This is a genomic window from Streptomyces sp. WMMB 714 (assembly GCF_900090125.1).
Taxonomy (GTDB): Bacteria; Actinomycetota; Actinomycetes; order Streptomycetales; family Streptomycetaceae; genus Streptomyces; species Streptomyces daqingensis.
The window spans coordinates 57,672-112,668 of record NZ_FMHJ01000010.1; the positions used below are offsets into that span (position 1 = coordinate 57,672).

Annotated in this window: 52 protein-coding genes (2 of these 52 only partly in view); 30 read left to right on the forward strand and 22 right to left on the reverse strand. The window is 73.2% G+C overall.

What is annotated here, in order from left to right:
• Positions 1-638, forward strand: the final stretch of a protein-coding gene (locus tag H181DRAFT_RS18795; protein ID WP_045865712.1) for a xanthine dehydrogenase family protein molybdopterin-binding subunit. It extends 1,570 nt beyond the left edge of the window; 638 of the gene's 2,208 nt are visible here — the last part of the coding sequence; its start codon lies beyond the left edge, outside the window; the stop codon is at positions 636-638.
• Positions 639-749: 111 nt separating this feature from the next.
• Here the strand turns inward: H181DRAFT_RS18795 and H181DRAFT_RS18800 are convergent, their stop codons facing one another.
• Together H181DRAFT_RS18800 and zapE are read right to left on the reverse strand one after the other, a co-directional pair.
• Positions 750-2,147, reverse strand: a complete 1,398-nt coding sequence (locus H181DRAFT_RS18800; RefSeq protein ID WP_045865713.1) for an alkaline phosphatase PhoX — start codon at positions 2,145-2,147, stop codon at positions 750-752.
• A gap of 128 nt (positions 2,148-2,275) precedes the next feature.
• Positions 2,276-3,421 carry a cell division protein ZapE gene (gene zapE, locus H181DRAFT_RS18805; RefSeq protein ID WP_045865714.1) on the reverse strand — a complete coding sequence of 382 codons (1,146 nt, stop codon included), beginning with the start codon at positions 3,419-3,421 and terminating at the stop codon, positions 2,276-2,278.
• A gap of 86 nt (positions 3,422-3,507) precedes the next feature.
• On the opposite strand from zapE, the gene H181DRAFT_RS18810 reads away from it, so the two are divergent.
• The 6 genes from H181DRAFT_RS18810 (at position 3,508) to H181DRAFT_RS18835 (ending at position 9,604) form a co-directional block, all read left to right on the forward strand.
• Entirely contained in the window at positions 3,508-4,362 is an 855-nt protein-coding gene (locus tag H181DRAFT_RS18810; RefSeq protein WP_045865715.1) for a pyrimidine reductase family protein, read from the forward strand.
• A 120-nt stretch (positions 4,363-4,482) separates the two neighbouring features.
• Complete coding sequence (locus H181DRAFT_RS18815) at positions 4,483-4,950, forward strand: hypothetical protein (protein WP_045865716.1); 468 nt, start codon at positions 4,483-4,485, stop codon at positions 4,948-4,950.
• Positions 4,951-5,194: 244 nt separating this feature from the next.
• Positions 5,195-6,625, forward strand: a complete 1,431-nt coding sequence (murC, locus tag H181DRAFT_RS18820; RefSeq protein WP_045865717.1) for a UDP-N-acetylmuramate--L-alanine ligase — start codon at positions 5,195-5,197, stop codon at positions 6,623-6,625.
• A gap of 81 nt (positions 6,626-6,706) precedes the next feature.
• On the forward strand, positions 6,707-7,114 hold the full coding sequence (msrB, locus tag H181DRAFT_RS18825; protein ID WP_045865718.1) for a peptide-methionine (R)-S-oxide reductase MsrB: 408 nt from the start codon (positions 6,707-6,709) through the stop codon (positions 7,112-7,114).
• Positions 7,115-7,332: 218 nt separating this feature from the next.
• Positions 7,333-8,847 carry an MFS transporter gene (locus H181DRAFT_RS18830; protein WP_078895831.1) on the forward strand — a complete coding sequence of 505 codons (1,515 nt, stop codon included), beginning with the start codon at positions 7,333-7,335 and terminating at the stop codon, positions 8,845-8,847.
• 100 nt (positions 8,848-8,947) lie between these two features.
• Complete coding sequence (locus H181DRAFT_RS18835; RefSeq protein ID WP_045865719.1) at positions 8,948-9,604, forward strand: LysE family translocator; 657 nt, start codon at positions 8,948-8,950, stop codon at positions 9,602-9,604.
• A gap of 61 nt (positions 9,605-9,665) precedes the next feature.
• Here H181DRAFT_RS18835 and H181DRAFT_RS18840 read toward each other — a convergent pair whose 3' ends face one another.
• Positions 9,666-10,631, reverse strand: a complete 966-nt coding sequence (locus H181DRAFT_RS18840; RefSeq protein ID WP_045865720.1) for a GNAT family N-acetyltransferase — start codon at positions 10,629-10,631, stop codon at positions 9,666-9,668.
• A 306-nt stretch (positions 10,632-10,937) separates the two neighbouring features.
• Here H181DRAFT_RS18840 and H181DRAFT_RS18845 point away from each other — a divergent pair, with 306 nt between their 5' ends.
• The 7 genes from H181DRAFT_RS18845 to H181DRAFT_RS18870 all read left to right on the forward strand — a co-directional run bounded on the left by H181DRAFT_RS18845 (position 10,938) and on the right by H181DRAFT_RS18870 (position 18,067).
• Complete coding sequence (locus H181DRAFT_RS18845) at positions 10,938-11,567, forward strand: DUF1707 and FHA domain-containing protein (protein WP_074467937.1); 630 nt, start codon at positions 10,938-10,940, stop codon at positions 11,565-11,567.
• Between the two features lie 398 nt (positions 11,568-11,965).
• Positions 11,966-13,228: an SAV2148 family HEPN domain-containing protein gene (locus H181DRAFT_RS18850; protein ID WP_045865721.1), complete on the forward strand. Its 1,263-nt coding sequence runs from the start codon at positions 11,966-11,968 to the stop codon at positions 13,226-13,228.
• 177 nt (positions 13,229-13,405) lie between these two features.
• Complete coding sequence (gene mgt, locus H181DRAFT_RS18855; protein ID WP_045865722.1) at positions 13,406-14,632, forward strand: macrolide-inactivating glycosyltransferase; 1,227 nt, start codon at positions 13,406-13,408, stop codon at positions 14,630-14,632.
• A 72-nt stretch (positions 14,633-14,704) separates the two neighbouring features.
• Positions 14,705-15,232 (forward strand): DUF1697 domain-containing protein, encoded by a 528-nt coding sequence (locus H181DRAFT_RS18860; RefSeq protein ID WP_074467938.1) that lies wholly within the window; start codon positions 14,705-14,707, stop codon positions 15,230-15,232.
• 415 nt (positions 15,233-15,647) lie between these two features.
• A complete protein-coding gene (locus H181DRAFT_RS18865) occupies positions 15,648-16,880 on the forward strand; it encodes a S8 family peptidase (protein ID WP_045865724.1) in 1,233 nt (410 codons plus the stop codon).
• A 235-nt stretch (positions 16,881-17,115) separates the two neighbouring features.
• On the forward strand, positions 17,116-17,199 hold the full coding sequence (locus H181DRAFT_RS30235; protein WP_368073275.1) for a putative leader peptide: 84 nt from the start codon (positions 17,116-17,118) through the stop codon (positions 17,197-17,199).
• 292 nt (positions 17,200-17,491) lie between these two features.
• Positions 17,492-18,067 carry a winged helix-turn-helix domain-containing protein gene (locus tag H181DRAFT_RS18870; RefSeq protein ID WP_045865725.1) on the forward strand — a complete coding sequence of 192 codons (576 nt, stop codon included), beginning with the start codon at positions 17,492-17,494 and terminating at the stop codon, positions 18,065-18,067.
• Here H181DRAFT_RS18870 and H181DRAFT_RS18875 read toward each other — a convergent pair.
• The 10 genes from H181DRAFT_RS18875 to H181DRAFT_RS18915 form a co-directional block, all read right to left on the reverse strand.
• On the reverse strand, positions 18,057-18,845 hold the full coding sequence (locus tag H181DRAFT_RS18875) for a sirohydrochlorin chelatase (protein ID WP_045865726.1): 789 nt from the start codon (positions 18,843-18,845) through the stop codon (positions 18,057-18,059). The two genes, H181DRAFT_RS18870 and H181DRAFT_RS18875, sit on opposite strands and share 11 nt — an antisense overlap.
• 53 nt (positions 18,846-18,898) lie before the next feature.
• Positions 18,899-20,269, reverse strand: coding sequence for a sulfate adenylyltransferase subunit 1 (locus H181DRAFT_RS18880; protein ID WP_045865727.1), 1,371 nt, complete (start codon positions 20,267-20,269; stop codon positions 18,899-18,901).
• 2 nt (positions 20,270-20,271) lie between these two features.
• Positions 20,272-21,207 (reverse strand): sulfate adenylyltransferase subunit CysD, encoded by a 936-nt coding sequence (gene cysD, locus H181DRAFT_RS18885; RefSeq protein WP_045865728.1) that lies wholly within the window; start codon positions 21,205-21,207, stop codon positions 20,272-20,274.
• Positions 21,204-21,794, reverse strand: a complete 591-nt coding sequence (gene cysC, locus H181DRAFT_RS18890) for an adenylyl-sulfate kinase (RefSeq protein WP_302622648.1) — start codon at positions 21,792-21,794, stop codon at positions 21,204-21,206. Before cysC ends, cysD begins: the two co-directional genes overlap by 4 nt.
• Positions 21,791-22,498, reverse strand: a complete 708-nt coding sequence (locus H181DRAFT_RS18895; RefSeq protein WP_045865729.1) for a phosphoadenylyl-sulfate reductase — start codon at positions 22,496-22,498, stop codon at positions 21,791-21,793. The genes cysC and H181DRAFT_RS18895 overlap by 4 nt, the downstream gene beginning before the upstream one ends.
• Positions 22,495-22,743, reverse strand: coding sequence for a hypothetical protein (locus H181DRAFT_RS18900; protein WP_045865730.1), 249 nt, complete (start codon positions 22,741-22,743; stop codon positions 22,495-22,497). The genes H181DRAFT_RS18895 and H181DRAFT_RS18900 overlap by 4 nt, the downstream gene beginning before the upstream one ends.
• A 121-nt stretch (positions 22,744-22,864) precedes the next feature.
• Positions 22,865-24,562 carry a nitrite/sulfite reductase gene (locus H181DRAFT_RS18905; protein WP_045865731.1) on the reverse strand — a complete coding sequence of 566 codons (1,698 nt, stop codon included), beginning with the start codon at positions 24,560-24,562 and terminating at the stop codon, positions 22,865-22,867.
• 227 nt (positions 24,563-24,789) lie between these two features.
• Positions 24,790-24,873: a putative leader peptide gene (locus H181DRAFT_RS30240; protein WP_350257049.1), complete on the reverse strand. Its 84-nt coding sequence runs from the start codon at positions 24,871-24,873 to the stop codon at positions 24,790-24,792.
• A gap of 92 nt (positions 24,874-24,965) precedes the next feature.
• Positions 24,966-25,622: a GNAT family N-acetyltransferase gene (locus H181DRAFT_RS18910; RefSeq protein WP_078895851.1), complete on the reverse strand. Its 657-nt coding sequence runs from the start codon at positions 25,620-25,622 to the stop codon at positions 24,966-24,968.
• Positions 25,623-25,636: 14 nt separating this feature from the next.
• Positions 25,637-27,385, reverse strand: coding sequence for an ABC-ATPase domain-containing protein (locus H181DRAFT_RS18915; RefSeq protein ID WP_045865732.1), 1,749 nt, complete (start codon positions 27,383-27,385; stop codon positions 25,637-25,639).
• A 342-nt stretch (positions 27,386-27,727) separates the two neighbouring features.
• On the opposite strand from H181DRAFT_RS18915, the gene H181DRAFT_RS18920 reads away from it, so the two are divergent.
• Positions 27,728-28,723, forward strand: coding sequence for a carbohydrate kinase family protein (locus tag H181DRAFT_RS18920; protein ID WP_078895832.1), 996 nt, complete (start codon positions 27,728-27,730; stop codon positions 28,721-28,723).
• Positions 28,724-29,037: 314 nt separating this feature from the next.
• Positions 29,038-31,014 (forward strand): alkaline phosphatase family protein, encoded by a 1,977-nt coding sequence (locus tag H181DRAFT_RS18925; protein WP_052708641.1) that lies wholly within the window; start codon positions 29,038-29,040, stop codon positions 31,012-31,014.
• Positions 31,015-31,115: 101 nt separating this feature from the next.
• On the opposite strand, the gene H181DRAFT_RS18930 is transcribed toward H181DRAFT_RS18925, so the two are convergent.
• On the reverse strand, positions 31,116-31,742 hold the full coding sequence (locus tag H181DRAFT_RS18930; protein ID WP_045865733.1) for a DUF1707 SHOCT-like domain-containing protein: 627 nt from the start codon (positions 31,740-31,742) through the stop codon (positions 31,116-31,118).
• Positions 31,743-31,870: 128 nt separating this feature from the next.
• The gene (locus H181DRAFT_RS18935; RefSeq protein WP_045865734.1) at positions 31,871-33,553 is read right to left on the reverse strand and encodes an acyl-CoA dehydrogenase family protein; all 1,683 of its coding nucleotides are present in this window, start codon (positions 33,551-33,553) and stop codon (positions 31,871-31,873) included.
• An 18-nt stretch (positions 33,554-33,571) separates the two neighbouring features.
• Between H181DRAFT_RS18935 and H181DRAFT_RS18940 the strand changes: the two genes are divergently transcribed.
• The 5 genes from H181DRAFT_RS18940 to H181DRAFT_RS18960 all read left to right on the forward strand — a co-directional run bounded on the left by H181DRAFT_RS18940 (position 33,572) and on the right by H181DRAFT_RS18960 (position 40,034).
• On the forward strand, positions 33,572-34,702 hold the full coding sequence (locus H181DRAFT_RS18940; protein ID WP_045865735.1) for a YihY/virulence factor BrkB family protein: 1,131 nt from the start codon (positions 33,572-33,574) through the stop codon (positions 34,700-34,702).
• 500 nt (positions 34,703-35,202) lie between these two features.
• The gene (rsgA, locus tag H181DRAFT_RS18945) at positions 35,203-36,261 is read left to right on the forward strand and encodes a ribosome small subunit-dependent GTPase A (protein WP_045865864.1); all 1,059 of its coding nucleotides are present in this window, start codon (positions 35,203-35,205) and stop codon (positions 36,259-36,261) included.
• Between the two features lie 165 nt (positions 36,262-36,426).
• The gene (locus H181DRAFT_RS18950; protein ID WP_175439804.1) at positions 36,427-36,993 is read left to right on the forward strand and encodes a hypothetical protein; all 567 of its coding nucleotides are present in this window, start codon (positions 36,427-36,429) and stop codon (positions 36,991-36,993) included.
• A gap of 90 nt (positions 36,994-37,083) precedes the next feature.
• Positions 37,084-38,361, forward strand: coding sequence for an MFS transporter (locus H181DRAFT_RS18955; RefSeq protein ID WP_074467940.1), 1,278 nt, complete (start codon positions 37,084-37,086; stop codon positions 38,359-38,361).
• 146 nt (positions 38,362-38,507) lie between these two features.
• Positions 38,508-40,034 carry an AlkA N-terminal domain-containing protein gene (locus H181DRAFT_RS18960; protein ID WP_045865737.1) on the forward strand — a complete coding sequence of 509 codons (1,527 nt, stop codon included), beginning with the start codon at positions 38,508-38,510 and terminating at the stop codon, positions 40,032-40,034.
• 57 nt (positions 40,035-40,091) lie between these two features.
• Here the strand turns inward: H181DRAFT_RS18960 and H181DRAFT_RS18965 are convergent, their stop codons facing one another.
• On the reverse strand, positions 40,092-40,481 hold the full coding sequence (locus tag H181DRAFT_RS18965; RefSeq protein ID WP_045865738.1) for a PPOX class F420-dependent oxidoreductase: 390 nt from the start codon (positions 40,479-40,481) through the stop codon (positions 40,092-40,094).
• 126 nt (positions 40,482-40,607) lie between these two features.
• On the opposite strand from H181DRAFT_RS18965, the gene H181DRAFT_RS18970 reads away from it, so the two are divergent.
• Both H181DRAFT_RS18970 and H181DRAFT_RS18975 read left to right on the forward strand, forming a co-directional pair.
• The gene (locus H181DRAFT_RS18970; protein ID WP_045865866.1) at positions 40,608-42,014 is read left to right on the forward strand and encodes a protein phosphatase 2C domain-containing protein; all 1,407 of its coding nucleotides are present in this window, start codon (positions 40,608-40,610) and stop codon (positions 42,012-42,014) included.
• A gap of 163 nt (positions 42,015-42,177) precedes the next feature.
• A complete protein-coding gene (locus H181DRAFT_RS18975; protein WP_045865739.1) occupies positions 42,178-42,540 on the forward strand; it encodes a hypothetical protein in 363 nt (120 codons plus the stop codon).
• Positions 42,541-42,679: 139 nt separating this feature from the next.
• On the opposite strand, the gene H181DRAFT_RS18980 is transcribed toward H181DRAFT_RS18975, so the two are convergent.
• Positions 42,680-43,705, reverse strand: a complete 1,026-nt coding sequence (locus tag H181DRAFT_RS18980; protein WP_045865740.1) for a DUF2637 domain-containing protein — start codon at positions 43,703-43,705, stop codon at positions 42,680-42,682.
• Positions 43,706-43,887: 182 nt separating this feature from the next.
• A complete protein-coding gene (locus H181DRAFT_RS18985) occupies positions 43,888-44,748 on the reverse strand; it encodes a (2Fe-2S)-binding protein (protein ID WP_045865741.1) in 861 nt (286 codons plus the stop codon).
• Between the two features lie 116 nt (positions 44,749-44,864).
• Between H181DRAFT_RS18985 and H181DRAFT_RS18990 the strand changes: the two genes are divergently transcribed.
• Positions 44,865-45,827, forward strand: a complete 963-nt coding sequence (locus tag H181DRAFT_RS18990; RefSeq protein WP_078895833.1) for a GntR family transcriptional regulator — start codon at positions 44,865-44,867, stop codon at positions 45,825-45,827.
• Between the two features lie 112 nt (positions 45,828-45,939).
• Here the strand turns inward: H181DRAFT_RS18990 and H181DRAFT_RS18995 are convergent, their stop codons facing one another.
• Entirely contained in the window at positions 45,940-46,671 is a 732-nt protein-coding gene (locus H181DRAFT_RS18995; protein ID WP_045865868.1) for a hypothetical protein, read from the reverse strand.
• Positions 46,672-46,968: 297 nt separating this feature from the next.
• Positions 46,969-47,550 carry an HhH-GPD-type base excision DNA repair protein gene (locus H181DRAFT_RS19000; RefSeq protein WP_045865742.1) on the reverse strand — a complete coding sequence of 194 codons (582 nt, stop codon included), beginning with the start codon at positions 47,548-47,550 and terminating at the stop codon, positions 46,969-46,971.
• A 232-nt stretch (positions 47,551-47,782) separates the two neighbouring features.
• Between H181DRAFT_RS19000 and H181DRAFT_RS19005 the strand changes: the two genes are divergently transcribed.
• From H181DRAFT_RS19005 to H181DRAFT_RS19010, 3 genes are all read left to right on the forward strand, one after another.
• Positions 47,783-48,901: a hypothetical protein gene (locus H181DRAFT_RS19005; RefSeq protein ID WP_045865743.1), complete on the forward strand. Its 1,119-nt coding sequence runs from the start codon at positions 47,783-47,785 to the stop codon at positions 48,899-48,901.
• A 105-nt stretch (positions 48,902-49,006) separates the two neighbouring features.
• Positions 49,007-49,180, forward strand: a complete 174-nt coding sequence (locus H181DRAFT_RS29510) for a hypothetical protein (RefSeq protein WP_158715453.1) — start codon at positions 49,007-49,009, stop codon at positions 49,178-49,180.
• A gap of 290 nt (positions 49,181-49,470) precedes the next feature.
• Positions 49,471-50,187: a hypothetical protein gene (locus H181DRAFT_RS19010; RefSeq protein WP_139131723.1), complete on the forward strand. Its 717-nt coding sequence runs from the start codon at positions 49,471-49,473 to the stop codon at positions 50,185-50,187.
• Positions 50,188-50,320: 133 nt separating this feature from the next.
• Here H181DRAFT_RS19010 and H181DRAFT_RS19015 read toward each other — a convergent pair whose 3' ends face one another.
• Complete coding sequence (locus H181DRAFT_RS19015; protein ID WP_045865745.1) at positions 50,321-50,626, reverse strand: DUF1330 domain-containing protein; 306 nt, start codon at positions 50,624-50,626, stop codon at positions 50,321-50,323.
• A gap of 168 nt (positions 50,627-50,794) precedes the next feature.
• Positions 50,795-52,636: a PucR family transcriptional regulator gene (locus H181DRAFT_RS19020; protein ID WP_045865746.1), complete on the reverse strand. Its 1,842-nt coding sequence runs from the start codon at positions 52,634-52,636 to the stop codon at positions 50,795-50,797.
• A gap of 231 nt (positions 52,637-52,867) precedes the next feature.
• Here H181DRAFT_RS19020 and H181DRAFT_RS19025 point away from each other — a divergent pair, with 231 nt between their 5' ends.
• The 3 genes in view from H181DRAFT_RS19025 to pucD are tightly spaced (at most 1 nt apart) and all read left to right on the forward strand, a layout consistent with a single transcriptional unit that may run on beyond the window.
• Complete coding sequence (locus H181DRAFT_RS19025; protein ID WP_045865747.1) at positions 52,868-53,779, forward strand: FAD binding domain-containing protein; 912 nt, start codon at positions 52,868-52,870, stop codon at positions 53,777-53,779.
• Positions 53,770-54,342, forward strand: coding sequence for a (2Fe-2S)-binding protein (locus H181DRAFT_RS19030; RefSeq protein ID WP_045865748.1), 573 nt, complete (start codon positions 53,770-53,772; stop codon positions 54,340-54,342). The genes H181DRAFT_RS19025 and H181DRAFT_RS19030 overlap by 10 nt, the downstream gene beginning before the upstream one ends.
• A gap of 1 nt (position 54,343) precedes the next feature.
• Positions 54,344-54,997 carry the beginning of a xanthine dehydrogenase subunit D gene (gene pucD / locus H181DRAFT_RS19035; RefSeq protein WP_045865749.1) on the forward strand. Its footprint extends 1,785 nt past the window's final position, so only the first 654 of its 2,439 coding nucleotides appear in the window; its start codon is at positions 54,344-54,346; its stop codon lies off the right edge, out of view.

Consider the following 54,997-nt stretch of genomic DNA (forward strand, 5'->3'; position numbering starts at 1 on the left):
TCCTCGACCTGGTGGGCGAGGACGGGGAATCGCCGCTGCGAGGCTGCTCGCCCGAGGACGTGGTCGTCGCGGACGGGCGGCTGCACCGGCGCGGCCGGCCGGACCAGGGCGAGTCCTACGCGGACATCCTCGGCCGGCACGGCAAGGAGGAACTGACGGCGGACGGGGCCAGCTCACCGGCGGACCCCTCGACGCTGGGCATGGCACCGGCGGGCGCCTTCGGAGCGAAGTTCGTCGAGGTACGCGTCGACGCCGATCTCGGCATCATCCGTGTCGCCAGGGTCGTTTCGGCGATCGACGGCGGCCGGATCCTCAACGAGAAGACCGCCCGCAGCCAGATCATCGGCGGGACGGTCGGGGGCATCGGGCAGGCCCTGTTCGAGGAGACCGCCACCGACTCCGGCACCGGCCGTATCGCCAACGCGACGCTCGGCGACTACCTCGTCCCCGTCAACGCGGACGTGGGTGACATGGACGTCGTCTTCGTGGGAGAGCCGGACCGGGCGACTCCGATCGGCACCAAGGGAGTCGGGGAGGTCGGGCTGGTCGGGATCGCGGCGGCGATCGCGAATGCCGTGCACCACGCGACGGGCAAGCGCGTCCGCTCCCTTCCGATCACCCTGGACGACCTGCTGTAACGGGGCGTCGCGGGAGGCGGAGAGCGACTGCCAGGACGCGTGCGGCCGGGCCCGCCGGAGCGGGCCCGGCCGCACGCGTGGGTGCCGGGCGGGTGCCTCGGTGAGGTCCCGTCAGTGCTGCCAGGGGCCGGTCACCGCGAAGGTGGTGCCGGGGTCGTAGCAGTTGAAGTACATCGTCCGGCAGTCCGGCGAGAACGTGACGCCCGCGAACTCGCCCCAGGCGGGCTCCTCCGGCGTACCGATGTCCTGGCGGTTGCCGGCCATCGGGTAGACCTGGCCGTGCTTGGTCAGGCCGTAGACGTGCTGGGCGCCCTCGCCGTCCTCGCACACCATCAGGCCGCCGCTGGGTGCCAGGCAGATGTTGTCGGGCTCCTCGCCGGGCAGCTGCAGGTCGGTGTCGGGGCCGAAGACGATGACGAGGGTGAGCTGCTTGCGCTTCGGGTCGTAGCGCCAGATCTGGCCGTAGTGGTCGGCCTTCGAACCCTCCTCGCTCTTGGCGTAGCTGGAGACGAAGTAGACCGACTTCCCGCCCCAGTAGCAGCCCTCGAGCTTCTGGGCGTGGGTGATGCCCTTCTTGCCGAAGTCCTGGAAGCGGATCGGCGTCTCCTTGGCGAGCGGGTCGGGGACGTCGACCCACTCGATCCCGTCGAAGGTCTCGCCCGGCTCCTGCGCGACCGACAGGTCGGGAAGCCCCGGCACCCGCATGGCCTGCAGTTTGCCGCCCGCGTGCAGGGAGCCGTAGCCGCCCAGCGGCTTCTCGGGGAGGAAGCGGTAGAAGAGGCCGAACGGCTTCTCGAAGGCGTCCTCGGTCTCGTACACCACGCCGTTGCGCGGGTCGAAGGCGATGGCCTCGTGCTGGAAGCGGCCCATCGCGGTGAGGGGCTCGGTCGAGGTGGGACGGTCGTGGCGGAAGCCGACCTCGAAGATGAAGCCGTGGTCCTTGCTGTAGCCCTCCTCGCCGGCCTTGAACTCGGTCTCCTCGCAGGTCAGCCAGGTGTCCCAGGGGCTGGTCCCGCCCGCGCAGTTCGTGGAGGTGCCGGCGATGCCCACGCGCTCCTGAAGGACCTCGTTGTCGTGGTCCAGCTCCAGGAGGGTGCAGCCGCCCTTCGCGTCGGGGTCGTAGGTCAGCCCGTCGACGGTGGGCACGCCCACCTTGCCGTCCTGGCGGTTCTCGTGGTTGCGCACCAGCCAGGTCTTGCCGTGCTTGTGGCCGTGGCGGTTGTGGTGGCCGTCCGCGGCGAAGGCGGCCATGCCGTCGAAGTTGCTGGGCACCTTGCCCTCGCCGGACTGCAGGTCCTCGCCGGTACGGGAGAGGATCTTGTAGCGGAAGCCCTTGGGCAGGTCGAGCACGCCGTCGGGGTCCGGGACGAGCGGACCGTAGCCCGAGTGTCCGCCGGTGCCCTGGGCGGCAGCGGTGCCTGTGAACAATTCCGAGAGGGCACCGGTGAAGGCGATGCCTGCTCCCACCGCGCCCGTTCTTGCCAGCACTTGACGTCGTGAAGTCGTCATAAGGAACTCCCTGTTGGCGGCCAGGTTTCAGGTGTGTCTACCACGCGCACGGGTGTGCGAGCACTAGGCACGACAGCAGTATCTACGCGCGTGGGGCACGGGAGTTGAAGATCAGGAAAAGCTTGGGTTCACGCGGATGTGAGGCGCTCGCCGTCCCTGGCGAGCGCGGTGAGACGCGAGATGGCGCGGAAGTACTTCTTCCGGTAGCCGCCTTCGAGCATCTCCGGAGTGAACAGCGCGTCGAACGGCGCCCCCGACGCCAGTACCGGCAGCTCCCGGTCGTACAGGCGGTCGGCGAGGACGACGAGCCGCAGCGCCGTCGACTGGTCCGGGACGGGGCCGACCCCGGTGAGGCAGACGGCTCCCAGTCCGTCGACGAGCGCGCCGTAGCGGCTCGGATGGACGCGGGAGAGGTGGCCGAGGAGCGCGTCGAACCCGTCGAGGGACGCGGCGGGCGTGCGGTGCGCGGCGCGTACGACGTCGTCCTCGGCGAGAGGGGCGGGCGCGGCCGGCAGCCCCCGGTGGCGGTAGTCCTCGCCGTCGATGCGCAGGGCGCGGAAGTGCGCGGACAGCCCCTGGATCTCGCGGAGGAAGTCGGCGGCCGCGAAACGGCCCTCGCCGAGCTTCCCCGGCAGCGTGTTCGACGTGGCGGCCAGTGCCACGCCCTCGTCGACGAGGCGGCCCAGCAGACTGGAGACGAGGACGGTGTCGCCCGGATCGTCCAGTTCGAACTCGTCGATGCACAGCAGACGGTGGCCGCTGAGCGTCCGCACGGTCTGCTGGAAGCCGAGAGCGCCGACGAGGTTGGTCAGTTCCACGAAGGTGCCGAAGGCCTTCTGCCCGGCAGGGGCGTCGGTCGCGTGCCAGAGCGAGGCGAGCAGGTGCGTCTTGCCGACGCCGTAGCCGCCGTCGAGGTAGACGCCGCGAGGGCCGGAGGGTGCCGCCTGTGCGGGGCGGCGGCGGAACCACCGTTTCCGCTCGCTGCCCGTCCCCTTGCCGTTGAGCCCCGCGGCGAAGGAGCGCAGCACCTGGACGGCTTCGCTCTGGCTCGGCTGCCCCGGGTCGGGCACGTAGGTCTCGAAGCGGACGGCGTCGAAGCGCGGCGGCGGCACCATCTCCGCGACGAGCCGCTCCGCGGGAACGTGCGGCTCGCGGTCCGTGAGGGACGCCGGGCCGGCGCCGGAGCGGGCGTCGGGACCGCCGGCGGGGGACGTGGGCGCCGCCGGGCGTGCGGAATCGGCCGAGGAGGAGGGGGAGGGGGACACGCTGTTCATGCTAAACGGCATGCCGAACGGCCGAGGGCGGCGGCCGGCGAGGCCGGCCGGGGGAGCCCGGCGGGGTGCGTGCCAGACTGCGGGACATGCGACGTCTGTTCCCCCGCACCGCTGACGACGAGGTTCCCGGCCCCGCCGACGACGGGCCACGGCAGCCACCGCGAGAGGACACGGCAGGCGGGGAGCCGTGGAGCATCGACGCCCTGGCGGACGCCTACGCCTACCCGCGGCCGCTCCCGGAAGGATCCGGCGAGCACGGCGAGGGCGTGTGGCTGCGGGCGAACATGGTCGCCTCCCTGGACGGCGCCGCCTACCACGAGGGCCGCTCGCAGCCCCTGTCGTCCGAGGCGGACATGCGCGTCTTCGGCGTCCTGAGGGGCCTCGCCGACGCGGTCGTCGTCGGGGCCCAGACCGTACGGCAGGAGGGGTACCGGCCGGCCCGTGAGCGGGAGGTCTTCGCGCGGCGCCGGGCCGCGGCGGGGCAGGGGCCCGCACCGGCCATCGCGGTGGTCAGCGCGGGGCTGGACCTGGACTTCTCGCTGCCGCTGTTCACCAGTCCGCTGGTCCCGACCCTCCTGGTGACGGGCGCCGCGGCACCTCAGGACCGGGTCGCGGCCGCCCGCGAGGCGGGAGCGGAGGTCGTCTTCGCGGGCGAGGGCGAGACCGTGGATCCCGCCCGCCTGCCGGGCGCGCTGGCCCGACGGGGCCTGCGGCGCCTCCTGACGGAGGGCGGCCCGCGGCTGCTCGGGCAGCTCGTCGCGGGGAACGTCCTCGACGAGCTGTGCTTCACCCTCGCTCCGCGCATCACCTCGGGCGGCGCTTCGCGCATCGTCGACGGACCCGGACTCGACGTCCCTGTGGACTTCCGGCTCGCCGGGGTACTCGAAGAGGACGGCTTCCTGTTCACCCGCTACCGGCGCGCCGCGCAACCGGAGCGGTAAGCGCGGCAGTTACGGCAGCGCCCCGCTGGGAAGACGGGGTGCGAGGCCCGCCTGGGGCGGGAGCAGGGATGTACGGAGGAGCCCGGAAACCGGGCTCCGAGTGGAGAGAAGGGCACCGCCGTGTTCACGACCGTGTTGATGATCGAGAAGCCGCTGGTGTCCGACGACGTGGAGCTCGTCACGACGCTCCACGGGGACGAGCCCGTCTCCTTCGTCGTACTGATGCAGCCGCGCGGCGACCAGGACCGCCTCCTGCGCGCACTGGACGACGTCGCGCTCGGCGAGTTCGACGAGGCCGTGCGCGAAGGCACCGAGTCCGACGAGCCGGAGTCCGAGGGGCTCGCCGTGCGCGCGCTGGACCGTTCGCTCGCCAAGCTGCGCGAGACGGGTGCGGAGGCGGAGGGGCAGGTCATCGAGGACCACCCGCTCGACGTGCTGGCCGAGGTCGTCGGCACGGCCGGGGCCGACGAGGTGATCGTGCTGACGGCTCCGCACCTGGTCGAGGAGTTCTTCCACCGTGACTGGGCGACGCGTGCCCGGCACAAGGTGGGCGTCCCCGTGCTGAAGCTCTTCGCGCACGGGGAGTAGCAGGGCACGGCACGGAGCGGGCCCCGGGCGCGCGCCCGTGGCCCGCTCCGTGCCGTGCCGCGTCCGGTGCGCGGGGAGCGGCGGGGTGCGCAGCGCATAGGCTGGTCGGCGCGCGTACGGCACGTCGCACAGCGGTGGCCCTCGTCGTGCGGACGGCCGTGTGGCTCCGCGCCGGTGAGGGCGGCCGGCTGGCGGACAGCGCACCGCGCCCGTTCACGAGAGCACGAGCTTTGGAGGCGCCCCCATGGCAGCCGACGCAGCCGACCCGGCCACGGCAGCGGCCAGTCCGACCGTTCCGGCGGCACTGGCACGTCCGCACTTCATCGGCATCGGCGGTGCCGGGATGTCCGGCATCGCGAAGATCCTCAGCCAGCGCGGCGCGCGCGTCGAAGGCAGCGACGCCAGGGAGTCGCTGTCGGTGACGGCGCTGCGCGGTCTGGGCGCGACGGTGCACCTCGGCCACGACGCCGCCAACCTGGCGGCCGACGCCACGTCGGTCGTCGTCTCCAGCGCCATCCGGCCCGACAACCCGGAGCTGGCCGCCGCCGCGGAGCGCGGCGTCCCGGTCGTGCACCGCTCGGACGCCTTGGCCGCGCTCATGGAGGCGTGCCGGCCCCTCGCCGTGGCCGGTACCCACGGCAAGACCACGACGACGTCAATGCTCGCGGTGGCCCTGGGCTCCCTCGGCCTCGACCCCTCGTACGCGATCGGCGGCGACCTCGACGAGCCGGGCTCCAACGCCCACAACGGCCGCGGCGAGATCTTCGTGGCGGAGGCGGACGAGAGCGACCGCAGCTTCCACAAGTACGCGCCCGAGGTGGCCATCGTGCTCAACGTGGAGCTGGACCACCACGCCAACTACGCCTCCATGGAGGAGATCTACGAGTCCTTCGAGATCTTCGCGGGCCGCGTCCGCCCCGGCGGCACCCTGATCGTCTCCGCGGACCACGAGGGAGCGCGCGAGCTGACACGCAGGGTCCGCGAGCGCGGGGACGTGAAGGTGCGCACGTACGGCGAGGCCGCCGACGCCGACGTACGCGTCCTGGACATCACCCCGCACGGCCTGACCAGCGAGACGACGGTCCTGCTGGACGGGACCGAACTCACCTTCGCCGTCTTCGTGCCGGGCCGGCACTACGCGAGCAACGCCGTCGCCGCCCTCGTCGCGGGAACCGAGATGGGCCTGCCGGCGGGCGACCTGGCCAAGGCCCTCGGCACGTACACCGGGGTCCGGCGGCGGCTGCAGCTCATGGGCGAGGCGAACGGCGTGCAGGTCATCGACTCCTACGCGCACCACCCGACGGAGATGACCGCCGACCTGGAGGCCATCCGCGGCGGTGCGGGCGACGGACGCGTGCTCGTCCTCTTCCAGCCGCACCTCTTCAGCCGCACCCAGGAACTCGGCACGGAGATGGGGGAGGCGCTGGCGCTTGCGGACGCCTCCGTCGTCCTCGACATCTATCCCGCCCGCGAGGACCCGATCCCCGGGGTCACCAGCGAGCTGATCATCGACGCCGCGCGCGCGGCGGGTGCCGATGTGCGGCACGCGGAGTCCAGGACCGCCGGCGCGGAGCTCGTCGCGGGAATGGCCGCACCCGGCGACCTTGTTCTCACGATGGGAGCCGGGGACGTCACCGACCTCGGCCCCCGGATCATCGCCGGGCTGGCGCCCTGAGCGCGTGGCCGCCGCCGGGCCGGGGCGGCTCGGGGCGGAACGGCGCGGACTTCATGACCGGATCGAGCTGAGGAGGCCGTCGTGGCATACGAGATCGACAAGCCGGAGGAGCAGTGGCGGGCCGAGCTCAGCCCTGAGGAGTACCGCGTCCTGCGGCAGGCCGGCACCGAGCCCGCCTTCACCGGCGAGTACACCGACACCAAGACGACCGGCGTCTACAACTGCCGGGCCTGCGGCGCCGAGCTGTTCCGCTCCGGCACGAAGTTCGAGTCGCACTGCGGCTGGCCCAGCTTCTACGACCCGGCGGACTCCGACGCCGTGGAGCTGATCCAGGACCGCTCGATGGGCATGCTCCGCACGGAGGTGCGGTGCGCCCGCTGCGGCTCCCACCTCGGGCACGTCTTCGAGGGTGAGGGCTACCCGACGCCGACGGACCAGCGCTACTGCATCAACAGCATCTCGGTGCGGCTGGAGCCCACCGAGGGCTGAGGCGGGGGGCGGCAGGCCCGGGACAGGGCGGCTGCCGAGGCGGAGGCGGACCGGCGCGCGGCGCCGGTCCGCCTCCGCGTCTTCGCTGGGCACAGAGGAATAACCGGGCGGGGTGCTCCGGTTCGTTTGTACGCTGCACGTATTCGCCGGCCCGGGCATCTCCCGACGAACGCCGGCGCGAACGCCCCGTACTTTCCGAACGACTCCCCGGAGACCGCATGACGCAGGCCCGCGATGCCGCCCCACCCCTCATAGCCGGGACGAGCCGCCGTCAGGCGCCGCAGCAGGAGGCGGACGCGCCCGGCGAGCAGGAAGCGGTACGCGGGGCGGACGGGCGGCGCCGGCTCAGGGGAGTGGTCCCCGTGCTGGCCTTCGCCGGGATCTCCGTCGCGGTCATGCAGACGCTGCTCGTCCCCGTCGTCGCCCAGCTCCCGCAGCTTCTCCGCACCACCACGTCCGACGCCGCCTGGGTCGTGACCGCGACGCTGCTCTCCGGCGCGGTGGCCACGCCCGTCATGGGGCGCCTCGGCGACCTCTACGGCAAGCGCCGCCTCATCCTCGCCAGCCTCGGCATGATGGTGCTGGGCTCCCTCGTGTGCGGGTTCTCCTCCACGCTCGTGCCGATGGTCGCCGGGCGGACCCTGCAGGGATTCGCGATGGGAGCGATCCCGCTTGGCGTCAGCATCATGCGGGACGAGCTTCCGCCGGACCGGCTCGGCCCGGCGATGGCGTTCATGAGCTCCTCGCTCGGCACCGGCGGCGCCCTCGGCATGCCGGTCGCGGCCTACGTCGCCCAGCGCACCGACTGGCACGTGCTCTTCTTCGGCTCCGCCGGCATCGGCGCGCTCGCGATGGTCCTGGTGCGCACCGTCGTACCGGAGTCGCCACGACGGCTGGGAGGACGCTTCGACTTCCCCGGCGCCCTCGGGCTGGCGGCCGGGCTCGTGGCGCTGCTGCTCGCGATATCCAAGGGCGCGGCCTGGGGCTGGGGCAGCACGACGACGCTCGGGCTCTTCTCGGCCTCCCTGGTGGTCTTCGCCGGGTGGGGCGTGATGGAGCTGCGCCTCGCCCAGCCGCTCGTGGACCTGCGCAGCACGGTCCGCCGGCAGGTGCTGCTGACCAACCTCGCCTCGATCACCGTGGGGCTCGCGTTCTACGCGGCGACCCTGGTCCTCCCCCAGCTGCTGCAACTGCCGCGCTCCACCGGCTACGGACTGGGCCACTCGATGCTCGTGGCCGGGATGTGCGTGGCGCCCATGGGCCTCGCCATGATGCTCGTCTCGAAGCTGTCCGCCCGGATCTCGGACACCCGCGGCCCCAAGGTCTCCCTGATGACGGGGCTCGTCATCCTCGCCGTCGCCTACCTGGCCGGAACGGCGCTCATGGGCGCGGTATGGCAGGTCGTGATCATCGCCGTGCTCATCGGGTTCGGCATCGGCATCGCCTACTCGGCCATGCCCGCGCTGATCCTCGGCGCGGTCGACCCGTCCGAGTCGGGCGCCGCGAACGGACTGAACACGCTGATGCGCTCGATCGGAACGTCGACGTCGAGCGCCGTGGTGGGCGTCGTGCTGGCCCGGATGAGCACGCCGTTCGGTGACGCCGCCGTGCCGACGCTCGCGGGTTTCCGCGTCTCCTTCCTCATCGCCGCGGGGGCGGCCCTGACGGGGCTGCTGATCGCGGCGTTCCTGCCGGGGCGCGGACGGGACGGGCAGGCGCGGGCGGGGGAGTAGCGGACGGGACCGCCAGCCGGACGGCGCCCGCCGACCGGGCGGTATACCGACGGGCCGGAAACCGTTTGGCCGGGATCGGGGCGACCGTCACGATGGCCCCATGCTCTCGACGCTTCTGCCCTTCCTCGGCGCGTGCCTGCTGGTGGCGATGTCGCCCGGCCCCAGCACGGTGCTCATCATCCGCAACTCGCTGCACAGCCGCCGCGCGGGGCAGATGACCGTCCTCGGCAACGAGACGGGCGTCTTCGTCTGGGGAGTCGTCGCCGCCTTCGGGCTGACGGCGCTGCTCGCCGCCTCCCAACTCGCCTACGACGTCCTGCGGTTCGGGGGAGCGGCGGTCCTGATCGTCTTCGGCGTCCAGGCCCTGCGTGCGGCACGGCACGAAGGCGGACCGGACGCGGCGGGGGCAGGCGGGTACGCGGCCGGGCAGGGCGGTGACGCGGTCGCGCGGGGTGAGCCGTCGCCCTGGCGGGCGTACCGGGCGGGGCTGCTGCTCAACCTCGCCAACCCCAAGGCGGCGATCTTCGCCATGTCCTTCCTCCCCCAGTTCGTGCCGCACGGCGCGCCCCAGCTCCCGCTGATGGTGACCCTGGCCGCGGTGTGGGCCGTCTTCGAGGTCGGCTACTACTCGCTGTACGTCGGGTTCGTGGGCCGGCTGCGGCGGGTCCTCGCCCGGGCGGCGGTGCGCCGCAGGCTGGAGCAGGTCTCGGGCGGCGTGCTGGTCGCCCTCGGCGTCCGCCTCGCCCTGGACGGCTGACGGACGCGTCCCGGGCGACGCGGACGCCGCGGTAGGTGCTCGGCTGCGGCTGCGGCTGCGGCTACGGGGCCGGGGCGGGGCTCCGCTGCGGTGCCGACATGCAGAAGCGGTGGTCCACGACGGGATAGCCGGCCTTCGAGAAGGCCGCCGCCATCGGGGTGTTGCCCAAGTCGGTGGAGGCCGCGACCGATTCGGCACCTTCGCGGCTCAACTGCCGGGTGCACTCGGCCAGGAGGTCGTAGGCGTAGCCGTTGCCGCGCTGCTCCGGTACGACCCCGATGAACCCCACCGCCGGGCCGCTGGGGATCGTGCCGGGCACGTGCAGCCCGGCCAGTGCCCCGTCCGCCGTATGAGCCAGCCGCCACCACTCGCGCGGGGACGACATCCAGCGGAGGTGCTCCAGATCCTCCCGGGCTGCCTGCTCGATCCCGGCCTCCGGCCCGCCGGGCTCGGCCTCCTCCAGGGCGCGCCGGGCGTGGGCGTCGAGGGTGCCGTGCTGGATGCGCCGCAGGACGTCCAGGATCACCTCGTCGTCCGGCTCGGGCCGGAACGTGAGCCGTCTCGGGTGCTCCGGGAGCCCGCACTCCGGCGTCCAGCGGTAGCGGAAGCGTTCGACGAGCGGGCGGTAGCCCGCGGTTGCGGCAGCGCCGATGCGGGCCTCGGCCGCGGCGCGCACCTCGGGCTCCGTCCGCCAGCCCGGAGGGAGGACGAGTTCGAAGTCGACGTCGTACGGCAGTGCGCGCAGCAGCCGTACGGCGGCCTCTTCCTCGCCGGGCAGGAAGTCGAACCAGTCGAGGAGGAGGGGCAGTTCGTCGTCCGGGGCTGCCCAGCAGGCGGCACGGGCGACGACGCGGTCCCCGCGGAGGGCGACCCAGGTCCACTCGGGCCGGTACTCGCCGCCTTCGGCGACGGTCGTGTACGGACGCCCGAGCAGGGGACGGCCGACGAGGCCGGGGTCCTGCAGGGAGGTGAAGAGCGGACGCGCCTCGGACTCGCCGAGCGCGCGGACGACCAGATGTGCGGTCATGGTGGGAAGGACCTTCCGGAAGGCGTGTTCGCGCTCCCGGATCAGTGCCGGTCGTACGCCCTGCGGACGGGGCGGGAGCGCGTGATGCAGCTGGTGGACATCGAACTCTCGCCTCCTTCCTCGGACTTGGGCGTACAGGCAACCTAGGGCGTGCCGCGGGGCGGCGCCAGCGATTATCAGGTGCCACGCCGGGACGGAGGGCCGCGGCGCAGGCCGTGGCCGGGCGGGCAGGGGCAGATGTCTTCATTCCGCTACTGCCCGCCGCCCGGCCTGGACAGGGTCTTTGCGCGTCCGGACAATGTGGGCATGACATCTCTCGAGTTCGGCGCCTACCCGCCGCGCCTGTCGGACGCGGACCGGGAGCGGGCTCTTGAGGTGCTGCGCGAGGGAGCCGCACAGGGCCGGGTCTCCCAGGACACCTTCATGCGGCGCACGGACGTCATTCTCAGGGCGCAGTGGCACAGCGAACTGGACGCCGTCCTCCAGGACTTGCCCACCCGCCGCCCCCGCAGCCGCTGGTACGTCGCCGCGATCACGCGGCTCTTCGACTTCAGGCAGCGCGTGCGCAAGGCGTGGCAGTCCCAGCGGCTGCCGGAGCTTCTGCTGCCCGCCCCCGCCTCGTACCCCTTCTCGATCGGCCGCGCGCCGGGTTCGATGCTGCGGCTGAACCACTACACCGTCTCCCGCGCGCACGCCCAGCTGCGCAGCGTCGGGGACGGCAGCTGGAAGCTGCGCGACCTGGGCTCCAGCAACGGGACCTGGGTGAACGGGAGCCGGGTGACGGGCTCCGTCACGGTGCGCCCCGGCGACGTGGTGCGCTTCGGCCAGATCGGGTTCCGGCTCGTCGTGGCCCAGCCGCCCCCCGCCGCCTCACCGCCGGCCCTGCCACCGGGACCGCCGCCGGAGATGCCGCCGGGGCCGCCGCCGCGGCTCTGACGGTCCGCCGGTCCGCCGGTCCGCCTTTCCGTCGGTCCGCCCGCCCGGCCGCCGTCGCGTGCTTACGTCGGGGCGGCTGTACGTGAGGGCTGCGGGGCAACGGTGAATTACCCGTGTCCGTCGACTTGTCGGAGTAGCGCGCGGGTCCGGTCAGCGGGTAGGACGAGGGTCTGTGGAACCCCCGGAAGGAAGGCGTGACCAGGTGACTGTCCTCGCCCGCGCGGTCGCTCGGTTCGCGCCCGCGCCCGGCGCAGGTACCGCGTTCCGGACGAAATCCGCACCGCCGTCCCCTACGGCCGTACTCCCAGAGCGAGTTGATGGGGGTTCAGGGTGCGGTGCTCCAGGCACCGCAGTAGTCTTCCTTGATCGCTCAACGGGGCTAGGAAGGCGGTGCGCGGGTGGGTGCGGGAGGGCTTGAACTCCCCCCAGGTGAAGGCGGCGACGGCGGCGAGGCGGAGGCCACCGACGCGCCCGCGGGTGCGGTCTCCGTCGCCCGCCCGATGGAGATCGGCGCGGACCTCGACTGGGACGCGGACGCCTGGACCGAGGTGCGCACCCGTGCACGGCGTGCAGGACGGGCCTACGTCTGGCTGAACCTCGTCGAACAGCGGCTGCGGGCAGTGGTGTCGGCCGTGCTGAGACCCATCTACGAGCCCGTGCACGGGGAAGACTGGGTCATCGCGGCGGCCGGGCCGGCCGGCCAGGAGTGGGTCCAGCGCGCCGTGGCCGTACGGGAAGTGAGCCGCCGCAAGGGATATCTGCTGGACCCCGCGGACGACAACGTTCTCTCCTTCCTCACGCTGCCGCAGCTGCGTGAGCTGATGGTGCAGCACTGGCCCTGCTTCGAGCCGTACATCGAGCAGCGCCGCGAGGTCGAACTCGCCCTCGATGAGCTGGAGGTGGCGCGCAGCGCCGTCGCCCGCAACCGCGCCCTCTCGGAGACGGTGCTCGCGCAGGCCGAGCGGATGTGCGCGCGGCTGCTGGAGCTGCTGGGCGCCAATGGGGAGGCGGCGCCCTCGGCGCACCGGCTGCGGGTCGACGCCGTCGAGGACCTCGTCGGCGACCGCTTCGCCGATGTCGTGGGCGTCCACTCCGACCGTGTGCGGCTGCTGCGGCAGCTCCCCGCGGAGGACCTGTTCGGTGGGGCGCGGCGGCTGGACGCGATGGGCATAGGGCTCAACCTCCTCGTGCAGAACTACTCGGGCCGCCGCCTGGTGCGGCTCGCCGCCTCGGGCTGCCGGACGCGCCTGCTCTTCCTCAACCCGGCGAGCAGTGCGGTACGCCGGCGCGAACGCGAACTCGGCATAAAGAAAGGTGAGTTGAGCAGGACCGTCGAGACGAACATCCTGCACATGCGCCGGGTGCGCTCCCGGCTGCGGGACCCCGCCGCGTTCGAGATCCACGTCTTCGACGAGACACCCCGGTTCTGCGCGTACATGGTCGACGGAGACGGAGCGGACGGGCTGGCCGTCGTCCAGCACTATCTGCGCCGCGTCCGGGGCATGGAGTCGCCGGTGCTGGTGCTGCGGGGCAGCGGGCGGGACATCGTGCAGCGCGGCGCCGGGCAGGGCAAGCCGCAGGACGAAGGCGTGCACGGCCTGTTCCAGACCTACCGCGAGGAGTTCGAGTCGGCCTGGGCCGACTCGCGTCCCGTCTCCTGAGAGCCCTTGCCGCCGAGCTGCCGCCTCTGCCGGAGGCGAACCGCGGGCCCGCCGCCGGATTCCCCGATGCCCTCTTCCCGTCCGGGCCGTGGACAGCCCTCGGCGTTGCACGAGACGTTACGTCTCGTCTAACGTGAATGTGTGAACGCTCCGACGGCGCCTGCCGCCCATATCGCCATGTTCAGCATCGCCGCCCACGGCCATGTGAACCCCAGCCTCGACGTCGTCCGCGAACTCGTCGCGCGCGGGCACCGCGTCACGTACGCGATCCCGCCGGCGTTCGCCGGTCTCGTGGCCGAAACGGGGGCGCAGCCGCGCCTCTACCGTTCGACGCTCCCGGGCGAGGACGACGACCCGGCGGCGTGGGGCACCGAACTGATCGACCACGTCGAGCCGTTCCTCGAGGACGCACGGCAGGCCCTCCCGCAGCTCGCCGCGGCGTACGAGGGGGACGTGCCGGACCTGGTGCTCTCGGACATCACCTCCTATCCCTCGCGGGTGCTCGCCCACCGCTGGGGCGTGCCCCACATCCAGCTCTCGCCCAACCTCGTGGCGTGGGAGGGGTACGAGGAGGAGGTGTCGGGCCCCATGGCCGCCGAGCTGAAGTCGACGCCGCGCGGGGCCGCCTACTACGAGCGGTTCGCGGCGTGGCTCGCCGAGAACGGCATGCCGATGGGGCCGGACGACTTCGCGGGTCGCCCGGACCGGTCGCTCGTGCTGATCCCCAGGCTGCTCCAGCCGCACGCGGACCGCGTCGACGAGAGCGTGTACACCTTCGTCGGCGCCTGCCAGGGCGACCGTTCCCACCAGGGGCGGTGGCGGCGGCCGCCGGGCGCGGAGGACGACAGGGTGCTGCTGGTCTCGCTGGGCTCCGCCTTCACCAAGGAACCGGACTTCTACCGGGAGTGCCTGCGGGCCTTCGGCGGGCTGCGGGGCTGGTACGTGGTGCTGCAGATCGGAAAGCACGTCCGCGCCGAGGAGTTGGGCCCACTTCCCGCCAACGTCGAAGTGCACGCGTGGGTGCCGCAGCTGGCGGTGCTGCAGGAGGCGGACGCCTTCGTGACGCACGCGGGCGCGGGAGGCAGCCAGGAGGGCCTGGCGACGGGCACTCCGATGATCGCCGTCCCGCAGGCCGTCGACCAGTTCGGCAACGCGGAGATGCTCGTCTCGCTCGGCGTCGCCCGGCACGTCCCGAAGGAGGAGGCGACGGCGCGGGCGCTGCGGGAGGCGCTGGAGTCGCTCGTGGACGACCCGGAGGTCGCGGGGCGGTGCGCCCGGGCGCAGGCCGCGGTGGCCGCGGAGGGAGGAACGCGGCAGGCCGCGGACATCATCGAGGATGCTCTCCGGGGCCACCGCGCCGGTGGCCCCGGGGTGGCGGAAACCCGTGCGTCGAGGGGGAGTTGAGGGGCGCGGAGAACGGCGCCCGGGTGCGTGACCTCCCGCAGACGGGGGGTCCGCTCTTCTAAGCTGCCGCACATGACTACGTATGCGGCGCTTCTGCGGGGGATCAACGTAGGCGGACACAGGAAGGTCCCCATGGACCGGCTGAGGGAGCTCATGTCCGGGCTGGGGTGGGTCGACGTCCGGACCTATCTGCAGAGCGGCAACGCGGTCTTCACCACCGACGACGCTGATCCGGGCCCGCTGCTGGAGCGGGCCGTCGCCGAGCACTTCGGCTTCGAAGTGCCCTGCCTGGTGCGCACCGCCGAGGAGTTGCGCGCCGTGGCCGCCGCGTGCCCCTACCCGGCCGCCGAACTGGACCCGGCGAAGCTGCTGGTGCTCTTCCTGGAAGAGGCCCCGCCGAAGGGGCACTTCGACTCGATCGACGCCTCGTCCTTCGCGCCCGACGTCTTCGAGCACGTCGGCAGCGCCGTGTACTGCTACTTCCCGGACGGAATGGGCCGCAGTAGACTTCCCGCCGCCCTGGAAGCGGTGCGGCCGAGAGTGACGATGACCGGCCGCAACTGGCGCACAGTGCAGCGGCTGACCGAACTCGCGAGCTGAGGCGGCCGCGCGGACCGGCCTCCCGTCACCCCGTTCACGCAGCGAACCGGATCCCGAACGGCGCCGCCGGACGGGCGGGTTCGCGGGGCCAGGTACGTCCGCCGCCGGGGAGCCTCGTGAGGGCGCCCGGAGCACGGGACGGGCTGCCGCAGGAGGGGCCGAAGTTACCGGAGCGTTCTCCCCGCGGTCAGATATCTGACCGAACTGACGCGTCGTCAGGTCAAGTTGGGGTGATACAGGGCGCTTTGCCGTGCGCCTCTGGAGTTGTTTATGTCACACAAGTTCAGAGTGCTTGAGGTCCGGGGATCAATCAGACAGTGTTTCGAGTCACCCGGTTGCGGATCACCGCCGCAAGCTGCCCGGGTTGCGAAACAGACATACAACCCCCCACACCTCACGAGGAGGACCCCTCGTCATGGCAAACACGCCTAGCAATGCGGAGAAGTCGGCGAAGCGTCGCCGTATCACCCTGGCCGTCGGCGTCACCGCCGCCGTGATCGGCGCGGCCACCCTGGTGGGCACCGCCGGCGCCTCCTCCACCACCGAGGGCCACGTCTACGGCACCAAGGCCAAGGGTGCGATCGACGGCAGCTACATCGTCATGCTGAAGGACAGCAAGGGCGCCAACTCCGTCAAGGCGCAGGGCAAGGACCTGGCCGAGGAGTACGGCGGCAAGGTCAACAAGACCTACGACTCCGCCATCAACGGGTTCTCCGCGAAGGGTCTGAGCGCGCAGGAGGCCCGCGAGCTCGCCGGCGACTCCAGCGTCGACAAGGTCGTGCAGAACCACAAGTTCACGATCAACGAGACGCAGGAGAACCCGCCGTCGTGGGGCCTGGACCGCATCGACCAGGAGCCCACCGAGGCGGACAACAAGTACACCTTCCCCGACACCGCGGGTGAGGGCGTCACCGCCTACATCATCGACACCGGTGTCCGCATCACGCACAAGGACTTCGGCGACCGCGCCTCGCACGGCTTCGACGCTGTCGACGGTGACGACAACGCGGACGACGGCCAGGGCCACGGCACGCACGTCGCGGGCACCGTCGCCGGCACCGACCACGGTGTCGCGAAGAAGGCCAAGGTCGTGGCCGTCCGCGTGCTCGACGACAACGGCTCCGGCACCACCGAGCAGGTCGTCGCGGGCATCGACTGGGTGACCGAGAACGCCAAGGGCCCCTCCGTCGCCAACATGTCGCTCGGCGGCCCGGCGGACGAGGCGCTCGACGCGGCCGTCCAGAAGTCCATCGACGCCGGCATCACCTACGGCATCGCCGCGGGCAACGAGGGTGCGGACGCCGACGGCAGCAGCCCGGCCCGTGTGAAGGACGCCATCACCGTCGCAGCCAGCGACGACAAGGACGCGCAGGCCGACTTCTCCAACCACGGCCCGCTCGTTGACATCTACGCCCCGGGCGTGGACATCGTCTCGTCCTCCAACACCAGCGACGACGCCACCGAGACGCTTTCGGGCACCTCGATGGCCGCGCCGCACGTGACCGGCGCCGCCGCGCTCTTCCTCGGCGCCAACACGGACGCCAAGCCCGCCGACGTGGCCAAGGGGCTGACCGACGGCGCCCTGAAGGACAAGATATCCAACCCGACCGGGGAGACCCCGAACCTGCTCCTCAACGTTGCCGAGTGAACAGGGCGATCCCCAACGGGTAGCAACTGACCCCTGGTTGGTAAGCACCCTGAGCACCACCTGAGCGACACCCGCTCGATCAGAGCGGCAGAGCCGCCCGCCAAGGCCCCCGAGGGCCGCGGCGGGCGGTTCTCTCTGCGTTGCCGGCCGCGTCCCCGAGAAGGCTCCCATCCGCCATTCGAGACGAGCGGCGAATTCGTTGACGGCCCACGGGAATTGCTGGCATCCTCATTCTGTGAATCATTCTGCGAACCTTGTCGCGCGTCTGCACGTCGACCTTCGACGGCACGCCAGCGCGCTCTGTGCCGCCGGTTCCTGAGCCCTGATCTCCGGCTGATTCCACCTCGCGCGCAAGCCCGCCGACGTCCGGCGGAAGCCCTCCTGCGCTGCGGTCGATCCCCCCCTCTCCCGTACGGGAATTCGCGGCCGAACGCCGTCGTATTCCTTTCCCGGCGGCATTCCCCGACCCGCTCCGTACCGGCTGACGCCCGGTCCGCGTGAAGCCTGTGCGCCCCCGCCGGGAAACCGCGCGGGCAATTCTCGCGGAAGCGGCGGGACCGGTGGCGCCGCCGGGCCGTTCGCTCACGAGGCTTTCCCGAAGGAGCCCCGCAATGAATTCCCCGCATTCCACTGCCCATTCCGCCGCCGCGCGCCATCTCCGAGTCGTCGAGGAGGACGTGCGGCAGGAACCGGTCCCGCCCCTCGTCGGCTACCTCGTCCTCGTTCCGGAAGGAACGGACCCCGAGGCTCTGTTCGCCGCAGAGGGCGTACGGGCCGAGTTCAGACCCTTCCCGGCCCGCGAGGCCCGCGAGGCCCGCGAGGCCCGGCAACCCCTGGCGACCGCCGGGCAGCCGCTTCCCGCCGGGCAGCCGCTTCCCGCCGGGGAGGGGCTGTCCATCGACACGGAGCAGCACACCGTGGAGGCCGACGGCCGTCAACTCGACCTGACCTACCTAGAGTTCGAACTGCTCGCCCACCTCGCAGCCAACCCGCACCGCGTGCACACACGCGAGCAGCTCGTCGCGGCGCTGTGGGGCTACAGCCACGTGGGGGACGGGCGCACCGTCGACGTCCACATCGCCCGGCTGCGCCGCAAGCTCGGCCCGCAGCACAGGGAGCGCATCGTCACCGTGCGGCGGGTCGGCTACAAGTACGAGCCGAACCGCGCGCCGGGCGTCAGGCGCTGAGAGCGACGGGGCGGCGTGCGCGGCCCGGCCGGCGCGCCGCCTCGTCGTAGCGCAGAGCCAGCACCTCGGCCAGCTCGCCGGTGGCGCCGAGCACGGGCGCGAGCACGTCGGCCCCCGCCTCGCGCGCACCGGCCGCGATGCGGTCGGGGAGGCGCCCCGGCGCGATGACGTACGGGGCGACGGCCACCCGCTCGACGCCGTCCGCGCGGAGCCCGCGGACGGCGTCGGCGGTGCGGGGCAGGGCGGCGGAGGCGAACGCAGGCCGCACGGCGCACCAGCCTGCGGTGCGCCGCCACTCCCGCGCGGTCTGTGCGATCGCTGCGATCGCCTCCGGGTCGGAGGAACCGGCCGAGGCCAGCACGATTCCGGTCGAGCGCCGCTCGTCCGGCGACGCTCCGGCCAGTCCGGCCTCCCCCAGCCGCCGTTCCAGGGCGGTCAGGAGAAGCGGATGCGGGCCGAGCACGCCGGCCTGCCGCACGTCGAGACGGGGCAGCCGAGCGGTCGCCTCGCCGAGGACGGCCGGGATGTCGGACTTCGCGTGGAAGGCGCGGCTGAGCAGGAGCGGCACGGCGACGACGTCCCGGACGCCCTCCGCGTCCAGCCGCTCCAGCAGGCGGGGCACGGAAGGGGCGTCGAAGTCCAGGTAGCCGGACTCCACCCGCAGGCCGGGGCGCAGCGCCCGTACCCGCGCGCAGAGCGCGTCGACGGTCGCGGCGTGCCGGGGGTCGCGGCTGCCGTGTGCGATGACCGCGAGGGCGGGTCGTGTGGCGGCGTGCATGGTGGTGAGTCCGTTCCGGAGGGCTTTCGGCACGTCGGCGGCTGCCGGCGGCCTCAGAAGTCCCAGCCGTCGTCGTCGGGGGCGGCGGTGCTGCCCTTCGCCTCCCGCACGGCTTCGGCGAAGGCGTCGCCCGCCATGCCTGCGGTCAGTGTGGAACCGTCGGCGGGGTCGATGAGCAGGAACGAGCCGGTGCGGCGCGAGTCGGCGTAGGCGTCGACGGGCAGCGGCTCGGACGTGCGCAGCACGACACGTCCGATGTCGTTGGCCACCAGCCGCCCCGGTTCGGGGTGCTGGGAGAGGTCGTCGAGCGTCAGCCGGGAGGGGATCTCCTTCACGATCGCCTTGACGGTGCGCGTGGTGTGCTTCAGCAGCACCCGCGCCCCGGGCTTCAGGGGCGTGTCGTGGAGGTGGCAGACGGTCGCCGTCAGATCCTGGCCGGCGGTGACGGACGCGTCCGACGGCACGATCATGTCGCCGCGGGAGACGTCGAGGTCGTCGGCCAGCAGCACGGTGACCGACTGCGGCGCCCACGCGACGTCGACGGACTCGCCCAGCATGTCCAGCGCCTCGATGGTGCTGCTCTCTCCCGAGGGGAGCACCGTGACGCGCTGGCCCACGCGCAGCAGGCCGGACGCGATCTGCCCGGCGTAGCCCCGGTAGTCGGGGTGCTCGGGGGTCTGCGGCCGGATGACGTACTGGACGGGGAAGCGCGCCGGGTCCTCGCCGGGGTCGTCGGTGACGGCGAGGGTCTCCAGATGCTCCAGGACGGTCGGGCCGCCGTACCAGTCCATGTGCGCCGAGGCCGTCACCACGTTGTCGCCGGCGAGCGCGGAGATGGGGATCGTGGTGATCTCCGGAACGCCGAGCGAGGCGGCGTACCGCGTGAACTCCTCGGCGATGGCGGCGAAGACGCCCTCGTCGTAGCCCACGAGGTCCATCTTGTTGACGGCCAGCACCAGGTGCGGGACGCGCAGCAGCGCCGCCACCGCGGCGTGCCGGCGGGTCTGCTCGACGACGCCGTTGCGGGCGTCGACGAGGACGACGGCCAGCTCCGCGGTGGAGGCCCCGGTGACCATGTTCCGGGTGTACTGCACGTGGCCGGGGGTGTCGGCGAGGATGAACCGGCGGCGGGGCGTGGCGAAGTAGCGGTAGGCGACGTCGATGGTGATGCCCTGCTCGCGCTCCGCGCGCAGGCCGTCGGTGAGCAGGGCGAGGTCCGGGGCGTCCTGGCCGCGGCTGCGGGAGGCGTGCTCGACGGCCTCCAGCTGGTCGCTCAGCACGGACTTCGAGTCGTGCAGCAGCCGTCCGACGAGGGTCGACTTGCCGTCGTCGACGGAGCCGGCGGTGGCGAAGCGCAGCAGCGACGTCGCGGCCGGCGCGTCGTCGAGCGAGCCGGAACCGGCGGGCGTGGCGGGTGAGTTCATGATCAGAAGTACCCCTCGCGCTTGCGGTCCTCCATGGCTGCCTCCGAGAGCTTGTCGTCGGCCCGGGTGGCGCCGCGCTCGGTCAGACGGGAGGCGGCGATCTCCGCGATGACCTTCTCGACGGTGTCGGCGTCGGAGTCGACGGCACCGGTGCAGGACATGTCGCCCACCGTGCGGTACCGGACCAGGCGCCGCTCGGCGCGCTCGTCCTCGCCGGGGCCTCCCCACTCGCCGGGCGCCAGCCACATGCCGGACCGGGAGAAGACGGTGCGCTCGTGCGCGTAGTAGATGGCGGGCAGCTCGATCCGCTCGCGCGCGATGTACTGCCACACGTCCAGCTCGGTCCAGTTCGACAGCGGGAAGACGCGCACGTGCTCCCCGGGCGCGTGCCGGCCGTTGTAGAGCTGCCACAGCTCGGGCCGCTGACGCCGCGGATCCCAGCCGCCGAACTCGTCGCGCAGGGAGAAGACCCGCTCCTTGGCGCGCGCCTTCTCCTCGTCGCGCCTGCCCCCGCCGAAGACCGCGTCGAAACGGGACGTCTCGATGGCGTTCAGCAGCGGCACCGTCTGCAGCGGATTGCGCGTGCCGTCCGGCCGCTCCTTCAGCTCGCCGCGGTCGATGAACTCCTGCACCGAGGCGACGTGCAGGCGCAGCCCGTGCTGCCGCACGACCCGGTCGCGGTACTCCAGCACCTCCGGGAAGTTGTGCCCGGTGTCCACGTGCAGCAGCGCGAACGGCACCGGCGCCGGAGCGAACGCCTTCAGCGCGAGGTGCAGCATGACGATGGAGTCCTTGCCGCCGGAGAAGAGGATCACCGGGCGCTCGAACTCCCCCGCCACCTCGCGGAAGATGTGCACGCCCTCCGACTCCAGCGCGTCCAGGTGCGACAGCGCGTAGGGGTTGTCCTTCTCCTCCAGCGTCGTGATCGCCGTCGTCACACCAGTCCCCTCTCACTCAGCAGCGCCCGCAGCGCCGCGGCGGATTCCTCCACGCCCTGCCGGTGGGCCTCGATCCGCAGATCGGGCTCTTCGGGGGCCTCGTACGGGTCGTCCACGCCCGTCAGCCCGGAGATCTCCCCGGACGCCTGCCGCGCGTACAGACCCTTCACGTCACGCTCGGAGCAGACCTCCACCGGCGTGGCGACGTGCACCTCCAAGTAGCCGGTGCCGCCGGCCTGATGGCGCTTGCGCACCGCCTCGCGGCTGTCCGCGTACGGTGCGATGACCGGCACCAGGACGATGACGCCGTGCGACGCGAGCAGCTCGGCGACGAAACCGATCCGCTGCACGTTCAGGTCGCGGTCCTCGCGGGAGAAGCCGAGCCCTGCCGAGAGGAACGTGCGGATCTCGTCGCCGTCCAGCACCTCCACGCGGCGGCCCGCCGCGCGCAGCTGCGCGGCGAGCACGCCCGCGATGGTGGTCTTGCCCGCGCTGGGCAGGCCCGTCAGCCAGACGGTCGCGCCCTCGGCCGTTCCGTTCATCTCCCGCTCCCTGTCCTCAAGCGGGGCCTCCGCGTCCGCGCTCACAGATGGATCCCGCACTCGCTCTTGCCCGTACCGGACCAGCGTCCGGCGCGGGCGTCCTCACCCTCGAGGACGCGCCGGGTGCACGGGGCGCAGCCGACGGACGCGTATCCGTCCGAGAGCAGGGGATTGGTGAGCACGCCGTGCTCGGAGACGTAGGAGTCGACGTCCTGCTGCGTCCAGCGGGCGACGGGGGAGACCTTGACCTTCCCGCGCCGCTCGTCCCAGCCGACGACGGGCGTGCCCGCACGCGTCGGCGACTCGTCGCGGCGCAGGCCCGTCGCCCACGCGTCGAACTCGCGGAGCCCCTCCTCCAGCGGCGCGACCTTGCGCATCGCGCAGCACAGGTCGGGGTCGCGGTCGTGCAGCTTCGGGCCGTGCTCCGCGTCCTGCTCGGCGACGGACCGGCGCGGCGTCAGCGTGACGACCTCGACGTCCATGACGGCGGCCACGGCGTCCCGCGTTCCGATGGTCTCCGGGAAGTGGTAGCCCGTGTCGAGGAAGACCACCCGCACACCCGGCATCACCCGCGAGGCCAGGTGCGCCACCACGGCGTCCTCCATGGAGGAGGTGACGCAGAAGCGGCGCCCGAAGGTCTCCGCCGCCCAGCGCAGGATCTCCAGCGCCGACGCGTCCTCCAGCTCCCGCCCCGCATCCAGCGCGAGCTGCCGCAGCTGTGCCGCGGAGTGCCGCTGAGCGGTGGTCATCGGGTCACGCCCCCTTCCGGGCCCTGGGCGCCCTCGCCGCTCCCGCTTCCCGGGGCGCCCCCGCCTGCGGGGCTCCCCGGCGCCAGGCCGCGGGCCAGCAGACCGAGGAACGAGAGCCGGAACGCCCGGTTGCAGGCGGCGCACTCCCACGGCGCGCCCTTGCCGCCCCCGGTCTCCGCCTCGGACGGACGCAGATCCTCGTCGCCGCAGTACGGGCAGTAGAACGGTGCCGCTCGCTCGCTCATGGTGTCTCCGTCCCCCGCTCAGCCTCGGCACGCTCACACGCGTCGGCTTCCCTCGTCACTGCTCGCTCCTTCGTCGCTGCGCGGTTCCTCGGTCCAGCCGTCGCCGCGTGCCGAGGCTCGCTCATTTGAGGGCACCCTCTTCCGCGCGGGCCGCCCACTGGGCGAAGCGCTCGCCGTCCTCGCGCTGCGCGTGGAAGTTGCGGAGCACCCGCTCGATGTAGTCGGGCAGCTCCCGGGCGGTGACCTTCAGGCCGCGCACCTTGCGGCCGAAGCCCGGCTCCATGCCGAGGGAGCCGCCGAGGTGCACCTGGTAGCCCTCGACCTGCTCGCCGTCCGAGTCGGTGACGAGCTGGCCCTTGAGGCCGATGTCGGCGACCTGGATGCGGGCGCAGGAGTTGGGGCAGCCGTTGACGTTGATCGTGACGGGCTCGTCGAAGTCCGGGAGCCTGCGCTCCAGTTCGTCGATGAGCGAGGAGCCGCGCGCCTTCGTCTCGACGATGGCCAGCTTGCAGAACTCGATTCCCGTGCAGGCCATCGTGCCCCGGCGGAAGACCGAGGGGCGGGCGGTGAGGTCCAGCGCCTCCAGCGCGTCCGTCAGGGCCTGCACCTCGTCCTCGGCGACGTCGAGGACGATCATCTTCTGCTCGGCGGTCGTACGGACGCGGTACGAGCCGTGCGACTCGGCGAGGTCGGCGATCTTCGCCAGCGTCCCGCCGTCGACGCGGCCTACGCGCGGCGCGAAACCGACGTAGTAGCGGCCGTCCTTCTGCTGGTGCACGCCGATGTGGTCGCGCCACTGCTGCACGGGGCTCGAAGGCGCGGGCCCGTCGGCCATCCTGCGCAGCAGGTACTCGTCCTCCAGCACCTGTCGGAACTTCTCTGCGCCCCAGTCGGCGACGAGGAACTTGATGCGGGCCCGGGTCCGCAGACGCCGGTAGCCGTAGTCGCGGAAGACGGAGACGATGCCCTCGTGCACGTCGGCGACCTCGTCGCGCGGCACCCAGGCGCCCAGCCTGACCCCGAGCTTGGGGTTGGTGGACAGGCCGCCGCCGACCCACACGTCGAAGCCCGGGCCGTGGTCGGGGTGCTCCACGCCGACGAAGGCGACGTCGTTGATCTCGTGGGCGACGTCGAGGAGGGGCGAACCGGAGACCGCGGTCTTGAACTTGCGCGGCAGGTTCGAGTACGCCGGATTGCCGATGACGCGGCGGTGGATCTCGTCGATGGCGGGCGTGCCGTCGATGATCTCGTCGGCGGCGATCCCGGCCACCGGCGAGCCGAGGATGACGCGCGGCGTGTCCCCGCAGGCCTCTGTCGTCGACAGGCCGACGCCCTCCAGCCGCCGCCAGATCTCCGGCATGTCCTCGATGCGGATCCAGTGGAACTGCACGTTCTGCCGGTCGGTGATGTCGGCGGTGCCACGCGCGAACTCCTGCGAGACCTCGCCGATGGTGCGCAGCTGACGCGTCGTCAGCTGCCCGCCGTCGATGCGGACGCGGAGCATGAAGTACTCGTCGTCCAGTTCCTCCGGCTCCAGGACGGCCGTCTTGCCGCCGCTGATGCCGGGCTTCCGCTGCGTGTAGAGACCCCACCAGCGCATCCGCCCGCGCAGGTCCGCCCCGTCGATGGAGTCGAAGCCGCGGTGCGCGTAGATGGTCTCAATGCGTGTCCGCACGTTGAGACCGTCGTCGTCCTTCTTCGTCTGCTCGTTGCCGTTGAGCGGAGTGAAGTGCCCAGCGGCCCACTGGCCTTCGCCGCGGTGGCGGCCGGCCTTGCGCCGGCTCGGCGCGGAAGCGGGCTGCTTGGAGGTGTCAGCCATGTTGGTCGTCCTTCGGGCGTCCTTGGGGTTCCCGGAGCGGGCGCCGCGTCGGGGGCGCGGCCGGTCCCGGGAGCGATCCTGGGCAGCGGGCGTCGCTCAACCGTCCCTGACCTGCGCGTACGTCGATGACGTGCGGCCACGGGCAGGCAGGGGCGATGCAGTTCGAGCGGGGAGTGGGCGCGCCCGCGTCAGTGAGGGCGGCTGGTGTGTCGGCGGTGCTGGGACTGTCAGCCCGCCCGACAGATGGCGCTGGACATGCGGCCGAGGTCGACGTGGCGTCGACTCACCAAGGCGATTCCAGCGCGAGACATGACGGAAGCCTCGCACGGCGCGGATCGGGCAGTCCACTGCCGTCCACATCACGGACGAAATCGTCTCGCTTTATGGGACGAAGTGTCGCCGCTCACATATCCGCAGGTCGGGACCCCTGCGACGGCTCCCGCCGGTCCGGCCGCGGCACCAGGGGAGCGGCGGGAGCCGGGCCCTGCTCCACGGCCGGGGCGGGTTCCCGCGTGACCTCCTTGGCGAAGATACGGAAGCCCCGCCGCTGGTAGTTGCCCAGTGCGTGCGGCCCGTCCTTGCTGCACGTGTGCACCCACACGCGGTTCGTCGGCTCCCTGTCCGGCCACCGCTCCGCCATGTCCCAGGCGCGCGCCGCCCCGAACTCCAGGAGATGGGCGCCGATGCGGCGCCCCCGGAAGGCCGGCAGCAGCCCGAAGTAACTGATCTCCACGGTCTGCCCGGGCCGGGTGGCCCGTGCGGAGGTGTCCTGGCTTGCGCCGTCGAGCTCGATGAATCCCGCGGGGGTGCCCTTCTCGTAGGCGACCCACGTCTCCGCGCCGGGCCGCTCCAGCCACTCCTGCCACTGCGCGCGGGGCCACGGCAGCCGGTCCGTCCACTCGACGTCCGCTCCGACGGACGCGTAGAGGAAGCGGCTGAACTCGGCGCTCGGCACCTGCGCCCGCATGATCCGGACGCCGGCGGAGGGGTCGGGCCCCTCGGCCGCCCGCAGGTCGCCGGGGGCGGTCTGCTCCAGGTACCAGGTGGTGACGGTCCGCATCACGGGGTCGGCGGTCACGCGCCCCACCCCGTCCCGTTCCCGGCCGGCCGCGGGGACTGGCGGTGGACGCGCATGCCGCGCAGGCGGTTGAGGGCGGCGGCAGTCTCGAAGCGGCGCGGGACGGCGAAGTCCTCGTCCCGTACCGCCAGCAGCGCCTCCGCCCCGCGTGCCAGGTCACGGTCGAGCAGGTCCAGCGCCTCGGCGAGGGTGCGCTCGCCGTCCACGTGGCCGCGGCGCACCATGAGTTCGAGGGCGAGGCCGATGCCCGTCACCTGCCGGGAGTCGGTGATCTGCTCCACGGACCGCAGGTCCACCTCGTGCTCGCCGAACGTCAGCGTGTCCTCCCCGCGGGAGCGTACGCGCCTGCGTCCGCGCGACTCGGCCTCCAGGGAGGACGGTTCGGGGACCCGGTGCACGGCAGGGGGGAAGGACTCGGCCTCCGCGTGCCGCCCCGTCGGCACGGACGCCACCTCGCGGGCCCGCGCCGTGACGTCCGAGGGACGGTAGGCGTCCATCATCAGCACCCGGTCCGCGACCTCCAGGTAGTCGCCGGAGCCGCCCATGACGAGCACCGTCGAGACGCCGTGGTCGCGGTGGAGCGAGCGTACGGAGTCCACGAACGGGGTCAGCGGCTCGCGGTCCTTCGCCACCAGCGCCTGCATGCGGGCGTCGCGGATCATCAGGTTCGTGGCGGCGGTGTCCTCGTCGATGAGCAGCACCCGCGCACCCGCCTCGACGGCCTCGCAGAGCGACGCCGCCTGCGAGGTGGAGCCCGAGGCGTTGTCCGTCGAGAAGTCCGTGGTGTCCGAGCCGTCGGGCAGGTGGTCGACGAAGGCGTGCACGTCGACCCGCTCGACCCGTCGCCCGTCCTCGGCCCGCAGCTTCACCGTCTCGGGCCGTGAGACGACGCGTTCACGGCCGTCGCCCGGTACGTGGTCCCAGACGCCCGTCTCCAGAGCGCGCAGCAGCGTCGACTTGCCGTGGAAGCCGCCGCCGACGACCAGGCTCACGCCCTCCGGCAGCCCCATGCCGGTGACGGTGCCCGCGTGCGGCAGCTCCACCGTCACCCGCATGTTCTCCGGCGAGAGGAACGGCACGACTCCGGGGCCGCTCGCCGGGCGGTCGTCGACGCCGCTGCCGCGCGGCAGCACCGCACCGTCGGCGACGAACGCCACCAGGCCCAGCCCGGGCAGGGCCGCGCGCAGGGCGTCGGAGTCCTCGACCGTCTCCACGAACTCCCGTACGGAAGCGGCGTCCAGGGCCCCGTGGCGCAGCGCACGCTCCGCCACGCGGGGCACGGTGCGGCACATCAGGCGCTGCGCGTACCGGGCGTCGATGCGGCGGCCCTTGCCCGGCAGGGCCAGGCCGAAGCGGAGTGTCACACCGCCGTCGGCGCCGACCGTGCAGGAGCTGCGGTCCAGCACCTCCTGGCCGCCCGCGTCGATGCGCAGCGACTTCTCGCCGTCGGCGGCTTCGGCCGCACGCCGGGCCAGGAAGCTCGCCAGCGCCCGGCGGCGCACGGGCGTCGCCCACAGCTCGGCGGGGAACGCGGCGGCATCCGGCGGCAGGTGGAGAGCTGCCCGCGCGGGCGGAGCGAAGGGGTCGGCCTGGGCCCGTACCAGCCGCAGCGTCGCACCGGACCCGCCGTCACCGGGCAGCCTCCAGGTGCCGACCAGTCCCTTGTAGCGGCCGTACGGCGCGCCTTCGAGACGTCCGAGCTGCTCCTCCAGGCCCTCGCGCTGGGCGGCCTGCTCCCGTGGCACTGAGTGGGTTTCCTTCCGCCGGGGGCTTCTGCGACGGGACGATACATAACGCCTGCGAGGGTGCGGACCTGGGGAGAGCGGTACTCGGACCGACGCGGCACCGCCGTACCGGCCCTTCGGCTTCCGATCCCGCTTCCGATCCCGCTTCCGCTTCTGCCTCCGCTGCCCGGCGCCGCACCGGACGTGCCCGTTCCCGGCCCGTTACGGCCGGCCCGTCGTTGACAGGGAAACGGGCGGCTGCTGGACTCCGGCGCGGGCCGCGGCGGCCGTCGCCCGCCTCCGGCCGCACCGGCCCGGCCCGTCCGCTCCACCACCCCACCACCCCACCGTGAGGTCCCGCGCATGCCCGAGTCCGAGCCGTCCGCACCGACTTCCCCCGCCGCCGACGCCGCCCCCGCCGCCCCCGTCGCGGTGCTCGGGGAGTGCGTCGCCGACGCCTTCGTGCGGGCGCCGTCCGGGAGCGCGGGCACGCCCGCCATCGGGCTGGACGTACTCCCCGGCGGCGGCCCCGCCAACACGGCGGTCGCCCTGGCGCGGCTCGGCACGCCCACCCGCTTCCTCGGACGGCTCTCCTCCGACGTCTTCGGCCGCCTCTTCCGCGACCACCTCGCCGCCTCCGGCGTCGACCTGAGCCGGACGGTGGACGCGAGCGAACCGAGCACCCTCGCCGTGGCCGACCTCGACGACGACGGACGGGCCGACTACTCGTTCCACGCGGAGAACACCGCCGACTGGCAGTGGACTCCGCAGGAGCTCGCCGCAGCCGCCGGCGGCCCGCTCTCCTGCCTGCACACGGGTTCGCTCGCGCTGGTGCGGTCGCCGGGCGGCCCGGCCGTCGAGGAGCTGCTGGAGGACGCCGCCACCCGCGCCACCGTCTCCGTCGACCCCAACGTGCGCCCGCTCCTCGTCGAACCTGCCGCCTACCGGGCCGCGTTGCCGCGCTGGTGCGCCGCGGCCGACATCCTGCGGCTCTCCGACGACGACCTCGCCCACCTCATGCCCGAGGGCACCTCCCCGGAGAGAGCGGCGGACACCTTCCACCGGGACGGCGTGCGCCTCGTCGTCGTCACCCTCGGCGCAGGCGGGGCCTTCGCGTCCCTCGGCGGGGAGCGGCTGCGGGTTCCCGCACCGCACGTGGACGTCGTCGACTCCGTGGGTGCGGGCGACACCTTCATGGCCGGATTCCTGCACTCGCTCCACGGCGCGGGGGCACTGGGCGGCCGCCTGGACGGGCTCCGTCCCGGCCAGGTCCGGGACGCCCTGGCGTTCGGCGCCCGCGTGGCGGCGGCGGTCTGCGCGGTGCGCGGCGCGAACCCGCCCTGGGCGAGCGACCTGTAGCGGTACGTTTCCCGCCGCTTCCGCTGCCTTGTGCCTCTTTGTTCCTGGTGGGACGCATTTCGGGACGCGAGAAGGCGCCCGCACCTTCAAGACTTCTCCGGGGTAATGCCAAGCGCTGGCAAGTTCTCCGTCCGGGCTGCCAAATTAGCCAACCCGTTCACTCTCTCGGCGTACGCTGCCCGCGCAGGCGGCCTCGGTGATCGAACTGGGGCCCGCCGCAGGCCGTAGCCGTACACAGGCGGCCGCCCCCGGTTCCCCCAGAACCCGGGCCCGCCGTGTGTCAGCACAGAAGTTCGCAAGGAAGGACCTCCGGGTTGCCGCTCTTCACCAGCTCCCGCCGGCTGCAGAAAAAGGACGAGGCGACCCCGGAGGGCGGCCTGACGGACTCTTCGGAGAGTGCTCGGACGGAGACCGCCGTCGACGAGGAGGCCGGCACCGAGACCGCCGGCACCCGGGCCGCCGCTGACGAGGGGGCGGACAAGGGGGCCGCCGGCGGGGCCGCTGCCACCGGGGCCGCCGCTGCCGGGGGCGAGTCCTCCGGTGGCGTGCGGGGCTGGCGGGCCAAGTACCCGACCGCGGCCCGCTGGACGAAGCACGGCACGAGCGTGCTGGCGGCTCTCCTCGTCTTCGCCGCGCTCGTCCTGCCGAACGAGATGGACCGCCTGACGCTCGGCGCGTTCCTGCGAATACCCGGGGAGGCGATCTTCGGCGTCGCGCTGCTGCTGGTCCTCCCGCCCAGGGCGAGGCGTGCCGCCGCCACGGCCATGGGGGCCGCGTTGGGCCTGCTGACCGTCCTGAAGTTCTTCGACATGGGCTTCTACGAGTTCCTGGACCGCCCCTTCGACCTCGTCCTGGACTGGGTGCTCTTCGACGACGCCGAGTCCTTCCTCGAGGACTCGGTCGGCAAGGCCGGGGCGATCGCAGCCGTCATCGGCGTCGTCGTACTGATCATCGCCCTGCTCGTCCTCAACGCCCTCGCCGTCCGCCGGCTGGGCCCCATCGTCCTGCGCGACAGCCGGCTGGCGACGCGGACGACCCTGGCCCTGGGCACCGCGTGGTTCACCCTCGCCGCGCTGCAGATACCGGGCATCGACGTGCCGGTCGCCTCCAAGATCACCGCGGGGCTCGTCAACAACCGCATCGAGCAGGTCGGGGACGGGCTGAAGGACGAGCGGATATTCGCCAAGGAAGCCGCCCACGACAAGTTCGAGAACACACCGCCGGACGAGTTGCTGACCGGGCTGCGCGGCAAGGACGTCATCTTCGCGTTCGTCGAGAGCTACGGCCGCGACGCGATCGAGAACCCGGAGATGTCCGCGGGCGTCAACGCCGGTCTCGCGGAAGGCCAGGCGAGTCTGGAGGGAGCCGGATTCTCCTCGCGCAGCGGCTGGCTCACCTCTCCCGTGACGGGCAGCGGAAGCTGGATGGCGCACGCCACGTTCATGTCGGGCTTGTGGATCGACAACCAGCAGCGCTACCGCACCCTCACCTCCAGCGACCGGCTGACTCTCACGCGGGCCTTCCGGCGCACCGACGACTGGCGGACCGCGGGCATGATGCCGGGCGTCACCAAGGCGTGGCCGGAGGGCAAGTTCTACGGCCTCGACCATGTCTACGACTCACGCGAAATGGGCTACAAGGGCCCCAAGTTCAGCTGGTCGCCGGTGCCCGACCAGTACACGATGAAGGCGTACGAGCGTCTGGAGAGCGGCAAGAAGAACCGCAAGCCCCTCATGTCGGAGATCATCCTCGCCACCAGCCACAACCCCTGGGCGCCGCTGCCGAAGATGGTCGACTGGGACGAGCTCGGCGACGGCTCCGTCTACCACCGGATCAAGAAGGCCGGCAAGGACCCCAAGGACGTGTGGCGGGACGAACGGCAGGTGCGCCAGGAGTACGCCCGTTCCGTCCGGTACTCGATGAAGACCCTCACGTCGTACCTGGAGAAGTACGGCCACGACGACACCGTCCTCGTCGTCCTCGGCGACCACCAGCCGGTCCCGACCGTCGTCGGCAACCACGCGAGCCGGGACGTGCCGGTCTCCGTCATCGCCAAGGACGACGAGGTCATGGACCGCATCGACGACTGGAACTGGAAGGACGGTCTGCGGCCCGACAAGGAGACCCCGGTCTGGCGCATGGACAAGTTCCGCGACCGCTTCATGACCGCCTACGGTCCCGACGGCGACAAGCCCGGGAAGGACGTGTCCGGCAAGGGCGGGTCCGAGGACGGCAAGTCCGGGAAGGACGAGGCGGACGAGGGCAGGTCCGGGGACGGCAAGAAGGACTAGAAGGCCGTTCCGTCAAGGAGCCTCGGACCGGTCCAGCCGATCGTGCGGTTCAACTCCGAAGTCCGGTTTCGCGCCGGGGTGTTCGATGCCCGGCGCCCGTCCTAGCGCTTCCGCTGCGACGGGTTGCTGTGCAGCTTGCGCCGTTCCCGGTGGTTGGGGTGGCGAACGACCACTCCTCCTCCCGGGCCACCGGACCCGGTCAGCCGGACCAGCGGAGTCCCCGGGAGCCGGTCGGATGTGGTCTCGTCCTTCAGGCCGCCGACACCGGGCTCCACGCCGCTGACGTCCGCGACCCAGCCGTCGGGAATGACGAGCGTGACACCGGAGATCTCGCCGTGCGCCTCCACCGCGACCTCCGTGAGACGGCACTCGACCCGGGTGAAGTCGATCTTCACGCCCCCGACGCCTCCGTAAGCGACCACACGCCTGGGAACCTCCCAGCGCCCGGGGCCCAGGGACGCGCCGAACATGCCGCCCTTGACCACCAGCGGCGGCCGGTCCCCCGGGGAAGGCGGCCTCGGCAAGTCGGCGGTCACGGCGGCCAGTTCGCCGTAAGTCCTGGACTTCAGCGCCTGCTCCAGGCGCGAATCCAGCTCGTCGGGACCGATGCGCCCCTCGGCCGCCGCGTCGCGCAGCTGCTCCACCACCGCTTCGCGGTCGTCGTGAGAGGCGCGGAGCTCCCCTGGCGGAGCGGGGCGCGGTGAGGGCTCAGGCGGCTGGGCGGTCATGTCCGCCAGGATATGCGGCCGGCGGGCCGAGCGGACCGAGCGGACCGGTGCAGCACATCCCGAAGCCCGCCCGCTCCTGAGGGGCCGACCGGGACGCATGCTCCCGGTCTGCCCCTCAGGCGTGCGTACTACGCCGTCGCGGGACGCGCCCGCTCCACGATCGACGGGAGGTCGAGCGTGTGCGGCAGCGTGCCGAAGGCCGCGCCCCAGTCGCCGCCGAGCCGGGAGGCGCAGTAGGCGTCGGCCACCTCCGGCGGGGCGTACCGCACCAGCAGCGACCCCTGGAGCACCTGCGCCATCCGCTCGACGAGGCGGCGCGCACGCGCCTCGATGCCGTCCAGGTCGGAGAGTTCGGCCAGGAGGTCCTTCGTGGCCGCGTCCAGGCGGTGGTCGGCTCCGCGGGCCAGGCCGATCTCCGTGAGGAACGCGTTCAGCGCCTCGGGGGAGCGCTGGAGCGCCCGCAGCAGGTCCAGTGCCTGGACGTTGCCCGAGCCCTCCCAGATCGAGTTGAGCGGCGACTCGCGCAGCATCCTGGGCATGCCCGACTCCTCGACGTACCCGTTGCCGCCCAGGCACTCCAGGGCCTCGCCCACCACGGGCGTGCAGCGCTTCGTCACCCAGTACTTGGCGGCGGGGACCGCGAGACGCAGCAACTGCCGTTCCTGCTCGGCGTCCTGGCCGCCGCCCTGCGCCGCGTCGAACGCGGACGCGAGCCGCATCGTCAGCGCTGTCGCCGCCTCCGACTCCAGCGCCAGGTCGGCCAGGACGTTCTGCATCAGCGGCTTGTCCGTCAGCAGCCCGCCGAACGCGCTGCGGTGCGCGGTGTGGTGCGTGGCCTGCGCGACCGCGTGGCGCATGAGGGCGGCGGAGCCCGTCACGCAGTCCAGCCGGGTGGCGGCGACCATCTCGATGATGGTCGGCACGCCGCGTCCCACCTCGCCCACGCGCCGCGCCCACGTCGTCCCGTCGAACTCGACCTCGCTGGAGGCGTTGGAGCGGTTGCCGAGCTTGTCCTTCAGCCGCTGCACGCGGAAGGAGTTGCGTGACCCGTCGGGCAGCACGCGGGGCACGAGGAAGCAGGTGAGGCCCTCGCCCTCCCCGCCGCCCGTCACCTGCGCGAGCACGAGGAAGACGTCCGACATCGGCGCGGAGCAGAACCACTTGTGCCCCGTCAGCACGTACTCGCCCTCGCCTCCGCCGCTGAGCGGAACGGCGTGCGTCGTGTTGGCGCGAACGTCGCTGCCGCCCTGCTTCTCGGTCATCCCCATGCCGGCGATGGCGCCCGGCTTCTGCGTCGCGGGCCGGTCCAGGCCGGGCGCGTAGGTGTGCGAGGAGAGCAGCGGCTCCCAGACGGCGGCCAGGGAGGGTTCCTTGCGCAGGGCGGGCACCGCGGCGTGCGTCATCGACACCGGGCAGCCGTGGCCCGCCTCGACCTGCCCCCACACGTAGAAGCCCGCGGTCCGGCGGAGCTGCCCGTCCGGCCGCGACCAGGCGTCGGTGAGGCCCGCGCCGACGGCACGGTCGAGCAAGCGGTGCCAGGCCGGGTGGAATTCGACTTCGTCGATTCGGTTGCCGTACCGGTCGTGCGTACGCAGGACGGGCGGCACTTCGTTGGCCTGCCTGCCCCACTCCTGCGCCTCCGCCGAGCCGGCGCCGCGGCCGAGTCCGCTCAGCTCGGCGCGTACCTCCTCGGCTCGTTCGGGCGCTGCGTGCCGGGCGACCGCCTCGGCGAGAGCGTGGTCGGCCGAGAAGACGTCGTAGTCGACGAGCGGCGGCGGCTGGTTGGTGACGGTGTGAGTGGAGGCTGGCATGACAGATACGTTAAGGAGGTGCAACCAGCCGACGAAACCCCACCTCGCCCGAGCGGACGTTTCCGCAGAGCGCGCGTCATCTACCGGAACGTCCCCAAACGGAGGATGGCCTGGCTGTTGCTCAAGGACACGGTCAACTCCTGCATGGAGTACCGCGTCCTCGGTCTCGCCGCCGAGGCGGCGTTCTTCACCCTGATCTCGATCCCCCCGCTGCTGCTCGGCCTCATCGGGCTGCTGGGCTACCTCGACGCCTGGATCGGCACCGACACGATCGACTCGATCCGCGCCAACTTCCTCACCGCTTCCGCCGCGGTGCTCTCCGACCGCGGCGTCGACCAGATCGCGCGTCCCCTCATCGACGACGTCATCCGCGGCGGCCAGCCCGACGTGATCTCGCTCGGTTTCGCCATCGCGCTGTGGTCGGGGTCGAGGGCGGTGAACGTGTTCATCGACACCATCACCGTGATGTACGGCCTCGACGGTCAGCGCGGCATCGTCAAGACCCGCCTGCTGGCCTTCCTGCTGTACCTGGTGGCGCTGGCCATCGGAGCGGTGGTGCTGCCGCTGATGGTGGCCGGGCCGGACGCGGTGCTGCGGCTGGTCCCTGAGGCGCAGGGGCTGGTCGCGGTCTTCTACTGGCCGGTGGTGCTGCTGCTCTCGGTCGCGTTCCTCACGACGCTCTACCACGTGTCGGTGCCGGTGCGTTCGCCGTGGCGGGAGGACATCCCGGGTGCGCTCGTCGCCCTGCTGATGTGGGTCGTCGGCAGCATCCTGCTGCGGCTGTACATCACGAGCACCGTCGAGGGCCCCACGATCTACGGGTCGCTGGCCGCGCCCGTCGCCGTGCTGCTGTGGATCGGTGTCTCCGCCTTCGCGGTGCTGGTGGGCGCCGCCGTCAACGCCGCCATCGACCACGTGTGGCCGTCCGTGGCGACCGCCGCCGCGCGCCGCATGAACGAGCGCGCCCGTGAGGAGGCGGCCGCGGAGGTCATCGCCGCCGCGGCGGCCCGCCGGGCCATGCGCGACGCGGAGAGCTCCGGAGCGGAGGAACCGGGGGACGATCCGCCGGCCGAATTCCCCGAGCGGTGGACGAAGTTCCTTCCGCACGCGGACGTACGGGCGCGGCTGCGCTCACGCCGCGACCGCTGACGCGGCCGGGGCGCGCGGTGGGCGCCGGCGCGGTTGCGTCCGGCTGCGTCAGCCTTGCCGTTCCGCGGCGTCGGGCTTTCGCGCCGCTGCCGCCGGGCGGAAATTCCGTGGCCGCCGCCCGCTCGCCCGCGCTACAGTCCGGCGAGCGGCGTGTCCTTGCCGGGCCGCCGCACAGGAAGCTCTCGCGAGGAGGAGGTGAAGACAGATGGCCGTCGTTGTGGTGGGCGCTGCCCGCAACCCGAAGTCCGTCCTCTCCACCTCCGTGGCCCCCGTCTGACGCGCAGCGGCACGCTTCGTCCGTGCGGTGCGCGCGGCACCGGGAGGGCCACCCTCACGTGAAGGGCAATCCCGTGAACAACTCGCTCAACTCACCGCGCCCACTTCGCAGTTCAGCCTCCACCGGCCCGGCCGACCGCGCCTCCGGCGACACCGCCCGCGCAGCCGCCTCCGCCGGCCCGCCCGCCCCGCACCCCCTCACCCGCTACGGGTGGGACTCCGACGTGGCCGACGCGTTCGCCCCCTACGACGGGCAGGGACTCGTGCCGGCCCGCGTCGTGCGCGTCGACCGCGGACGGTGCGACGCCGTCACCGCGGAGGACACCGTGCGCGCCGACACCGCGCCCGTGGCCACCGGCGATCCCACACGCACGATCTGCACCGGGGACTGGGCGGTGCTCCGTCCCGGGTCCGCCTCGGGCCTCGCGGAGGTCCGCGCCCTGCTGCCGCGGCGCACGGCCTTCCTCCGCTCGACCGCCACCAACCGCTCCGAGGGCCAGGTGCTGGCCGCCAACGTCGACCACGCCCTCATCGCGGTCTCCCTCGCCGCCGAGCTCGACCTCGCACGCGTCGAGCGCTTCACCGCCCTCGCATGGACGAGCGGGGCGCAGCCGCTGGTCGTCCTCACCAAGGCAGACCTCGTCGAGGACCCGGCGACGCTCGCCCAACTCACCGCCGACGCCGAGCAGTCGGCGCCGGGCGTGACGGTGCTGAGCGTCAGCGCCGCCACCGGGGACGGCCTGGACGTGCTGGCCGCGGTCGTCGCCGGCGGCACGTGCGTCCTCCTCGGCCAGTCGGGCGCCGGCAAGTCGACGCTGGCCAACGCGCTGCTCGGGGAGGAGGTGCAGGACGTCCGGGCGACCCGCGACAGCGACGGCAAGGGGCGGCACACCACGACGACGCGCGACCTGCTGCCGCTGCCCGAGGCGCGCGGCGGCGGCGTCCTCATCGACACCCCCGGGCTGCGCGGCGTCGGTCTGTGGGACGCGCACGAGGGAGTGGGCCGGGCCTTCGCGGAGATCGAGGCACTCGCCGAGGAGTGCCGCTTCCACGACTGCCGTCACGACAGCGAACCGGACTGCGCGGTCCTCGCCGCCGTCGAGGACGGCACCCTTCCGCACCGCCGTCTGGAGAGCTACCGCAAGCTGCTGCGCGAGAACACCCGCCTCGCGGCCCGCACGGACGCGCGGCTGAGAGCCGAGGAGAAGCAGCGCTTCAAGCAGATGTCGGCCCTGGGGCGGCACATGGCGGAGCGGAAGCGGGGGGTGCAGCGCAAGCCGTGACCGCGGGGGCATGGGAGGCGGTTGCTACCGTCCCCCCATGCCCCTCCCGCCCGGCGGCCCGCTCGACGGCCCCACCGCACGCGCCGGCTCCGGTACCGGCGGGACCGGAGGAGCCCGTACCCGGCGGACGCCGCGGTGAGCGCGTTCGGGCCGCGCGAGTTCCAGATGGTGCTGCTGCGCCGGATGGCCGACTTCCAGCAGGGCCTCGTCCAGGAGGCGCTCGTCGAACTGGGCGCCGGACGCGCGGAGATGAGGGAGGCGAACCGCCGCTGGCAGGCCATGCTGCGCGCGCCGGGCGGCCGGAGCGCCGCAGGGCGGTACCGCTCGGTGCTCGGCCCGCCGGCCGGGGCCGTCCACCGGAAGCTCGGCGATCTCGACTGCGAAGCCCTGACGTGGCGGCTGCCGCTCTGGCCCGGCCTCCGGTTCGAGGTGCTGAGCGTCCCAGGCGGCGGGGTCGTCACGGAGTTCCTGGTGCGGGCTCCCGGTGCCGCGCCGCCTCCGCTGCGCACCCTGGAGGACCTGACCCCGTGGTCCTGCACGGTCGACGAGGCCGCGCGCGCCTTCGCCCCGGCCCGGCCCCTGGAGGGTTCGGCGCCGAGCCGCTGGCGACTGGGCTTCACCGTCCGCGACGCGGCCGGCGTACGGCACGAAGTGATCGCCGAGTTCACCTGGGGGCTGCTGCAGCGGCTCCCCGAGGTGCGCGCCCTACCCGGCGGCCCGGAGCTGCCGTAGCCTGAACGCGTGAACTGGCGACATTGACCCTCACGGAATTCCAGAAGCACCGCGACGACGGCCCGGGCCCGGCCCCGGCGTTCCGCCGCGGTGGCGCGCCTTGCCCGCCGGCTGTGCGCCTACGCCTTCCTCGAAGACCTGATCCTGCTCTACCCGGTCTACGCGCTGCTCTTCGCCGAACACGGCCTGTCCACCGGCGAGATCTCCTCCCTCTTCATCATCTGGTCGTGCGTGACCTTCGTCCTGGAAGTGCCTTCCGGGATGTGGGCCGACCTCTTCTCACGGCGCCTGCTGGTCGTCCTCGCACCCCTGCTGACGGGTGCCGGGTTCGCACTGTGGACGTGGCTGCCCTCGTACCCGGCGTTCGCCTGCGGGTTCCTTCTGTGGGGTGCGGGCGGCTCGCTGTCCTCGGGCTCGCTGCAGGCCCTCGTCTACGAGGAGCTGGCCCGCCACGACGCGACGGCCTCGTACGCCCGGACCATGGGCCGCTCCCAGGCGATGGGCACCACCGCCATGATGGCGGCGACCGCACTGGCCGGACCGGTGCTCGGCGCGGGCGGCTACGAGGCCGTCGGGGCCGCGAGCGTCGTGGTCTGCCTGCTCGGCGCGGCCGTGGGCCTCACCCTGCCCGAGCCGCGGCGCGGCAGCCCGGGCGGAGCCGCTCCGGGAGAGGCCGAGCGGAGTGCGGGCGGTACGCCCGAGGGCGGGTTCGGCTCCGTACTCCGCGCCGGAGCCGCCGAACTGCGCGGCTCGCGCGCCGCTCTGCGCGCCGTGCTGCTGAGCTCCGCCGTCACGGGGGCGCTGATGATCGACGAGTACGTGCCGCTCCTCGTGGGGTCGATGGACGTCGCCGATTCGACGGTGCCCACGCTGATGCTGCTCGTCTCGGCGGGGGTCGCGGTGGGCGGCTGGTGCGCTGGCCGCGGTACGCCCCGGCTGCTGGGACCCGCGCTGGGTGTGGCGGCCCTGGCGCTGGCGGCGGGCTCGGTGAGCGGTCCCGCCGGAACGCCCCTGCTGGCCCTGGCGTTCGGGATCTTCCAGTGGGCGATGGTCACCTGCGACGCGCTGCTCCAGGACCGGGTGACCGACCGGGCACGCGCGACCGTCGCCTCCGTGGCGGGCTTCGGCGCCGAGGTGTTCTCGGTGCTGCTGTGCGCCGCCTACGGCCTGGGCTCCGGCCGCTGGGGGCACAGCACGCTGTTCGTGCTCGCCGCGGTCCCGTACCTGCTGATCGCGCTCGCTCTGCTGCGGCACGGCCGGAGACCGGACGCGGGGGGCGGGCCCGACAAGGGCGAGGGCGAGGAGGGCGAGGAGAAGGGGGTGGCCGGGCGCGGTCCCTTGGGTGAGGAGGCGCCCGAGGGGCGGTAGCGCTCCGGCGGTGACGTCCCACGGTGGCGTCCGGCAGCGACGACCGCCGGCGACGTGGGACGGCGACGTGGGACGGTGACCTGGGACGGTTACGTCCGAAATCCGCCAGTGGCGGACCCGGCAGCCGGAGCAGACTGGATGCCGTGATGACGGACGAGAGCAGGTACGAGGCCGTACGCAGCCGGGACGCCCGCTTCGACGGGGTCTTCTTCCTGGGCGTGCGCACGACCGGCATCTACTGCCGCCCGAGCTGCCCCGCGGTCACCCCGAAGCGGGAGAACGTGCGCTACTACCCCTCGGCGGCAGCGGCCCAGCGCGCGGGGTTCCGCGCCTGCCGCCGCTGCCGTCCCGACGCCGTGCCGGGCTCCGCCGAGTGGAACGTGCGCGCGGACCTGGTCGGGCGGGCGATGCGCATGATCGGGGACGGCGTCGTGGACCGCGAGGGCGTCTCGGGGCTCGCGCGCAGGCTCGGGTACAGCCCCCGCCAGGTGCAGAGGCAGCTGACCGCCGAGCTGGGCGCCGGCCCCGTGGCCCTCGCACGCGCCCAGCGGGCGCACACGGCGAGGGTGCTGCTGCAGACGACGTCCCTGGCGGTCACGGACATCGCGTTCGCCGCCGGGTTCGCGAGCGTCCGGCAGTTCAACGGCACGATGCGTGAGATCTACGCGCGCACGCCGGGGCAGCTGCGCAGCGCGGCCCCGCGCGGCGGGCACAGCCGGCGGCCGGCCGAGGAGGGCGCGGGCCGTCCCGCCACCACGGGCGTCGCCCTGCGGCTGGCGTACAGAGGGCCGTACGCGGCACGGGAGGTCTTCGACTTCCTGGAGTGCCGCGCCATCGCGGGAGTCGAGGAGACGGCAGGCGCTGCCGGGACCCGCACGTACCGGCGCACGCTGCGGCTGCCGTGCGGCACGGGCGTCGTCGAAGTGGACGAACACCACGCCGGGGACCGTCCGTCCGGGCGGGAGCCGGGCGCGCCGGGGGAGACGAGCGGATGGCTCGACTGCCGGCTCCACCTGGCCGACCTCCGGGACCTGACGACGGCGGTGCAGCGCGTGCGCCGGCTCTTCGACCTGGACGCCGATCCCCGCGCGGTGGCCGAACGGCTCGGTGCGGACGAGGTGTTGGGTGAGCTCGTCGCGCGGCGCCCCGGACTGCGGGCACCCGGCGCCGCCGACCCGCACGAGCTGGCCGTCCGCGCCGTCCTCGGCCAGCAGATCACCGTCGCGGCGGCGCGCACCCTCGCCGGACGGCTCGTCGCCGCGTACGGGAAGCCGCTGCCCGCGCCGGACGGAGGGCTCACCCACCTCTTCCCCGAGTCGGACCCGCTCGCGGAGGCACCGCTGAGCGAGCTGGGCATGCCGGAGCGCCGCCGCGCCACGATCCGTACGGTCGCCGCGGCGCTCGCCGACGGCACCGTGTCCCTGCACGCGGGCGCCGACCGCGACGAGGCGGAGCGGTCGCTGCTGGCCCTGCCCGGCATCGGGCCGTGGAGCGCGGGCTACATGCGTATGCGGGCGCTGGGCGACCCGGACGTCGTCCTGCCGGGGGACGTGGGAGTGCGGCACGGGCTCGCGCTCAGCGGCGCCGATACGACCCGGTCCGCGGAGTGGCGGCCGTGGCGCTCCTACGCCCTGCACCACCTGTGGCAGGTCGCCGCGGGCGGCGGGCGCTGAGCGGCGGGGCCGGCGGGTGGGGACGTGAGGCTCACCGCTCGTGAGGCTCGTCCCTCGTCACACCTCGTCGAGTCCCCAGCTGTGCACCCAGCGGGGGTGGACGCGGATCAGCTCGTCGCTCAGGCCGGGCGCCAGGTCGTGCGGCCCCGTCAGCAGCTCCGCCTCTCCCCGGATCTCGACCCCTCGCACCGTCCACGGGTCGGTGCTCACGACGTCGTCGACCACGAGCGCGAGCCGCGGATCGGCCAGCAGGTTGCGCCAGCGGCGGGTCCGGGCGAGGGCGACCCCGCCGGAGAGGACCGTCCCGTCGTCCTGGAGGAAGTACCCCACGGGGTTCACCTGCGGCTGGCCCGAGGGGTCGACCGTGGCCATGCGGCACAGCCGCCTGCCGGCGAGATAGTCGCGTTCGGCCTCGCCGAGGGACCGGCCGCGTGGTGAAGCGCTCATGCCGGAAGGCTCACACGCCGTGGACGCGCACGCACCGGGCGCCGGTCCGACCGGGCGGCCGGTGCGGGGCCGGGACGGGCGCCCGGGGAGGTCTTTCCCACCGCGAGTGCGGGCAACAATATGAGCATGACTCAGCAGGGGAGGCCTCGCGGACCGCACTCGGGCCGGCAGGACGACTGGTGGAGCCAGTTGTACGACCCGGGGTCACCGGACACCGGCCGCAGCGGCGCGGGCGACACCCTCGACGACCGCTACGCGTCCGTGCGGCGCACGATGGGCCCCACCACGGCACCACCCGCCGCGCCTACCACTGAGCCTCCCGCCGCGACCCCTCCCGCCACGCCCAGCACGCCCGCCACGGAGCCTCCCGCCACGCCCGCCACGGAGCAGGAGCCCACCGCGCCCGCGCCTCCCGTCGCGATGCCGGATTCCGCGGGGTCCGAGCCCGCCGAGACGGGGCGGCGTCCCGTCCGCGGGGGCGGGGAGCTGCCGGACGCGGGCGGCTCCGCGTCCGGTGAGGGCGTGCCCCGGCGTCCCGCGCACGTCGGTGAGCGGCCGCCGACGTACGAGGCGGAGCCCGCGACGTTCCCCGCCGCCGACCCCGCGGCACTGTCCGAACTCGTCCCCGACACGGTGCTGGACGGGGCGCACTACGGCGGACTCACCCTGCGTGCGGCGTCGTTGCGCGGTGACTCCGCCCGCCACCGCGGCGCGCTGCGGCGCGACGCCCTGCTGACCGCACGGTTCGGTTCGGGGGAGTCCGCCCTGCTGCTGGTCGCCGTCGCGGCGGGCGGCCGGGCGGCGACGGGCGGGCACAGGGCGGCACGCGAGATCTGCCAGTCCATGGGAGAGGTGGTGGGCCGCAGCCACGCACGCCTGGCCGAGGACATACGCGCCGACCGCCGCGATGCGCTCAAGCCCGGCCTGCAGCGGCTGACGGAACGCTGCTACGGCAAGCTGCGCGCGCAGGCGGCGGCGCTGGGCGTCCAGCCGGAGGAGTACACCGCCGATCTGCGCTGCCTGCTCCTGTCGGCCGATCCACGCTGCCGCACGCGGGTCTTCTTCGGCTGGGGGGACGCGGGACTCTTCCGGCTGCGCTCCGGGTCCTGGCGCGACCTGGAGGCCGGCCCGGGCGGCTCTGCCCTCCACCCCGGCGACCCCGCGGCGGACGACTCCGGGCAGGAGGCGGCCGCCTCCTCCGCCGGGCTCCTCGACCCCTCGGAGCTCGCCGACCTGGCCGCGCTGAGCGTCCCCTCCACGCAGCGCGTGCCCGTGCCGCCGCCCGCTCCCCGCCAGGACCCCGACGCGTTCCGGTTCCGCGCCGCGGAGGCGCGGCCGGGCGACGTCCTGCTGCTGTGCAGCCAGGGGCTCGCGGCTCCGCTGAGGGGTGAGCCCGCCTTCGCGCGGCAGCTGGCGGGTGCGTGGACGGACAAGCCCGAACCGCCGGGCCTGGCGGCGTTCTTGGCGGACGTCCAGCTCCGGGTACGGGGCTACGCGGACGACCGCACGGCCGTCGCCGTCTGGGAGGGCTGACCCGGCGCCGACCGGTACGACGGCAGGCCGGGCATGCCGCTTCCGAACACTGCGGCAGGTTCACCCGACCTGTTCGTGTCCGTCCGCACATGCGAATTACGCGCGCTCAATACTGCTCGGGGTGAGCCGGCACCCGGCCGGCCGTCGAGGAGAGGAGACGCGTATGAAGATGAACCGTGCGATCAGCGCAGGTGTGCTGGCCCTGGGGCTGCTGGCCGGCGGCGGATGGTCCGCGCAGGCGGAGCCGGTGAGCGCGCAGAAGCCGGCAGGCGGCGCGAAGATCCCGGGCTACGAGGTCGTCAGGCTGGAGAACCAGAACGTTCCCAACTTCCAGCGCCGCGTCGTCCGCTGCCCGAAGGGCAAGAAGGTCATCGGCGGCGGCGCCGAGGCGCGCGGCAACGAGGCGGTCCTGGTCGGCAGCTTCCCCACCGACGACAACCGCGGCTGGATCGGCCTGGGCCGGCAGCCCGGCAACCCCACCGTCGGCATCAGCGTGTTCGCGATCTGCGCCTACACCGGCCGCTGAGCGGCGTCCCCAGCCTGAACGCAGCGAACCCCGCTCCGGCCCTGAACGCACACGCACACGGACACCGGCCCGGCCTGCCCCCCAGGGGGACGGACCGGGCCGGTTCCGTTTTCGGGGTGGCCGGCGACAGCCGGGCGGGTCACCCGAACTGCCGCTCGATCTGGGAGAGTTTCTCCTCCAGCGAGTCGAGCCGCGGGCTCGCCGCCGCGACGGATGCGTCCAGGTCGCCGGCGCCGCCGCCCATTCCGCTCGCGGGCCGCGAACGCAACGGCAGCATCCCCGTACCGGCCTCGCCCACCGCCTGGGCCGGGACGACCGCCGCGGGCGCCGGAGCGTCCGCATCGGGGCGCCCCCGGCCACGTCCCCGCCACCGGTGCTGACGGTTCAGCGCCTTGACGCGGGCCCGGTCGAGCTTCTCCTGCTCGCGGCGGCGGAGACGTTCCTGCTCCTGCCGACGGCGCTCGTCACGGACCTCTTCCACCGCCTCGTCGAGCGTCCGTACGCCCTCGAGCAGCATCAGGGACCAGGCGCGGAAGGTCTCGCGTGGCGCCCGGAGCCAGCGCACCACGCGGATCTGCGGCAACGGCCTCGGAACGAGGCCCTGTTCGCGCAGGGCGGCCCGCCGTGTCTGCTTGAGCGCCCGGTCGAAGAGGATCGCTGCGGAGAGCGACATGCCGGCGAAGAACTCCGGCGCCCCGGCATGGCCGTCGCCCCGCGGCGCGTGAACCCAGTTGAACCACGCGGCAGCCCCCGCGAACGCCCAGACGAGCAGCCGCGACCCGAGGGACGCGTCCCCGTGGCTGGCCTCGCGCACCGCGATGACGGCCGAGAACATCGCCGCGCCGTCCAGCCCGAAGGGGACCAGGTACTCCCATCCGCCGGAGAGGCGCAGGTTCTGCCTTCCGAAGCCGACGAGGCCGTGGAAGGAGAGCGCCGCGGCGACCGCCGCGCAGCAGAACAGGAGCAGGTACGCGGCGGTGGCGTACAGGGTCTCCTTGCGTCTGCGCCGCTGCTCCATCTGCTCCCAGGAGTCGGCGTGTTCGTCGTCGCCGCCCTTCCTGCCCGTGGCCCGTGTCCGTGCGATCACCACTGCCGCCGCCAGGGCGCCGGCGAGCAGCACGGCGCTCGCCACCACCCAGCTCAGCGGTATGTCCGTCACTCTCATCGGTCTGCCCCTTGCCGCCCGGCACGGGCAGGCCGGTGGCCCGCCGGCGCCGTGCTCGCCTCGGCTGCTGCGTTGTCGCGGAGCATCCTGGCCCAGCGGAGGCCGCAGGAAGGCGAATTCGGTACAACTGGCCGCCAACGGGGGGCAGTCCGTATCGACAGGGGTGTTCTGTGTCGAACTGCTCAGCGATCGGGGGACAGGCGCGCGATCCGTTCCGCGTCGCACGTGCGGGGGCACGTCACACAGGTGTCCTCCGGGCGCAGCGTGTAGTAGAGGCAGCAGCTCGCCCGGTCCCGGGTGGTGAGCGACTCGCCCTTCGTGCCCGTGAGTTGACGGAAACCCGCGCTCTGCGCGTACGGGGTGGTGCCGCCGGGGAGGAGCACTCCGGCTTCGCGCATCGCGCGCTCCTCCTCGCCGAGCAGGTGCCCGAGATACCAGAGCCCCTCGGTGATCTCGTCGGTCGCCATGCCCCACAGCGCCCTGCTGCCGCGCCGCATCCTGGGGCGGAACGCCTCCAGCACGGGGGTGAGGTGCTCCGCGACGGCCGCGCGCACCTCGGCGCGCAGCGCCTCCTCGTCCGCCACGACGCGGGCGCCGGGCTCGCGCGCGGCGGGATCGCCCGGCAGGCAGGCGAACTCCTCGACACGGACGGAGAGTTCACCGAGCGTCCGCTGGAAGGAGACGGCCTCGACGGGGATCCGCGGCACCCGCCGGTGCAGGAACCAGGGCATCGTGACGAGAAGGCAGACGGGCCACGCGTAGCGGTGCAGCGCGAAGCTCGCGACGACGTCGGGCCGGGGCTCCTGCCCGTAGTCGCGCCGGGCCTGCTCCTCGTCCCAGGCGAGGAAGTTCTCGAATGTCGCCCCGCCTTCGGCCAGACAGGTGGCGCGGACCCAGCCGGCACCCGATTCCGGGGTACCGCCCCGGGGCACCTCGCGCACGCGCAGAGAGGGAAACACCTCGGTCAGGCGCGCGTAGGCCGCGGTGAGCGGCGAGGCGAGGGACGGCTCGGACGGGGCGGGGGCGACGGCGTGCAAGGGCATGGGCGGACCACCGAATCGAAGATCACCGGCAGGTTAGCCTTACCTTATCCGATGCCGCAGAGGTTTGATCTCGCGCCGGGTCCGCCTATGGTGCACAGCGAGACCTGGAGGGGCAGATGGAGCAGACCGGAGCGGATGCGCCCGAACAGGAGGGACGCACCGCACTCCACCCCCGCCTTTTGCCTCAGTCGCTTCCCGCGGGAGAGCAGCACCCCGCGGGGGCCGACGACGACCAGGGGGCACGGGGTGAGCATGTGCACAGCGAGCCCGCGGCACCGGGACGGACCAGCGTCCCGGTCGTCCCGCGGGCCCGGGGAACGTCGGGATCGCGCGACGCCGCACGGGCGGCGGGCGTGGGCGCCGCCGCGACCGCCATGGGCGCCGCGGGCCCGCGCCCGTCCGGCCGCGGCACGCCCGCGAGGGGTGCCGCGGGCGGGCGCGCCCCTGGCGGAGCGCCGAAGCAGCCGGAGCGCCACTCCGTACGCGCGCAGGTGCTCAACGCCCTGCGCGAGGCGCTGCTTTCGGGAGAGCTCGTCCCCGGCGAGGTCTACTCGGCACCGGCACTGGCGGAGCGGTTCGGTGTCTCCGCGACGCCGGTGAGGGAGGCCATGCAGCGGCTCGTCTGCGAGGGGGCCGTCGAGACGGTGCCCAACCGCGGTTTCCGCGTCGCCGTCTGCAGCGACCGTGACCTCGCCGAACTGGCGGAGATAAGAGCCCTGTTGGAGATCCCGTCGGTGCTGGAGGCGGCCCGCGCGATGCCGCCCGAGTGCTGGGAGCGGTTGCGCCCCTACGCCGACGAGGCGCTCCGCACGGCTCAGTGCGGCGACCGTACGGCTTACGCGGAGGCCGACAGCGCCTTCCACGGCGCTCTTCTGGAGCTGACGGGGAACCGCCAACTCGTCGCCGTCGCCGCGGACATACAGCGCCGCGCGCAGCGCCGCCCGGCTCCCGTCGCGCCGTCGACGTGCGCGGCGGAGCTGCTGGAGGACGCCTACGGGCACTTCGAGATGCTCGACGCCCTGCGGACGCGTGACCTGGCCACCGTCGAGAGGCTCATGCGCGAACACGTCGCGTGCTGAGGCGAGTTCGACCCGGCAGACGGCAGACGGCAGACGGCAGACGGCAAGCGGCGGGGAGACCTCCCTTGGGGGCGTCCCCGCCGCTCGCCGTCTGCCGTCTGCCGAAGTGCCGTCAGTCCGTGGTGAGTTGGTCCGCGAGCCAGACGGGGACCCCGTCCAGCAGGCGGAAGAAGCGGCGCGCCTCGGCACGGAGCCTCGCGGCCTCCGGCTCCGGTTCGACGTCCGCGAGGGCGGTGAGGGCCGGGGCCATTCCGACGAGGTAGCCGAGCTCCTCACGGAGCCGCAGCGACTCGCTGAACCCGTGCCGCGCCTCCGCCACTTCGCCGTCGCGCAGGGCGAGCCCCGCCAGGTGCCGCCAGGTGAAGGAGCACAGCAGATCGTCCTCCAGGGCCGTCGCGGCGGCGTGCGCACGCCGGTACGCGGCCAGAGCGGACTGCGGTGTGTCGCTCAGATGCTCGGCGAGGAGTCCGCGCCGGTAGTCCAGCATCGCCCTGCCACGGGCATCCGGCGGCAGCAGCGCGGCGGCCCTGCCGAGGGCGGCGCGTGCCTCGTCGGACCGGTCGCGTACGCCCAGCACCGTCGCGGTGTAGGCGAGTTGGCCCCGCTCGCAGGCGGCGGCGCCGCGCTCCTCGTCGTCCTGCGCCAGCGCCTCCGCCGCGCGCAGGGCCGCCTCGGCCGCGGCGAACCCCTCCGAGGTGAACATGCACCGCTCGACGAGCAGTGCCGCCCGGCGCAGGCAGGCCGCCGTCTCGGTCTCCGCGTAGGGGTCGAGCAGCGCGGCGGCGTCCTCCCAGCAGCCGCGGGAGCGCAGACGCCATACGGCGCGGTCCACCGGCGAGGCCATGCCGAGCCGCTCCGACGGTGCCCCACCGCCGAAGGCCGGTGACGGCTCGCCGCCCACGGGATCCAGCCGTACCGATCGAGACATGGCGGTTTCCGCCACAGTTGTCCTCCCAAGCGCGCCGTCGAGCTTCGAGCCGGATGTGAGCGCATCTCAGCACGGATGCGGGACCCGGCCAAGAGTGCGCTGTGAATCAGTTCACAAAGTTTTACTCGATGGCTTCCGGAGTCCGGCAGGCGCCCCCGTACTTGGGCTCCGACCTGCGGCGGCGGGGAGGGCACCGGCGGGCCGGGGCGCGGCTCACGCCTTCTTGCGCGCCTGCTTCTTCGCCTCCTGCTTGTACGCGCGGACCCTCTCCAGGGACTCCTGGCCGGTGATGTCCGCCGCCGAGCGGTGGGCGCCGCGCTCCCCGTACGCGCCGGCGGCCTCGCGCCAGCCTTCCGGAGTGACGCCCATCTGCTTGCCCAGCAGGGCCAGGAAGATCTGCGACTTCTGCTTGCCGTAGCCGGGCAGCGCGTTGAGGCGGTCCAGGACCTCCTTGCCGGTGGACGCGCCGCGCCACACGGCGCTCGCGTCGCCGTCGTAGTGGTCGACCAGGTACTGGCAGAGCTGCTGGACGCGCTTGGCCATGGAGCCGGGATAGCGGTGCACCGCCGGCTTCTGCGAGAGCAGCGCCGCGAACTCCTCCGGGTCGCGGGCGGCGATCGCGTGGGCGTCCAGATCGTCCTGGCCCATGCGCTGCGCGATGGTGTAAGGGCCGGTGAACGCCCACTCCATGGGCACCTGCTGGTCCAGGAGCATGCCCGTGAGGGCGGCCAGGGGACTGCGGCTGAGCAACTCGTCGGCTTCCGGCTGCTGGGCGAGCCGAAGGGTGATGTCCATGCCCCGATGATCGCGCTCCCGTGGGCGTACCGCACGTGCTTCGCCCGGGCGGAGGTGTCGGTATGATCCTCGGCGCGCTCAGCGGCGGAATCGGGGGGATGGGTGTGACGAGGACGGCCGACGGGTCGAGAGGTGGCATCGGCCGCGATTCGGCATGGCATCCCGCCGCGTTCACCGATGCCGTGACACCTCGTCCGGGATGCCCGGCCGTCACCTCTGGGGGGTCGGGCCGATGAATGACACCGGCACCCACGACGTCGAGGCCGCGCCCGCACCGCGGCGACCCTGGTGGCACTGGCGCCGCCTCACGCGTGGGCGCCTGCGTCCCGCTCTCGCCGCGGTCCTGGCGGGTGCGCTACTCGGCAGCCTGGGCACGGCGTGGCAGAGCGAGACCGGACCGTTCGCGGATGACCGGGCCTGCTGGGGTGCGCTGACGGAGAACGACGTCGCCGCCCTGTTCCGGGGGAAGACGGACATCGAGACCTCCGAGATACCCGTCACCGTGGACAGCATCGGCTCGGAGGGCCCGTCGGGACAGTGCCTTCTGCACTCACCGCGGGGACACCGGATCACGGTCCAGGTCCACAAGCTCGATGCCCGGTTCGCGGGCGCGGGGGACCAGTGGGCGGACGAGTTCCTCTCCGCGCGGATGACCCCGCTGGGCAGCGGGCTGCTGGGTATGGCCTCCGACACCCGGGCATGGGGCGCGATACCTGACTCATGCACCCGCCGGCCCGACAAGGAAGGTCCCGTCGTGATCGACATGGAGACCGGTTGGACCGTCTACGACGACGAAGTCGACGCCGCAGAGCGCGATCGGCTCGCCCGCGCCGTCGTCAGACTCCTCAACGGCTACATGCGCAGTGAGGGCTGCGAAGGATCCGTCCCCGACGGGGTGGACCGGATGCCGAAGCCGCCGCGCTTCAACGACGAGAGAGCGGACGCGATCTGCGGCATCGAAGGACTGCGTTCCACGGCCGTGCGCAAGACCTACCTGGACCGCCCGCTGGTGACGAGGGGCGAGGGCCCGGTACGCACCTGCGACCGGGACGTGCTCTTCGACCACCCCGGCCTCCGTCTGATGACCGTCGAGGATCCACGGCTGTCCGTGCTCTACGAGAGCCTGGCGTTCGACGGCGGCAAGGAGATCCGGACCGCGGAGGGCCACGGCTTCGTCCGTCGGGACCTCGGACTGTTCCAAGCCGAGTGCGAGACCGGTGACGTCACCTTCCTCGTCCGCGCACGCAACGGGCGCCATCCCGAGCAGATCCGATCCCTCCTCCCTCGCTACGTGGCGAAAGAAGCCGACCGCATCGGCTGCGGCCCGTTGCGCATCACCCTCACCGACTGAGCCGGCGCGACGGCCTCCCGCGCACCCGCCGCAGGCCGATGTCGCCGAGGCGCTGTACACAGCGGCCCTTTGGGGCACCCTGGTGAGGGTGGAGGGGCACAGCGCATGAGCACTCACCGGAGGAAGAAGGCGGGAGGCGCCGGGCGGGCCGGTAACGCCTTGAACCGCAAACTCCGCCCCCCGTCGCTGAACGGCGGCCGACGGGCCGAGCTCGTGATGTTCGCGCTGGTCGCGCTGACGATCATGATGATCGCGGCCTCCGTCGTCCAGCTGTCGTGAGGGCCGGCCGGCGGGAGCGCTGCCTGAGCCCCACGGCGCTCCGGTGCGGTCGCCGAGGGCTCGCGGGCCGGGGCTCCGCAGGGCTCCAACCACCTTGCCGCGGGCGGCCGTCGAGGGCCCGCGTGGACGTCCGCCGGCCCGCTCACGCCGCGCCGCGTCGAGCGCCGGCGACGTGCGGCCGATCGGCCTGACGTCCGGTTTCAGGTTCTCCGGCGCCGGGGACGGTGTGGACTCACCGCAGCCACCAAGCCCCGCGCCTCGACGGCGCGCGACGCGAAGCCGAGGTAGCCATGCGCTGGACACGTGCTCGACGGACAGCCGTATCGGTCGTTCTGGCCGGAGTGATCGCCGCCGCCTCGGCGGCCATGTCACCCGCCGGTGCGGACCCGCGGGACGATACCGGCCCGGCCCGGAAGGCGGCTGCGGAGAAACCCCGCCCGGCCGAGCCCCTGCCCCCTCGCCTTCCGCGCGACTTCCGGGGGAAGGGCAAGTGGATCGTCCGGGACCTCGGCATCACGGTGCCGTTCACCTGGGAGGGGCGGAACGGCGACAGCCAGATGGTCGCGGGCGGCCCGCAGTACCCGATCTGGTTCACGAACCTCATCTACCGGGGCTCGCTGTACACGCTGACGTACAAGTGGCCGAACCTGACCGACCATTCGTGCTCGCGCATCCCCGGCTTCGACCGGGAGACGCTGAACGAGGCGCTCGCGGGCTCCCGGTTCGTCGGACGGGAGACCCTCGACCTGAACGTGCCACGGCGCGTGAACCACTGGCGGGTCGGCGTGGTCGTGCCGCAGCGGCCTCCGGGCAAGTTCCTGCGGTTCCCGCTCGCGCTCGGCGACATCTACGTCGACGAGAAGAACAGGGGCACGTTCTGGCAGGTCCTGCAGTTCGGCGTGCAGAACCTCTACGACCCCGAGCTGGACGAGTGGCTGCGGATGGACACCTTCCAGCACAAGCCCGGAACGGTGACGCTTCCCCGGCGCTGCGCGTCCGCTTCGTGACCCGGGCGCCCCGCCCTGGAACGGAACCCTTCCCGGAACCGTGACGAAGCGGATCCGGAACCTCCCGCCGGACCACGCCTCCCGTGCCGTGAGCCCCGTCCTCCACAGCTGACGACAGCCCGGAGGACGGGGCTCACGGCGCTGCCGGACCGCCGCCCTCGACGAAGAGCAGCCGCCGGTCGAGTGCCGTGGTCCGCAGTGCGAGAGCCTCGGCGTACTCGGGGGAGGCGTACCAGCGACGCGCCGCCTCCATGTCGGGGAACTCCACGACGATCAGGCGGGCCTCCTCGGGCCAGTCGCCCTCGACGGCCTCCGGGTGCCGTCCCCGGGAGAGGTAGCGCCCGCCGTGCTTCTCGATGGAGGCGGAGGCGAGTCCGCGGTACGTCGCCGCCTGCTCCTCATCCAGCACGGTGACTTCGGAGACCACGTAGGCAGGCATGGACCTCGGATTCCTGTAGGTGCGGTTACGGGTCCGGCCGGGGCGGTCCCGGGGGGCGTGAGCCCGGCGGGCTCCGGAGGACCGGTCTTCCGCACCGGAGCCGACCGTGAGATCCGTCCAGCCGCGAGGGGCAACGATACAGATCGCCGGGTGGCGGTCCCGGGCCGCTCAGCTCAGGCGCAGCGCCAGGTAGAAGTCGAGCTTGTCCTCCAGCCGCGACAGGTCCCGTCCTGTGAGCTGCTCTATGCGGCCGATGCGGTAGCGGAGGGTGTTGACGTGCAGGTGGAGGCGGGTCGCGCAGCGCGTCCAGGAGCCGTCCGCGGCGAGGAACGCGGAGAGGGTCGGCAGGAGTTCGGCACGGTGGCGGCGGTCGTAGTCGTGCAGCGGAGCCAGCAGCCGAGCGGTGAAGGCCCGCCGGACGTCGTCCGGGACGAAGGGCAGCAGCAGGACGTGGGAGGCCAGCTCCTCGTGACCCGCAGCGCAGACGCGGCCCTCGCGGGCGGCCGCCACCCGGCGTGCGTGCCGGGCCTCTTCGACGGCTCCGTGCAGCCCTTCGGCGGAGTGCACCACGGCGCTGACGCCCAGCGTCAGCCGCCCGCCCCGGGCGAGGCCGCACTCCAGCGGTTCGCGCACCGCGGCCAGCAGGGTCTCCGCGCTGAGGCCGGGGTCCGGCCGAGCGGCGCCGGGGGCGTGCCCCTGCCCGCTCGGGGCGCCGGTGCCCGGGGGCCCGTCGCGGGTGCCGGAGAGCGACGGGAGGGGGACGAGGGCCACCGCTTCCCCGCATCGGTGCGTGACGGCGACCGTGTCGGCGGTCTCGCCGTCGTGGGAGGCGCCCGTGGTGCGGGGATCGAGCAGGATCTCCTCCAGCAGTGCCTGGCACCGCGCTCCCCGCACGGCCTCGGCCGCCTCGGTCGTCGTCCCTGCCGCGTCGGCCGTCGCCCCGGTCGCCTCGTACTCGTCGGCGGGCCGCTCCGCCGTCTCCTCCAGCCGGGCCACGACGACCTGCCAGTGGGGCGCGCTGCCCAGCCCGGGCAGCAGTACGGGGGCCGCGACGCGCAGCCGGGCGGCGATCTCCGCGGGACGGGCCCCGGCGTGCAGGAGCTCCAGCACCTCCATGGCGAGCCGGCGGCGGACCGTGCGCCCGGCGTCGCGGCGTTCGCGTTCGGCCGCTATCAGCTGCGTGACGCCCTGGAGGAGGTCGAGCCGCTCCGTCGGCCACTCGCCCGCGTCGTCCTCGACGGCGAGGAACCACTCGCCCAGTGACGGCTCCGCGAGGTCCGCCGAGTGGGGGCGGCCGGCGGAGGGGCTCCCCGCCGTGCTCCGCACGGGGAAGAGGGACCAGACGCCACCGGCGGCCTCCGCCCGGTACGGCCCGGGCCGTCCGCCGCGCGCGGCCGCGAGATGCTCCCCGGCCAGCCGCGCGCGTACGTCCGGCGGCAGGGCCGAGCGGCCCCCCGGGCCGTCTCCCGCGGCCGGGCCGTCCCCCGCGACGGCGCGGCCCGTCACGGACAGCACCCAGGCGCGCAGATCGAGGTCGGAGCCGAGCAGGTCGAGTACGGCGTCGGGCCCGCCTCCCGCGGGGCCGGGCGACATCATCCGGCGGTGCCGCTCCACCACGGCGGCCAGGTCGCCCGCCCGTTCGGTGGAGACATGCCGCAGCACGTGCTCGGTGACCGTGGCGAACGCGACGTCCTCGGTCACGGCGAAGAGCGGCATCCGGTGGCGTGCGCAGGCCTTCACGAGGTCTTCGGGCACGAGGCCCAGCTCGGCCTCGCCTGCCGCGAGCCCGGCCACCCCGGCCTCGGCGAGGACGCGCACGAACGGTTCGGAGTCCTCGGGGGAGCGGAACCACGCGAGGCCGGTCAGGACCAGTTCGTCCCCGGACAGGTAGCGGCCGGGATCGCGCAGGTCGGTCGTCATGACGCCTCGCACCGTACGGTCCAGCTCGTCCTCCCCGGTGAGGAGGCGCAGCCCGAGCGAGCCCGTCCCCAGGAGTGCGCGCAGCCGCATGGTCTTCGCCGCCGTTCGTCTCTAGCCGTCGGATGCCGCGAGTGTGCCGCTCACCGGCGTTCGTTCGAATCTACAAGAGGGAGCTTGCGAGGGGGCGAGTGCTTCATGGTTTCGGTGACTGCCGCCGACGGGACATGGATCTGTGTACTGGACCGGTATCGCCCGCCTCGTCACCGACCTGACGGCATCGAGCGCGCCCGGAAGCGAAGAGAAGCGAATAGAGAAGAGCTTATGGAGTTTCTGCGCCCCGCGAGTTGGCAGGAGGCGCTCGCCGCGAAGGCGGAGCACCCCTCCGCAGTCCCCATCGCCGGCGGCACCGACGTCATGGTCGAGATCAACTTCGACCAGCGCCGCCCCGGCTGGCTGATGGACCTCAACCGCGTCCCCGAGCTGCACGAATGGGAGACGGGAGAGGACAGCGTGCGGCTCGGTGCGAGCGTCCCCTACTCGCGGATCATCGAGAACCTGCGCGCGGAACTGCCGGGTCTGGCGCTGGCCGCGCACACCGTCGGTTCGCCGCAGATCCGCAACCGGGGGAGCGTCGGGGGGAATCTGGGCGCCGCGTCACCCGCGGGCGACTCGCACCCGCCGCTGCTGACGGCCGGCGCGGAGGTCGAGGCGGAGTCGGTGCGCGGTTCGCGCCGCATCCCCGTCGAGGAGTTCTTCACCGGCGTGAAGCGCAACGCCCTCGCCGAGGACGAGCTCATCAAGTACGTGCACATCAAGAAGGCGACGGGGCCGCAGCAGTTCTCGAAGATCGGCACGCGGAACGCGATGGTCATCGCGGTGTGCGGGTTCTCCGTGGCGCTGCACCCGGAGAGCCGCAGGGTGCGGGCGGCCGTAGGATCCGCGGCGCCCACCCCGTTCCGGGCGACGGAGGCGGAGGACTTCCTCAGCGCCGCGCTCGACGAGGAAGGGCTGTGGGACAGCGACCGCATCGTGCCGCCGTCCGTGGCGCGGAGGTTCGCCGAGCTGTGCTCGGCCGCCTGCAAGCCCATCGACGACGTACGCGGCAGTGCCGCCTACCGCAGGCACGCCGTGGGCGTCATGGCCCGGCGCACGCTGACCTGGGTCTGGGAGAGCTACCGCACCGGGGGCCGCGGCGGCGCCCGCAACGACGAGGGAGGCACCCGATGCGCGTGACGTTCACGGTCAACGGGCGGCGGCACGAGGCCGACGACGTGTGGGAAGGCGAGTCGCTGCTGTACGTCCTGCGCGAGCGCATGGGCCTGCCCGGCTCGAAGAACGCCTGCGAGCAGGGCGAATGCGGTTCGTGCACGGTCCGCCTCGACGGCGAGTCCGTCTGCGCGTGCCTCGTGGCCGCCGGCCAGGTCGAGGGGCGCGAGGTCGTCACCGTCGAGGGCCTCGCCGACCTCGCCAGGCAGCGCGGCGGGGACCCCTCCGAGGGCGCCGTCGACGCCGGCCTCTCTCCGGTGCAGAAGGCGTTCGTCGACGCGGGCGCGGTGCAGTGCGGGTTCTGCACGCCCGGCCTGCTCGTCGCCGCCGACGAACTCATCGAACGCAACGCGAGCCCGTCCGACGCCGACATCCGCGAAGCCCTCTCGGGAAACCTGTGCCGGTGCACCGGCTACGAGACGATCCTCGACGCCGTGCGCCTGGCGGCGGCCCGGACCGGCCAGCCGGCCGGCGCGGGAGCACCGGACGCGGGACCGGACGCGGGCACGTCACAGGGAGGAGCGATCTGAGATGGCCGATGCGACCCGACTCCCCACCACCATCACCCAGGTCTCCCAGGGAACCGCCGCGAAGGGCGGCATCGGGGAGTCCACCCTGCGGCCGGACGGCACGCTGAAGGTCACCGGCGAGTTCGCCTACGCCTCCGACCTGTGGCACGAGGACATGCTGTGGGGCTGCACGCTGCGCAGCCCGTACGCGCACGCCGAGATCCGCTCCGTGGACGTCTCGGAGGCCCTGAGGATCCCCGGCGTCCGCAGCGTGATGACGCACGACGACCTGCCCGCCGCCACGCACTACGGACTGGAGATCCAGGACCAGCCCGTGCTGGCGAAGGACCGGGTCCGCTACCACGGCGAGGCCGTCGCCATCGTCGCGGCCGACCATCCGGAGACCGCCCGCCGCGCCGCGGCGAAGATCCGCGTGGACTACGCCGAACTCCCGCCCGTGTACGACGAGGAGAGCGCCACGCGCGAGGGCGCCCCCCTGCTGCACCCCGGGCGCAACGACCACCATTCCGGGCACGTCGCGCACCCCAACATCCTGCACAGGCAGCCCATCGTGCGCGGCGACGTGGCCGCGGCGAAGGCCGAGGCGGACGTCGTCGTGCGCAACGACTACGAGGTCGGCATGCAGGACCAGGCGTTCCTCGGGCCCGAGTCGGGC

What these genes read in the sequence shown, in the direction of transcription:
- H181DRAFT_RS18800 (WP_045865713.1), bottom strand. Translation starts at nt 2,147, where the DNA reads ATGACGACTTCACGACGTCAAGTGCTGGCAAGAACGGGCGCGGTGGGA.
- zapE (WP_045865714.1), bottom strand. Translation starts at nt 3,421, where the DNA reads ATGAACAGCGTGTCCCCCTCCCCCTCCTCCTCGGCCGATTCCGCACGC.
- H181DRAFT_RS18810 (WP_045865715.1), top strand. Translation starts at nt 3,508, where the DNA reads ATGCGACGTCTGTTCCCCCGCACCGCTGACGACGAGGTTCCCGGCCCC.
- murC (WP_045865717.1), top strand. Translation starts at nt 5,195, where the DNA reads ATGGCAGCCGACGCAGCCGACCCGGCCACGGCAGCGGCCAGTCCGACC.
- H181DRAFT_RS18830 (WP_078895831.1), top strand. Translation starts at nt 7,333, where the DNA reads ATGACGCAGGCCCGCGATGCCGCCCCACCCCTCATAGCCGGGACGAGC.
- H181DRAFT_RS18835 (WP_045865719.1), top strand. Translation starts at nt 8,948, where the DNA reads ATGCTCTCGACGCTTCTGCCCTTCCTCGGCGCGTGCCTGCTGGTGGCG.
- H181DRAFT_RS18840 (WP_045865720.1), bottom strand. Translation starts at nt 10,631, where the DNA reads ATGACCGCACATCTGGTCGTCCGCGCGCTCGGCGAGTCCGAGGCGCGT.
- H181DRAFT_RS18845 (WP_074467937.1), top strand. Translation starts at nt 10,938, where the DNA reads ATGACATCTCTCGAGTTCGGCGCCTACCCGCCGCGCCTGTCGGACGCG.
- mgt (WP_045865722.1), top strand. Translation starts at nt 13,406, where the DNA reads ATGTTCAGCATCGCCGCCCACGGCCATGTGAACCCCAGCCTCGACGTC.
- H181DRAFT_RS18860 (WP_074467938.1), top strand. Translation starts at nt 14,705, where the DNA reads ATGACTACGTATGCGGCGCTTCTGCGGGGGATCAACGTAGGCGGACAC.
- H181DRAFT_RS18865 (WP_045865724.1), top strand. Translation starts at nt 15,648, where the DNA reads ATGGCAAACACGCCTAGCAATGCGGAGAAGTCGGCGAAGCGTCGCCGT.
- H181DRAFT_RS18870 (WP_045865725.1), top strand. Translation starts at nt 17,492, where the DNA reads ATGAATTCCCCGCATTCCACTGCCCATTCCGCCGCCGCGCGCCATCTC.
- H181DRAFT_RS18875 (WP_045865726.1), bottom strand. Translation starts at nt 18,845, where the DNA reads ATGCACGCCGCCACACGACCCGCCCTCGCGGTCATCGCACACGGCAGC.
- H181DRAFT_RS18880 (WP_045865727.1), bottom strand. Translation starts at nt 20,269, where the DNA reads ATGAACTCACCCGCCACGCCCGCCGGTTCCGGCTCGCTCGACGACGCG.
- H181DRAFT_RS18895 (WP_045865729.1), bottom strand. Translation starts at nt 22,498, where the DNA reads ATGACCACCGCTCAGCGGCACTCCGCGGCACAGCTGCGGCAGCTCGCG.
- H181DRAFT_RS18900 (WP_045865730.1), bottom strand. Translation starts at nt 22,743, where the DNA reads ATGAGCGAGCGAGCGGCACCGTTCTACTGCCCGTACTGCGGCGACGAG.
- H181DRAFT_RS18905 (WP_045865731.1), bottom strand. Translation starts at nt 24,562, where the DNA reads ATGGCTGACACCTCCAAGCAGCCCGCTTCCGCGCCGAGCCGGCGCAAG.
- H181DRAFT_RS30240 (WP_350257049.1), bottom strand. Translation starts at nt 24,873, where the DNA reads ATGTCTCGCGCTGGAATCGCCTTGGTGAGTCGACGCCACGTCGACCTC.
- H181DRAFT_RS18910 (WP_078895851.1), bottom strand. Translation starts at nt 25,622, where the DNA reads ATGCGGACCGTCACCACCTGGTACCTGGAGCAGACCGCCCCCGGCGAC.
- H181DRAFT_RS18920 (WP_078895832.1), top strand. Translation starts at nt 27,728, where the DNA reads ATGCCCGAGTCCGAGCCGTCCGCACCGACTTCCCCCGCCGCCGACGCC.
- H181DRAFT_RS18930 (WP_045865733.1), bottom strand. Translation starts at nt 31,742, where the DNA reads ATGACCGCCCAGCCGCCTGAGCCCTCACCGCGCCCCGCTCCGCCAGGG.
- H181DRAFT_RS18935 (WP_045865734.1), bottom strand. Translation starts at nt 33,553, where the DNA reads ATGCCAGCCTCCACTCACACCGTCACCAACCAGCCGCCGCCGCTCGTC.
- H181DRAFT_RS18950 (WP_175439804.1), top strand. Translation starts at nt 36,427, where the DNA reads ATGGTGCTGCTGCGCCGGATGGCCGACTTCCAGCAGGGCCTCGTCCAG.
- H181DRAFT_RS18960 (WP_045865737.1), top strand. Translation starts at nt 38,508, where the DNA reads ATGACGGACGAGAGCAGGTACGAGGCCGTACGCAGCCGGGACGCCCGC.
- H181DRAFT_RS18965 (WP_045865738.1), bottom strand. Translation starts at nt 40,481, where the DNA reads ATGAGCGCTTCACCACGCGGCCGGTCCCTCGGCGAGGCCGAACGCGAC.
- H181DRAFT_RS18970 (WP_045865866.1), top strand. Translation starts at nt 40,608, where the DNA reads ATGACTCAGCAGGGGAGGCCTCGCGGACCGCACTCGGGCCGGCAGGAC.
- H181DRAFT_RS18975 (WP_045865739.1), top strand. Translation starts at nt 42,178, where the DNA reads ATGAAGATGAACCGTGCGATCAGCGCAGGTGTGCTGGCCCTGGGGCTG.
- H181DRAFT_RS18980 (WP_045865740.1), bottom strand. Translation starts at nt 43,705, where the DNA reads ATGAGAGTGACGGACATACCGCTGAGCTGGGTGGTGGCGAGCGCCGTG.
- H181DRAFT_RS18985 (WP_045865741.1), bottom strand. Translation starts at nt 44,748, where the DNA reads ATGCCCTTGCACGCCGTCGCCCCCGCCCCGTCCGAGCCGTCCCTCGCC.
- H181DRAFT_RS18990 (WP_078895833.1), top strand. Translation starts at nt 44,865, where the DNA reads ATGGAGCAGACCGGAGCGGATGCGCCCGAACAGGAGGGACGCACCGCA.
- H181DRAFT_RS18995 (WP_045865868.1), bottom strand. Translation starts at nt 46,671, where the DNA reads ATGGCCTCGCCGGTGGACCGCGCCGTATGGCGTCTGCGCTCCCGCGGC.
- H181DRAFT_RS19000 (WP_045865742.1), bottom strand. Translation starts at nt 47,550, where the DNA reads ATGGACATCACCCTTCGGCTCGCCCAGCAGCCGGAAGCCGACGAGTTG.
- H181DRAFT_RS19005 (WP_045865743.1), top strand. Translation starts at nt 47,783, where the DNA reads ATGAATGACACCGGCACCCACGACGTCGAGGCCGCGCCCGCACCGCGG.
- H181DRAFT_RS29510 (WP_158715453.1), top strand. Translation starts at nt 49,007, where the DNA reads ATGAGCACTCACCGGAGGAAGAAGGCGGGAGGCGCCGGGCGGGCCGGT.
- H181DRAFT_RS19010 (WP_139131723.1), top strand. Translation starts at nt 49,471, where the DNA reads ATGCGCTGGACACGTGCTCGACGGACAGCCGTATCGGTCGTTCTGGCC.
- H181DRAFT_RS19015 (WP_045865745.1), bottom strand. Translation starts at nt 50,626, where the DNA reads ATGCCTGCCTACGTGGTCTCCGAAGTCACCGTGCTGGATGAGGAGCAG.
- H181DRAFT_RS19020 (WP_045865746.1), bottom strand. Translation starts at nt 52,636, where the DNA reads ATGCGGCTGCGCGCACTCCTGGGGACGGGCTCGCTCGGGCTGCGCCTC.
- H181DRAFT_RS19025 (WP_045865747.1), top strand. Translation starts at nt 52,868, where the DNA reads ATGGAGTTTCTGCGCCCCGCGAGTTGGCAGGAGGCGCTCGCCGCGAAG.
- H181DRAFT_RS19030 (WP_045865748.1), top strand. Translation starts at nt 53,770, where the DNA reads ATGCGCGTGACGTTCACGGTCAACGGGCGGCGGCACGAGGCCGACGAC.